This is a genomic window from Micromonospora sp. NPDC047756, from assembly GCF_055587245.1.
Genome location: NZ_JBVJGQ010000006.1, coordinates 239,560 through 294,621, shown reverse-complemented (window position 1 = coordinate 294,621; position 55,062 = coordinate 239,560). Strand labels below are relative to the sequence as shown.

Sequence of the window (55,062 nt, the reverse complement as noted above, 5' to 3'; positions counted from 1 at the left end):
TGGAAGGTCGATCGGGGACCGCGGACGGTCAACAGCACGTTGGAGGTCCGCATGCCGTAGAAGTGCACGTTGGAGATCTGGTTGTACTTACCGCTGGAGACCAGGCGACCGGTGTAACCCGGGGCCGGCTGGATGATCGCGGCCCCGATGTTCTCACCGGTCCAGGTCACACTCGTCGGGAAGCGGACCTCCGATCCGAGACCGAGCGCGCCCACCGGTTGGAAGATCTCCCCGCCACCGGCCGGCAGCAGGTTCAGCGCCGTGGTGACCTTGTCCGACTCGTCACTGCCGTCGAGCCGGCAGCCGACCCGGGGGTCCCGGAGGCTGAGCGGGGCCTCCCGCACTGTCGTGACGGGCGGCGATCCCGCCTGTTCGGCACCGGCGAGGGTGGCCACCGTGGTCGCCACCGCGGCGCCCGCGCCACCGGCGAAGAGCACCCGCCGTCCCAACCGTCGGCTCGGCGGATCAGATGCGCTCACGATCGGTTCCATGCCTCTCCCCCGTTGAGTGCCACCTCGCGCGGCGGGCAGACTCTACTGTGCATTGTCGCGTGCTCGCCGACGCGACTCAGAGGGCGTACGGGCCGAAACGGCCCCAGGCCACCACGGCGGCGAGGACGAGCAGCACCGCGCAGGTGACCGCGCCCTGGATCTCGGTACGACGCCCCTGCTGGGTGGTCTGCTGCCTGCCGGCGCGCAGGTGCACCAGGAGGCCGCCGACCATGACGATGACCAGCCCGACGGCGGCGAGCGGGGTGAGCACTGTGGCGATGCCGGTGGCAGCGGGCAGGACGAGCCCGACGGCGGCCAGCAGCTCGACCGCGCCGAGCGACTTGACCTGCGACGGCGGGACCGGGTCCACCCACCGCATCACGTCACGCAACTTCTCCTTGGGCTGACTCAGCTTGGCCAACCCGGCGCCGGCGAAGACGGCGGCCAGCAGGAACTGAATGATCCAGAGCACCACGTTCACGGGGTTCCTCCAGGGGGCCGCCTCGCGGCGGAGAGGTGGGACGGCGCAGACGAGACAGTAGACCTCTCCCCGCGTACCGAAAGGGCCCCCACCGTCGGCAGACGGCGGGGGCCCGGATCGTCGGAGCGTCAGACCGCGAAGAGAGCCGGCCCGTCCAGCGTCTTCACGTCGGCCGGGCGCAGCGCCAGGGCGAGCACGTCGGCCACGTCGGCCAGGGTGTGCACGGTCAGCGCCTCGCGCACCTCGGTCGGCAGGTCGTCCAGGTCGGGCTCGTTGCGCGCCGGGATGATGACCTCGGTGAGGCCGGCCCGGTGCGCGGCCAGCAGCTTCTGCTTCACCCCACCGATCGGCAGCACCCGACCGGAGAGCGTCACCTCACCGGTCATCCCGAACTCGGGACGGACCGGGCGGCCGGTGACCAGCGACGCCAGGGCCGTGACCATGGTGATGCCGGCGCTCGGACCGTCCTTGGGAACCGCGCCCGCCGGGAAGTGGACGTGGATCCGGCGTCCCGCCAGAGCGTTCGGGTCGATGCCGAACCGCCGCCCGTTGGAGCGCAGGTAGGAGAGCGCGATCTGCGCCGACTCCTTCATCACGTCACCGAGCTGGCCGGTCAGGGTCAGCCCCGGCTCTCCCTCCATGCTGGTCGCCTCGATGAAGAGCACGTCCCCGCCGGCGCCGGTGACGGCGAGGCCGGTGGCCACGCCGGGCACCGCGGTGCGCTCGGCCGACTCCGGGGTGAACTTCGGCCGTCCCAGGTAGCGGGTGAGGTTGTCGGTGTCGACGCGTACCGGCGACGGATCGGTCGCCAGCGTCACCGCCACCTTGCGCAGGATCTTGGCGAGGCCACGTTCCAGCTGCCGGACCCCGGCCTCCCGGGTGTACTCCCCCGCGATCAGCGCCAACGCCTCGTCGGCGATCTCCACCTCGTCGGCGGTCAGCCCGGCCCGCTCCCGCTGCCGGGGCAGCAGGTGGTCGCGGGCGATGGAGACCTTCTCGTCCTCGGTGTACCCGTCCAGGGTGACCAGCTCCATCCGGTCCAGCAGGGGGCCGGGGATGGACTCCACCACGTTGGCGGTGGCCAGGAAGAGCACGTCGGACAGGTCGAGGTCGACCTCCAGGTAGTGGTCCCGGAAGGTGTGGTTCTGGGCCGGGTCGAGCACCTCCAGCAGGGCGGCGGCCGGGTCACCGGCGTAGCCGGCGGCCAGCTTGTCCACCTCGTCGAGGAGCACGACGGGGTTCATCGAACCGGCCTCGCGCAGCGCGCGGACGATCCGACCGGGCAGCGCCCCCACGTAGGTGCGCCGGTGCCCGCGGATCTCCGCCTCGTCGCGGACACCACCGAGCGAGACCCGGACGAAGTTGCGCCCGAGCGCCCGCGCCACGGACTCGCCGAGGCTGGTCTTACCCACTCCGGGAGGACCGGCGAGGGCGAGCACCGCGCCGGAACCGCGACCCCCGACCACGCCGAGGTTGCGCTCGGCGCGCCGGTTGCGCACCGCCAGGTACTCCAGGATGCGGTCCTTGACGTCGGCGAGGCCGGCGTGGTCGGCGTCGAGCACCGCGCGGGCCGCGGTCAGGTCGGTGTTGTCGTCGGTACGCGTGCCCCAGGGCATCTCGAGCACGGTGTCCAGCCAGGTACGGATCCAGCCCGCCTCCGGGGAGGCGTCACTGGCCCGCTCCAGCTTGCCGACCTCGCGCATGGCCGCCTCGCGGACCTTCTCCGGCAGCTCGGCGGCCTCGACGCGGGACCGGTAGTCGGCGGAGCCGTCCGGCTCGTCCTCGCCCAGCTCCTTGCGGATCGCGGCGAGCTGCTGGCGCAGCAGGAACTCGCGCTGGGACTTCTCCAGCCCCTCGCGGACGTCACTGTTGATCTGCTCGGTGACCTCCTGCTCGGCCAGGTAGTCCTTCACCCAGCCGACCAGCAGCTCCAGCCGGGCGGTGACGTCCGGGGCGGCCAGCAGCTCGGTCTTCTGCTCCAGCGTCAGCCAGGGCGCGTAACCGGCCGAGTCGGCCAGCTCGGAGAGGTCGGTCATGCGCTCCACCGCGTCGATGACCTGCCAGGCGCCCCGCTGTTGGAGCACGGAGGTCACCAGGGCGCGGTACTCGCGGGCGAGTTCGCGGGCCCGACCGGCGTGGGCGGGTTCGTCGAGTTCGGTCGCCTCGACCCAGAGGGCGGCGCCGGGGCCGGGCACGCCGGAGCCGATCCGGGCCCGGGACAGGCCACGGATGACGGCGGCGGGCTCGCCCTCGGGCAGGCGGCCGACCTTCTCGATGGTGGCGACCACGCCCACCGGGCCGTACTCGCCGTCGATGCGCGGCACGGCCAGCAGCTTGCGGTCGCCGGTCGCCCGCGCCGCGTCGATCGCGGCCTGGGTGGTGGGGTCGAGGGTCACCGGGATGACCATGCCGGGCAGCAGCACGGCGTCGGTCAGGGGAAGTACCGGAAGAGTTGCCATCGAACACCTCGCGTTAGTTGAGCGTGTCTCACTCAAGTAACAAAGCGTTCCCCTTGTTCCAAGCTGTGACCCAGGCCACTGCCGCACCCGGTCCGTCGGGTCGCCCAGGATAGGTGGACGACCCGACGGGCACCTCAGGTGAGCTTGCTCTTCACCGTGTTCACCACCGAGCCGGCCACTCCGGGGTTCGTGCCGTACAGACGAGGGTCACCCGGGGCCAGCACCGGTTCCGGCGCGTTCGCCCGCGGGTTGTCGTCGTACCGGAACTCGCCCTTGCCGTCCGGCGAGGGCCCGGACGCCCAGCGCCCCTGGGCGGCGTCGGTGCCTGAGGAGAAACCCAGGTAGGTGTAGCCGTACTCCTCGGTGAACTCGCCCGAGTCCGGAAACGCCTCCGGCACCGGCATCTCCTCCAGGCCGTCCTCCTTGAGCTGCTCGATCGCCGCCAGCCACATGTTCTGGTGCATCGTGTCGCGGGCCAGCAGGAAGCGCAGCATCTGCTTGACGCCCGGGTCGTCGGTCATGTGGAACAACCGGGCGACCTGGAGCCGACCCTGCGCCTCGGCGGTGACGTTGAGCTGGAAGTCGGCCAACAGGTTGCCGCTGGCGGTGATGAACGCGCCGTTCCAGGGCACCCCGTTGGAGTCGGTGGGCAGTGCGCCACCTCCGCCGTGGATGAAGTGCGCCGGATTCTCACCGGCGTAGGTCGCGGCGCCTCCGGGATCCTCCGCGATCCCCTCGGTCAGTGACAGCGGCGCGTTGTCCAACAGCCGGGTGATCATCGTGACGATCATCTCGACGTGGCCCATCTCCTCCGTGCCGACGTCGAGCAGCAGATCCTTGTACTTGCCGGGCAGTCGGCAGTTCCAACCCTGGAAGAGGTACTGGTTGGCGACCGTCATCTCGCCCCACTTGCCGCCCAACACCTCCTGCAACCGGCGGGCGAACGCCGCATCCGGGCCGTCCGGCTTGGCTTCGAACTGCAGATCCTTCACGTGGCTGAACATCCAACCTCCTCGGTACCGGAAACAGGTAGCGAGGCCGTTCCCGCCCCGCTGACCCGAGCGGGCCAACCGGTGTCCCGCCCGGGTCAGCGCACCGCGCGGGCCATCGGCAGCAGCACCTCCAACGCCACCCCGCGGGGCCGTAGCCGGTGCGCCCGCAGCGTTCCCCCGTCCGCCGCGACGAGCTGCCGCGCGATCCACAGGCCCAGACCGGACATCCCGACGGCCGGCGCCGGGCGCCGCAGCGCGACCAGCAGCGCATCGTCGACCCGACCCTCGTCGGTGACCAGGATGCTCAGGCTGGGGCCCCGCACCGTGGCGTACAGCCCGACCTGTCCGTCCGGCGGCCCGTGCCGCAACGCGTTCTGCACCAGGTTGACCAGTACCTGTCGGGTTCGTCCGGCCGGCACCGGGCAGGAGGCCGCCTCCCGGGTGGCCCGCGCCCGCCGACGGCCGAGCGGCACCAGCGCGGCCGCCTCCCGCAGGATGCCCGCCAGCGCGACGGCCGGCTCCGGCTGCGGAGTCGGCGTCAGCACGCCGGTGCCGGCGGTCGCGTCGCGCAGCAGGCTCTGCAGGTGGGCGGCCTGGTCGCGGGCCAGCGCACTGAGTGCCCGCCGGTCGTCCCCGGTCAGCTCCCGACGCTCGTCGGCCAACGCGCGGGTCAACGAGGTCAGGGTGCTGATCGGCGTCCGGAACTCGTGACACAGCACCCGCAGCAGCAGCTCCGAATCGGCCGCCGTCGGTCGTCTCCCGCCCGGTGTCGGCTCAATGGGGCGCAACCCTCGCAGCAGGTCCCGCAAACCATGCCGTACGCGCATCCACCCGAGTCCTCTCGTTCGGTGCGAACCCGCATGATCGGTACCCGCTGGGGAACGGCGCAGACATGCCGGGAGCCTCCACCTTGCGACTCGTCGTCGTGGACGATCACCCCCTTTTCGCCCGCGGCCTGGAGTTGCTGCTCCCGATCACCACCAACGGCCGCGCCGAGGTGGTCGCCTCGACCGGCGACGCCGCCGCGGCGGCGGCCCTGGTCAGCAGCTGCCGCCCCGACCTGGCCCTGGTCGACCTGCACATGCCACCGCCCGGCGGCATCCGCGCCGTGGCCGCGATCCGGCGGACCACCCCACGGGTACGGGTGGTCGCGATGTCCGGTTCCGCCGACCCGGGGCCGGCGGTGGAGGCGCTGCGGGCCGGCGCCGAGGGGTTCCTGCCCAAGACCAGCGAGCCGGAGGAGCTGCTGCCCCCGCTGCTGGCGATCCTCGACGGCTGGGCGGTGCTGCCGGCCGACCTGCTGCGCGCCATGCTGCGACCCACCCGCTGCGCGCCGGTCGACCTGGACGACGAGGAACGGCGGCTGCTGCGAGCGATCGCCGCCGGCCGCAGCACCGTCGACATCGCCGAGGAACTGCACGTCTCCGAACGGACGGTGAAACGAATGACCGCCGCGCTGCTGCGCAAGTTGCGGGTCTCGAACCGGGCCGAGGCGGCCGCCATCGCCGGCCACAGCGGCATCCTCGGGGAATGAAGCCTCGCCACCGAACGATTCACGGTTTTGCTGTAACGGAATCGCGACGCGCCGAATGAATGGAAGGCATATTGTTGCGGATTACCGGGGTGATAGGTCAGACTTTGGACACATCCCGCCGCACACAGGGAGTAATCGGCAATGGCGAGAAAAGTAATCACGGTCCTGACCGACGACCTCGACGGTGGGAAGGCCGACCGGACGGTTGAGTTCAGTCTCGACGGCGTGGCCTACACGATCGATGTCTCCGACGAGAATGCCGGCGTCCTGCGCAAGGCGCTCGATCCGTACATCAATGCGGGTCGGCGGATCGGGCGCGGCCCGGTGGAGAGCGCCCGCTCAGTCCGGCGGCCGGGGCGACCCGCCGGCGCGGGAATGGATCGGGAGCAGAACCGGGCCATCCGGGAATGGGCCGTCAAGAACGGCTACAAGATTTCCGAGCGCGGCCGGATCCCGGTTGAGGTCGTCGAGGCGTACAAGAGCCGCTGACGCGACTCGACGGGGCCCCGCCGGAAACGGCGGGGCCCCGTCGTTCGTCCGGGCACCCGAAGCGGCGGCCGGCACGTCAGGTCAGTTGACGTCGATGCGCACCGAGTCGAAGGCGGGGGTCTGGTTGGCCCGCTCCATCATCGGCAGGCGGTGCGAGCCGTCACCGGCCCAGACGGAGCACTGGGCGGTACCGGACTCCGGCAGGCCCGGAATCTGGATCGTCACCTCGTCGGGCTGGGCGCCGCCGCGGCCGTCCTCGGTCGCGACGAAGAATGCCGGCACCTCCTGCGGCTCGGGCGGAGCGGTCAGGCTGTCCAGCATCCGGCACGCGGTGTGGAAGTGACCGCGGACCAGGCCCTGGTCGTTGAGGAGCGAGCTCTCCACGTAGTAACCACCCTGACCGGCCGCCAGGAAGCGGTCCCGGACCAGGTTGCGGGTGCTGACCCGCAGCGTGAACGGCTGGTTCTGACCGACCTGGTCGGGGAACTGGGTGATCAGCAGCGACGGGTTGTTGGCGGCCGCGCCGACCTCACCGAATTCGGTGCTCACGCAGCGGTTGCCGTTCTGGAAACCATCGTGCGGCTGGAGCCGGCTCTCGTCGCAGTCGTTGGCGAGCACGCCGAGACCGGCGCCGGGCTCGGTGCCACCACCGTTGTTGCCACCACCGTTGTTCCCGCCACCGTTGTTGCCACCGCCGTTGTTGCCACCGCCGGGGGTGGTGGTGGGAGTGGTGCCGCCGCCGTTGTTGCCGCCCGTGCCGCCGGTGGGCTGCACCTGGCACTCGGCAAGCTGCGCGAGGCCCTGCGGCCGGGGTCCGGCCCGGTCGATGGCGGTCGTGATCCGGTCCAGCACGGCGCGGCGCTTGCCGGCCAACGGCTGGAGGATCGCGTTGCGGATGAACGCCTCACCCTTGTTGCCCTCGGCGGCGAGCCGGCGGTCCGCCTCGGCGATCTGGGTCTGCAACTGGGCGAGGTTGCGGTCCACCTCGGCCCGAGCCCGGTCCGGCACCTGCGGCAGTTTGGCCGCCACGTCCGGACAGGCGATGGCGGTGCCGGTGCCCACGGTGCCGTCCTTGCCGTCCTCGCACTCGGGGACCGACTGCTGTCCGTCACCCCAGTGATTGCGGACCCACCGACCGTTCTGCCAGGTCCGGCTGGTCGAGCCGCCACCGGTCGGCGCGGTAGCGCCCGGGCTCGGCTCCACGCACTGCCCGGAAGCCGGACGCGGCTTATTTGTCCGCCGGTCCTGGGCCGACGAAATCTGAGTCACGGCGACAACTCCGCCGAAGACCGCGAGCGTGCCGACAACTGCCAGCAGACGCTTGCTCCGCGCGTTGCCGGAAGGCCGGCGCGCCCGAGTGGACCTGCGCATCGAATTGCTCTCCTTCTCGATCCGGTAGTGGATTTCTGCCCTCGGCGGACCGACGGATGTGAGGTGGCACGCCGCGGCGGCGACCCACCGTGACCTACCCGGTAATGCGTCGATGGCCGACGATGCCCTTTCCGCACCGTCTCCCGCGCCCGGTGGACGCGGATGGGGAGATCCTGTTCATTCGCGCAGGAGTACGGGGCGGCGGCCGGGAAGGTTCAACAGACGCACAGAAAATTGCCGCGACCGACACCGAGCCGGTGCGCAGCAGGGATCAGCAGGTAAAACGGGCGCTGGTCAGTCGGCGCAGAGGTGGTCGAAGGCGAACCCGCCGACCAGTTCGTGGCGGCGCTGGCTCAGCGCGGCGATCCGCGCGGTCCACTCGGTGCGCGACAGCAAGTCGGCCACGGCGTTCTCTCGCAGTCGTTCCCCCACCGCGACGGCGGCGAGATCCTCGGCCAGCCGGGCCGCGTCGATGCCGCAGGAGAAGCGGTGTTCGGTCACCGAGACCTGCTCGATGAGGCAGGCGTCGGGGCGTACCTGCACCCAACTCCACCCCTGTGCCGGCCCGTCCACCCAGCGGACGTGCAGTCCTCGCACGATCGGGTCGGCCACCTGCCCGGCCACGTACGCCTCGACCGCCGCCACCCGGGTCAGCGCGCCGAGGTCGTTCACCGGCCCGGTACGCCCGTCCGGCAGCCGGCCCAGGATGTCCCGGAAGCCCACCGGCGCCGGTTCGGTCCCGGCGGCGGTGCCCCCGCCCGCGGCGTACGCGCGCGCGTCGATCACGTACTCGACGAGGCGGCGGCCATGCTCGGCGGCGCTCAACGTGGGCGACCCGATCCGCAGAGTGGGCAGGCCGACGGCCGCGGACACCGCGTCCGTGAGTCGCTCCACGCGCTGCTGCCCAGAGCCGGGAGAGGGAACGGGACCGATCTGTACGGCGACGACCGGGCGGCCGGTGTCGGCGGCGTAGACCACGAAGTCGAAGCTGGCGCGGCTCGCTGAGGTCCACTGGCTGCCGGTGACGCCGGGCGGGCGGCCCTGGAGCAGGTCAGAGAGTCGGCGGGCCGCCAGGACCCGATGGCCGGCGCGGCTGAGCAGCGCGTCGCGCCCCGCCTCGGCGGGCATCGCCCGCAGCCAACCGCGGTCGTCGCTCCCGATGCTCGTCATCTGCCTGATCCATCCGCCGGTCGGTCGAGCCGGGCCGAGTCTAGGTGGTCGATCATGGGCCACCGACTTGCCATGTGACGCGGATCACAGTAGCGCTGACGTTCCAGGGATGGTCGCCGGGTGTATCCAGCGACCGCCGGTACCGGACCGGCCCGGAGGTGACCATGTCGCGACAGCAGTTCGGCTTCCTCGCCGGTTTTCTCGCCGTGGCGGTCTGGGCGCTCGCCGGCGTCGGCGTGGCCGCCCTCGCCGTGCTCGCCGGTCTGCTCGGCTGGCTGGTCGTCCGGGTGCTCGACGGCGACCTCTCCATGACCGGTCTCGGCGACCGCCGCGCCGGCACTCGGCGGCGGCGATGACCACCCGCCCGTCCGCACGGACGAACCCCAGCACCGGACTGACCGCCGGGACGGCCGGTCCGGAACGCCGCCCTGGTAACACGGCGGACGTCGCGCGGATCGCGGTACAGGCGGCGAGCCTCGTGCCGGGCGTGTCCGTCGTCCGCCCGGCGGCGGTCCGTCTGGATGACCGGTCCGTCGGACTCGACCTGCACCTGATCACCTGGTACGGGCACAGCGTGCCGACGATCGCCGAGACGGTCCGTGCGGTGGTCACCGACCGGGTGGCCGCCCAGACCGGGCTCAGTGTGGCGGTGGTGACAGTCACCGTCGACGACCTGCTCGTCCCCGGCGTCGACTCCTGCGGGGTCGGCACCGCTACAGCGGAGGACGGCTGAGATGCGCACCGCCAACCGGGTCGCCTCGTTGCTGCTGGCCACCGCGCTGCTTCTCGGCGGCGCGGCGGCGGCCGTCCAGGCGTTGCTGCTCACCCTGCACCGACCGACACCGCTCGACACCAGCGGCTGGCTCGACGCGCTGAGCGGCACCCGGTGGCGTGACCCCACCGTGCGGGCCGTGGCCGGCGGGGCTCTCCTGCTGGGCCTGGCCATCCTCGTCGCGCAACTGCGTCGCTGGACGCCGGTCCGCCTGAGCGCCGACGAGCACGACGGCTGGCACCTGCACCGGCGCTGCGTGGAACGGCGGCTCGCGGACGCCGCCAGCGCCGTGCCGGGCGTCCGCCGCGCCCGCGTCCGGGTCCGACGGCGCGGCGGCCAGTGGCGCCCCCGGGTCCGCGCGACCGGCGACCCGGCGGCCCGGGCGGAGATCGAGTTCGCCGTGCGCCAGGAGTTGAGTCACCTCACCGCACCCCGCCCCGCCCGGATCGACGTCCGGCTGCTGCCTCGGCGACGGCCGGCGTGACCAACGCCGGGCACCGGCTGCTGTGGACCGTCATCGCGCTGCTGCTGGTCGCGGGCGGCGCCACGGCGCTCACGGCCAGCCTCGGCACGTTGCCCGGCGCCGACCCGGCGGCGGTGCTGCTCAGCGCCGAGCTGGTCGAGCGGTGGCGCAGCGCCGCCCCGTGGAGTGGGCTGGCCGTGGCCGCCGCCGCAGCCCTGCTCGCACTGGCCGGGCAGCGCCTGCTGAGCCGGGAGCTGCGGGGCCCGGACGGCGCGTTGCGCGGCACCCTGAGCCACCCCGGACGCCGGCCAGGCCGGACCCGGCTGGCCACCGACGTCCTCGCCGACGCGCTGGTACGCGATCTGACCGGCAACCCCGGCGTACGCCGGGCCCGGGTGGTGCTCACCGGCGCGCCGCCGCACCCCGACGTGTGGATCCGGGTGGACCTCACCGCCGACGCGCCGACCGCCGGTGTACGCGAGCACGTTCGCGCGGCGGTCCGCCGGTTCGCGGCGACGACCGACTGCCAGCCCGCGCACCTCGACGTGACCGCCCGCATCGAGCCCGGCCGGCCGTGACCCGACGCCGACCCGACAAGGCATGATCGGTGTCGGTGTCGGACGGAGGGACGCGGGTGCGGGTGGTGTCACTGGTGCCGTCCCTGACCGAGGCGGTGGCGCTGACCCTGCCGGGAGCACTGGTCGGGGCCACCGACTGGTGCAGCCACCCGGCCGGGCTCGACGTGGCCCGGGTCGGCGGCAGCAAGTACCCCGATCTGGACCGGGTGCGCGCGCTGCGGCCGGACCTCGTGCTGCTCAACGTCGAGGAGAACCGCCGGGCCGACGCGGAGGCGCTACGGGCGGCCGGCGTGCCGGTGCGGGTCACCTATCCCCGGACCGTCCCGGGCGCGTTGACGGAGTTGGGCGACCTGCTGAGCGAACTGGGCGCGCCGACGGAGCCGGACTGGCTGCGGGCCGCCCGCCGGGCGTGGGCCACTCCACCCCGGCCGACGGCGACCCGCAGCGCTGTGGTGCCGGTCTGGCGTCGCCCGTGGGTGGTGCTCGGCGGCGACACGTTCGCCGGTGACGTGCTGCGCCGCCTCGGTGTGTCGAACGCTTATGAGGACCATCCCGAGCGCTATCCCCGCCCGACCCTCACCGAGCTACGCGAGCGGGAGCCCGACCTGGTGGTGCTGCCCGACGAGCCGTACCGGTTCACCGCCGACGACGGCCCCGAGGCGTTCCCCGGCGTACCGTGCGCTCTGCTCTCCGGGCGGCACCTCACCTGGTACGGCCCGTCCCTGGCCGAGGCGCCCACGCTGCTGGCCGACCAGTTGTCCCGGCCCGTGCTGGTCGGCTGACCCACCGCCACCACCGGGCGGTCGGGCACCACGCACGGCCGCTGAGCCAGCGGTACGGCGGGTCCCAGCCAGCGCCCCGGCGGCTCAGCCAGCGCCCCGGCCGCCCAGCCAGCGCCCCGGCGGCTCAGGCGTCGGTTCGGTGGCGGGCGGCCAGGATGCTGACGCCGATGGAAACCGTCAGGGTCAGCAGCACCACGACCAGCGTCAACCAGACCGGCAGCTTGCCCACCGGCGTCTCGGCGAGGATCAGCTTCAGCCCGGCGAAGGCCAGTAGCAGCGCCAACCCGTACCGCAGGTAGCCGAAGTGCCGCAGCAGGCCGGCGAGGCAGAAGTACAGGCTGCGCAGCCCCAGTACGGCGAACGCGGTGGCCGTCCAGACCAGGAAGGTGTTGGTGGTGATGGCAAGGATCGCCGCCACCGAGTCGATGGCGAAGACCACGTCGGTGGCCTCGATGGCGACGAGCGCGACCAGCAGCAGCGTCGCCACCCGCCGCCCGGCCACCCGGGCGGTGAACCGGTCGCCGTGATAGCGGGCGTCGGTGGGCACCAGCCGCCGGAACAGCCGGACCACGACGTTGCGGTCCGGGTCCACGTCCGGCTTCCCGCGGACGGCCAACCGCCAGCCGGTCCAGATCAGGAACGCGCCCAGCACGAACCCGGCCCAGGTGAGCCGGTCCAGCAACTCGGCACCGGCGAAGATGAACAGCAGCCGGAAGACGAGCGCCCCCACGACACCCCAGAACAACACCTTGTGCTGGTAGCCCGACGGCACCTGGAAGTAGCCGAAGAGCAGCGCGAAGACGAAAACGTTGTCGACCGAGAGCGCCTTCTCCAACAGGTAACCGGAGAAGTATGCGATCGCCGGGTCGCCCCCGAGGCCCCACCAGACGACCAACCCGAAGAGCAGACCCGCGCCGATCCAGACGGCGCTCCACAGCAGCGCCTCGCGAAGCTCGATGACATGGTTGTCCCGGTGCAGGAGCACGTCCACGGCGAGCAACACCGCGATCACGGTGCCGACCGCCGCCCAGGCCCACAGCGGGACCGCGACCGTCGCCTCAGCCACCGACGCCCTCCGCATCGACCACCGCGCACCGCCCGTCAACCAGGCCGGCCGCCCTGTCCGAGCCTAGGTGAACGCCCGACCCGGCATCGGACGGTCGAACGAAGTTCGCCCAGGCCCACGACGACGATCCGGCAGCTACCCGTGACCCCCGGGGGCGTCGTCGTCGCGCCGCCGGGCCGACGGCACCACCGGACCGTCGGCACGACCGGCGGAAGGGGGCCACGGAGCAGGTTGCGGGTCCGCCGCACATCGGCGAGGGGTGATCCGGCAGGATCGACGGTGACCGGACACATCACCCAACACGGCAGGAGATCTCCGCATGACCCAGGCAGCAGGCGCCCAGTCGGGCAAGCCCGAGGTTGGTCCGATCGAGGGTGCACCGCCGGCCGACCTCGTGATCGAGGACATCACCGTGGGCGACGGCCCGCAGGCCGAGCCGGGCCAACTGGTCAGCGTCCACTACGTCGGCGTGTCGCACTCCACGGGTGGCGAGTTCGACTCGTCCTGGAACCGGGGAGAGGCGTTCGACTTCCCGCTCGGCGGCGGTCGGGTCATCGCCGGTTGGGACCAGGGCGTCGCCGGGATGCGCGTCGGCGGTCGCCGCCGCCTGACCATTCCGCCGCACCTGGGCTACGGCGACCGGGGTGCCGGCGGCGTCATCAAGCCGGGCGAGACGCTGATCTTCGTCGTCGACCTGCTCGGCGTGAGCTGACCGATCGTCGGGGTCGCCGGTACGCGCCGGCGGCCCCGTGCCCGGCCGCGGTCAGGCGGCCAACCCGGCCGCGGTCAGGCGGCCAGTTGCAGGTCCGTGGTGGCGATCACCGGGCGACGCGCGGCCTCGATCGGCGAGATCAGCTCCAGAATCGGCATCACGCGGTGCAGCCCGCTGACGCGCAGCACCCGCGCCACCACCGGGCTCGGATCGACCAGGATCAGCTCGCCACCGCGGGCCCGCACGCGCAGATGCGCCGCCAGCAGCGTGCGAACGCCGGTGGCGGAGAGCAGCCGCAGCCCGGACAGGTCCAGTTGAAGGACCGGGCGGGCCGGCGCGGACCACAGCGCGGACCGGAACGCGGCCACAGTGGCGATGTCGATCTCGCCGGCCACCCGCACGAGGACCACCTGGTCACCCACGCTGACCTGCACGTCCAGCCGGTCGCTGTGCTCTTCCATGCCCAGAAATCTAGCCCCCACCACCGACACTTTCGCCCCTCCAGGGAGTGATTCCGGGTACGCCCAGGGGCATACCCCGAGGTACCCCACCTCCTCCTCGGGGTGGAGTCAGGGGCCTCCCGCGGCGCGCCGCGCGGGCTCGGAACCCGGGGGCCGGCCGGCATTCGGGTGGAGAATAGGTCGGTGCTGATCCCCCGGCCCCGGCCGCCCCGGCTGATCCGCCCCGTCCGCGAGCCAGCGACCAGCCCCCCGGCGCTGGCCGGGCCATGGGCCCCCACCGACCGCCGGCTGGACGAGGCCGAGTTGCTTCCCCTCCCCGCGGGGGCCGTCGGCCCCGAGGACGTGCTGGTCGACGGCGCCGGCCGGGTGATCAGTGGCGACGAGGACGGTCGGCTCTGGTGGTGGCCGGTCGACGCGCGGGCCGGCACCCGACCTGAACTGCTGGCCGAGACCGGGGGTCGTCCGCTCGGCATCGAGCTGGACCCGTCCGGTGAGACCCTGGTGGTCTGCGACGCGTACCGCGGGTTGCTGCGGGTCACCCCGGACGGCGAGGTACGTGAACTGACCGGAACGGCACCGCCGGTGCACCTGGCCAACAACGCGACGGTCGGCAGCGACGGCACCATCTACTTCACCGACAGCTCCGACCGGTTTCCGGTCTCGCACTGGAAGCGGGACCTGTTGGAGCACCGCCCCAACGGTCGGGTGCTGGCCCACCATCCGGGCACCGGCCGCACCGAGGTGGTGACCGACGGGCTGTACTTCCCCAACGGGATCGCGCTGACCCCGGACGAGTCGGCGCTCATGCTGGTGGAGACCAGCACGCACCGCCTGCTGCGGGTCGAGTTCGGCGGCGGTGTGCGGGTCCTCGCCGATCTGCCCGCGTATCCGGACAATCTCGCCTCGGTGGGCGATGGGACGTACTGGATCGCGCTGCCCAGCCCCCGGGTGCCGATCGCCGAACGGCTACTGCCCCATCCGCGCCTGCGCCAGATCGCGGCCCTGCTGCCCGACGCGATGCAGCCGCAGCCACGCCGCTACGGGCTGGTCGCGCTGGTCGACGACGCGGGAACGGTCCGCCGGACGCTGCACGGTCCAAACGGGCACTACTCGATGATCACCGGGGTACGCCAGCACGGCGACCACCTCTGGCTGGGCAGCCTGACCGGCCCCGGCGTGGCCCGCGTACCCCTAACCTGACCACCCCACCCCACCCCACCCTGCCCCGCCCTGCCCCACCGCCGCGCCGATCTTGCGCTTTCTGTCGCCGGGATGCGTGGTATGTCCGCTGTGTCGGCGCAGAAAGTGCAAGATCGGCGCGGCGGTGGGGTGTTTCGTCGCGGGGCTACGGGGCTACGGGCCGGCACGCCGTCGTGCGGGCCCGCCCCCTTCTCCTGCTCAGCGGCCGCTGACGGAGGGCGCCGGTGCGGGCGATCCGCCGGCCACCGCGCCCGGGTGCGCCGGGGCGACCGGCGCGGGCTTGAGCCCGGGCGGCACCGGCAGGGCGCTGCCCTTGGCGAACTCGTCCCAGCTCACGTTCCACGCCGTCCAGCCGTTGCCCGGCTGCAACTCCACCTCGGTGCCCTTGACGGTGACCAGGTCACCGACCTGCGTCACCCCCATCAACCAGTCGGCCGCAGTGGCCGAGACGTTCGCGCAACCGTGCGAGACGTTGGTGTTGCCCTGGTCCCCCTCCGACCAGGGGGCGGAGTGGATGAACTCGCCGCCCCAGGTGTAGCGCTGGGCGTCGTCGACGTCGACCACGTAGCCACCGTCGGGCTCACCCCGGGTGTCGAAGGTGACCCGCTCGTGCTTCTCCATGATCACCATCTTGCCGCTGGAACTCGGCGTGCTCGGCTTACCCAGGCTCACCGGGATCCGCCGGACCTGCTTGCCGTCGCGCAGGACGGTCATCTGCTTGGTGGCGTTGTCGATCTCCAGCGAGACCTGCCGTCCGATCTTGGACGTCGCGGTCCGCTCGGCGTCGCCGACCAGATTCTTTCCGATCGGCAGACCCTCCAGACCGGCCCGGACACTGATGGTGGTCCCCGGCTTCCAAAAATCGGGGGCCCGGTAATAGACCTGACTTCCGTCCTCAAGCCACGACCAGGCACCCGGCTGCGGCGGATTCGTCTTTACGAACAACCGCCGTTGGACATCCGCCCTGGCCTCTTTCGGAATTCCTGGGTCGAACGCAACCGTTACCGGCATCGCCGTGCCGTACGTCCGATTGCCATTGAAATAGAGGGTGCTGGTGATCTGCGGCTTGGTCGATGTGGCCATCGTCGTGAACGTGGTGGTGCGGGTGGTGGTGGCACCGGAGTCGCCGGTCGCGGTCACCTCGGCGGTGTAGGTCCGTCGCGGTTGCAGCGGGACGCTCGGCACCCAGCCGGAGCCGTCCTCGCGCGGTTCGGCGTTGACCTGCTTGCCCTTGTCGTCGGTGAGCCGTACGCCGGTGACCCGCCCGCCCTTGACCACGGTGCCCACCTCGGCGCTGACCGGAACGTCCCGGGCCTTGTCCCCCGGCGTCAGAGCGAGTTCCGGTGGGGCGGCGTGCTTCTTGGCCGAGCCGGTCGCCGAACCCCGGTCGGCGGTGCACGCACCCAGGACGAGTGGTGCCGCTGCGATGGTTACCGCCAACAGCGTCAATCGCCGCCTAGACGTCATGTTCAGTCCCCCCGTTTTTCGACTTCCCTCCGCCACATTCTTGCCCGCTTGAGGGGACCATTCGCGGCATTCGCAAATAATTGGCGGCGCATTTATCTACCCATTTTCCGACAATGCTCCGCTTGGCCGGAACAGGGGTTGAACCGACCCGTGTCATGCGCTTTGCTCCGCTTGAGCGACGCAACGTCGACTGTCCGGATGGACGGTGAGCGGGCGGCATCGCCGACGGGCTCATGATCGACTGGGTTTCAAGGAAGTTGGGGCATCCCGGCCGTCCTGACACCGCGACTTTCATGAACCCGAGTGGATCAAGCACCGGGTGGCCGGGGCGAAGCAGGGCGGCCGGAGCGGGGCGGGCGGAGCGGGGCGGGCGGGGCGGGGCGGACGGGGCGGGCGAGAGGCGGAACGCGCGGCGTGGCGGGCACGGGAAGTAGAAGCTCAGCCCGGGCGGCGCACCTCGTGGGCGGACTTTTGTCAGTTGAAGCGAAACTTCCGGCGAACGCGACAAAGCTTTGCCTTCGTCCGGAGGCAAGGGTAAGGTCTGGATCTCGATAGAGGGTTGCCCATTCGTCGATCAACTTGCCGCCACCTCTGCCGGGTCGCCGCGTTCCGCTCCCCGATGGGTCCGGGCCGCACCCGCGCCGTCCCTCACCGTCCAGCCGGAGCCCGTCTCCGGCCGGTTCGGCGCGCCCGGCGGACGGCAGTCAGGTCGACCGTCGCCGACGGCGTACCAGCCGTCAGGAAGGGACCACCACCATGGATCAACAACTCAACCGACCGGGGCCGACACCGGCGTCCGAGCCGGTCAGCCGGCGGGGAGTGCTCCGCGCCGCGACCGTCTCCGCGGCCGCTGTCGGCGCCGCCGGTCTGCTCGGCGGCCCGGCCGTCGCCGCGCCCGCCGCAACCACCGGGCAGGCCCAGGGCCGCCGCCGGGTGCCGGTGGACCGGATCAGCATTCAGCTCTACACGCTGCGTGATCAGCTCGCCGCCGACCTGCCCGGCACCCTGGACGCGTTGCGTCGCATCGGCTACCGGCGAGTGGAGCACGCCGGTTTCGTCGGACGCACCGCAGCAGAGTTCCGGGCCGCGCTCGACGAGGCCGGGCTGCGGTCCACCTCCGGTCACGTCGGCATCCCGCAGCCGTTCGACGCCGCCACCTGGGAGCAGGCTCTCGCCGACGCCAACGTGGTGGGCTGCAAGAAGATCGTCCACCCGTACTTCGGTCGGGACGCCAGCGGTCAGCCGATCCGGGACCCCGCCGTCTACCGGGCCCTGGCTCGGGACCTGAACAAGGCCGGTCGGCTCGCCGAGCGCGCGGGGCTGGACTTTGGCTACCACAACCACCAGCTCGAGTTCGTGCCGCTGACCGGCGGCTCGACCGGGTTCGACATCCTCAGCTCGCAGACCGATTCCCGGCTGGTGCACTTCGAGCTCGACCTCTACTGGACCTGGCGGGGCGCCCACGACCCGGTCGACGTGATCCGCGCCAACCGCGGCCGGATCCGCCAGGTGCACGTCAAGGACCTCGACGTCGAGGGTGGTTTCGCCGACCTCGGCGACGGCCTCATCGACTTCGGCCGCATCTTCGCCCACGAGCGGGAAGCCGGTATCGAGGAGTACATCGTGGAGCGCGACGACGCGGGCACCGCGCCGCGCTCCCCCGCCGACGCCCTGGACACCGCTCGCGTCGGCTTCGACTATCTCGCTTCACTTCGGTACTGAAACCACCCCGGGGGACTCACCTGATGAACAGGACCGCTTTCGCGTCCGCCCTGCTGTTGGTGACGGCCGGCCTGGCCGTACCACCGTCGGCAGCGTCCGCAGCGCCCGCCGCGCCGCCGGACAGCAGCTTCCAGAAAGTCACACTGAACGACTTCCCGGGCGAGCCGATGAGCCTCGCCGTCCTGCCCGACCTGCGGGTGCTGCACACCTCCCGTACCGGTGAGGTCCGCATCCACGACCCGCGCACCGGCCTGAACACCCTCGCCGCCGACATTCCGGTGTACGAGCACGACGAGGAGGGGTTGCAGGGCGTCGCCATCGACCCGAACTTCGCCCAGAACAAGTGGGTGTACCTCTACTACTCGCCGCCGATGGACACCCCGGTGGACGACCCGGCGACTCCCGGCGTCAACGAGGGCGACGCGCCGGAGACCGGCACCGAGGCGGACTGGCAGCGCTTCAAGGGCGCGCTGCGGCTGTCCCGGTTCAAGCTGGACGGACAGCGGCTGAACCTGGCCAGCGAGCAGCAGATCATCGACGTGCCCACCGACCGGGGCATCTGCTGCCACGTCGGCGGCCAGATCGACTTCGACAGCAAGGGCAACCTGTATCTGTCGACGGGTGACGACACCAACCCGTTCGCCTCCGACGGCTACATCCCGATCGACGAGCGGGCCGACCGCAACCCGGCGTACGACGCCCAGCGCACCTCGGCCAACACCAACGACCTGCGCGGCAAGCTGCTGCGGATCAAGGTCAAGGCCGGTGGTGGTTACACGGTGCCGGCCGGCAACCTGTTCAAGCCCGGCACGGCGCAGACCCGCCCCGAGATCTACGCGATGGGGCTGCGCAACGCGTTCCGGTTCGCCGTCGACAAGCGTACCGACGACGTGTACGTGGGCGACTACTCCCCGGACGCGTCCAACCCGGACCCGGAGCGCGGGCCGGCCGGGCACGGTCGGTGGATGCGCGTCGACAAGCCGGCGAACTACGGCTGGCCGTACTGCGTGACGCCGACGATCGCCTACCGCGACTACGACTTCGCCACCGGCGAGTCCGGCGCCCTGTTCAACTGCAAGCGCCCGGTCAACGACTCACCGCACAACACCGGCAAGCGCGTGCTGCCGCCGGTAGAGCAGCCGGAGGTCTGGTACGCGGCGGCCCCCTCGGCCGAGTTCCCGCAGCTGGGCTCCGGCGGCATCTCTCCGATGGGTGGCCCGGCGTACGAGTACGACGGGACCAGCACGTCGCGTACCCGCTGGCCGGCCTACTACGACGGGGTACCGCTGTTCTACGAGTGGTCCCGCGACTACATCAAGGAGTTCCGCCTCGACTCCGACGGCGATGTGACCGACATCCGTCCGGTGGCGCCGTCGCTGGTCGTGGACAACCCGATGGACATGGAGTTCGGCCCGGACGGCGCGCTCTACGTCCTGGAGTACGGCGACGGTTACTTCGCCGAGAACCCGGACGCGCAGCTGTCCCGGATCGACTTCGTGCGGGGCAACCGGACGCCGATCCCGAAGATCAGCGGCACCCCGACCGTGGGGCAGGCTCCGCTGACCGTCGCGTTCTCCAGCGCCGGCACGACCGACCCGGACGGTGACAAGCTCAGCTACGCCTGGGACTTCAACGCGGACGGCTCGGTGGACAGCACCGCTGCGAACGCGAGCTGGACGTTCCCGGAGAACGGCGAGTACACGCCGACGTTGAAGGTCACCGACCGCACCGGACGGTCCGCCTCGGCGTCCCTGCCGCTGGTGGTCGGGCCGACCGCGCCGGTCATCGAGTTCGTCGCCCCGGAGGCCGGGCAGCCGTTCCAGTTCGGACAGACCGTCGCGTACGAGGTGAAGGTCACCGACGACCTGCCGGTGGACTGCTCCCGGGTGAAGGTCACCTACGTGCTCGGGCACGATGAGCACGGGCACCCGCTGTCCACCTCGACGGGTTGCTCCGGAAGCATCCCCACCTTCCTCGACGGTGGGCACAGCGGCGCGGACAACCTGACCGCGGTGTTCGTCGCCGAGTACACCGACGCTCCGACCGATCCGGGCGTACCCCCGCAGTCCGCTTCGGCGACCGTGGTGCTGGACCCGACCCCGGTTGCGGGTCTGGCCGGCTGATCAGTTCCAACCCGACAGTGGCGGCGGCCGGATTCGTCCGGCCGCCGCCACCCGTCGTTCAGCCTCCGAATCTCGCCGTCGTCCGGGCGGCGAGCAACGTCGGTCAGCTCCAGTCGCTGTCCACGTGGTTGTCCCGCCACCGTCCGCCCACCGGCGGGGTGTCCAGCCGCATGCCCTCGTCGGCGTTGCCGGCCAGGTCGTTGTCCTCGACCCGGCAGTCCACGCAACTGCCCCGCTCGGTGATCCACAGCCCGTGCGTCTGGGTCGGGTTGTCGTGGTTGTCCCACACCCGGTTGCCTCGGATGGTCGCCGAGTCGAACGGCGCGTCGACGGTGATGCCGGCCCGCAGCTTCGGTGCGGCGGCCAGCTCGTATCCGCATCCCGGCGGGGGCACGTCCCCGCTCCACGCGCTGAACGCGTCCGGGCGGACCGGGGCGAGGGTGAGTTCGTCGCCGGTGTTGGAGGCCACCATGGCCACCGCCTTCCCGACCCGCAGCACCTTGCCCCGGTGACCGTCGTGCGGCCAGTTGGCCGAGCGGTCCACCAGGCACCGCTCGCTGTAGCGGACGGCGTCACCGGTGCCGCCGGTGCCCTCGCCGTACTGCCGTCCGTTGTTGCGGATCCGGTTGTTGAGCAGCACCGCGTCGGTCATCTGGTGGTCGATCCGGATCGCGTCGAGGCCGTTGCCCCAGAACTCGTTGCTCTCGATCACCACGTCCCGGATCGAGCCCCGGTAGCCGCGCCCGAGGTCGTGCGAGTGATACCCGTGCCGACCATTTCCGCTGATCCGGTTGCCTCGCACGGTGTACGGGCCAGGGCTGTTACCGATGCTGACCCCGTCGCACATGTTGCCGTCGATGACGCAGTCGGTGAGCAGCCCACCCCGGCCGGCCACCGACGAGGTGCCCTGCGCCGACACGTCGAACCCGGTCTCCAGGTTTCCGGTCATGGTGCAGGCGGAGACGATCAGGCCGTCGGCGCCCCAGTCGGAGATGCCGAAGCGGTTGCCCTGACTGTGGCAGCCGACGATGCGGTAGCCGCGCGGCGGCGCCCAGTAGTCCTTCTGCAGCTCCAGGAAGATCCCGTTGGTGCCGTTGGCCAGCGCGGTGCAGTTGGCGATGGTCAGCCGCTCCACCGCTCCCCAGCCACCGATGCCGATCCCGATGCCCGCGCCACCCATCTGCTCGCCGTTGTCCAGTCGGCCACAGCCGACCACGACCACGCCGTCGATCAGGGAGTCCTGGAGGAAGTCGCAGCCCAGCCCGGTGGCGGCGGTGTGGTGGATGTAGAGGTTGCGGAAGACGCCTCGCACCACGTACTGGAGGCCGAGGCCCTTGGCCAGGTAGTTGTACTCGGCCATGGCGACGCCGGAGCCGTCGATCTGGAAGTCGGCGAAGGTGCAGTCGGCGATGTGTCGGTCCCGGTCGGCACCGTGCTGCACAGTCGTCCAGAAGGCCAACGGGGTGGGGTCGGCCCGGTTGCCCTCGTTGCTGAGCATGAACCGGGTCGCCGCCGGCCCGGCCCCGATCAGCGAGACACCGCTGCGCCACACGGTGCCCGCGTCCCGGATCGAGTAGATGCCCGGCGGGCAGTAGATGACCCGGGCCCGGCCGTCCGAGGCGTACCCGGCGCCGAGGCGGTCCACGAGGGCGGCCAGCGCCGGCTGGTCGTTGGTCGTGCCGTCACCGGTGAGCCCGTACTCCAGCGCATCACAGTAGAGCGGCGCGCCGGCCGAGGCGGGCCGTCGTACCCGGACCGAGTTCAGCAGCAGCTCGTTCGCCACGGCCACGGCGGGCTCCCTTCGACGCGTTCGGTGCGCTCCGGCGGGGCCGACTTCCCGGTGGAGCCGCCGGGAAACCCCGCAACGATGACGCCGCCGGGGGCCCCTGGATGTGCGCCGGCCCCGGCGCCGCTCGGGCGGCACCGGGGCCGAAGGGGGTACGCGTCAGACGGCGGCGATCAGCAGCGCCGGTCGCTCCACGCAGTCGGCGACGTGCCGCAGGAAGCCGCCGGCCACTCCGCCGTCGCAGACCCGGTGATCGAAGGTGAGGCTGAGCTGGGTCACCTTGCGGACGGCGAGCTGCCCGTCGACCACCCACGGCTTGTCCACGATCCGTCCGACCCCGAGCAGGGCCGCCTCGGGGTGGTTGATGATCGGCGTGGAGCCGTCGACGCCGAACACCCCGTAGTTGTTGAGGGTGAAGGTGCCACCGGTCAGCCGGGCCGGGGGCAGGCTGCCGGCCCGCGCGGCGGCGGTGGTGGCCGCCAGTTCGGCGGCCAGCTCGGCGGTGGTGAGCCGCTGGGCGTCGCGCACCACCGGCACCAGGAGCCCCCGGTCGGTCTGCGCGGCGATGCCGAGGTGCACCCCGGCGGACTGGACGATGCGCTGCGCCTCGGTGTCGACCCGGGCGTTGAGCTGCGGGTACCGGCGTAGTCCGCTGAGGCAGATCCGGGCCAGCAGGGCCAGGATGCTCACCGGCGCGTCGGGCGTCGCGGCGTTGATCGCGGCGCGGGTCTCCACCAGAGCGGTGGCGTCCACGTCGACCCAGATGGTCACCTCCGGGATCTCCCGCCGGCTGCGGGAGAGCTTGTCGGCGATCACCTTGCGGACGCCGGTCAGCGCGACGATGACATCGCCGTCCCCCGCGGGGGTCGACCCGGCCTGCGGGTCCGGCACGGCGGCGAGCCGGGCGGCGGGCGCGGTCAGCGCGGCCTCCACGTCGGCGCGGCGGATCACACCCCCGGGTCCGGTGCCCCGCACCGTGTCGAGGTCGACGCCGTGCTCGCGGGCCAGCCGCCGCACGATCGGCGAGATGACCAGGGCTGCGGAGGGCGGTGCCGGGTCGCGCGACACGGCAGCCGCGCTAGTCGGGCCGGCGTCAGCCGGTTCGGGGGCCACCGCCAGCCGGGGCCGACGCCGGCGGCGGGTGGCGGTGCCGTGGCCGGTGCCGTACCCGATCAGCACGTTGCCCGAGCCGGCCCGCTCCTCCTCGCGGTAGGTGGCGTGCCCGGCGGGCTCGTCGCCCCCGTCCAGCGGCGCGATGGTGATCAACGGCTGGCCGACCGGGCGTACCTCACCGGCCGCGCCGTGCAGGGTGACCACCCGGCCGGCATACGGGCAGGGCACGTCGACGACGGCCTTGGCGGTCTCCACCTCGACCACGCTCTGGTCGACGGTGACCACGTCACCCACGGCGACCCGCCACTCGACGATCTCGGCCTCGCTCAGACCTTCGCCCAGGTCGGGCAGGAGGAAGACCTGTGTCCGTTCGACGATGGTCATGCCGCCGCCCAACGCGCGTCCGGCTGGTCGTCCCACTGCAGGCGGGCCACCGCGTCGAGCACCCGGTCCACGCCGGGCAGGTGGGTGTGCTCCAGCATCGGCGCCGGGTACGGGATGTCCAGCCCGGCGACCCGCAGCACCGGGGCGTGCAGCGCGTGGAAGCAGCGCTCCTGCACCCGGGCGGCGATCTCCGCGCCGACGCCCGCGAACCCGGGCGCCTCCTGGATCACCACGCACCGGCCGGTACGCCGGACCGAGGCGGCGATGGTCTCGTCGTCGAACGGCACGATGGTGCGGACGTCGACGACCTCCAGGTCCCATCCCTCCTCCCGGGCGGCCTCGGCGGCCTCCAGCGCGACCGGCACCGCCGGCCCGTACGCCACCAGGGTGGCGTCGCGTCCGGGCCGGCGCACGACGGCCCGGCCGAACGGCTCGTTGCGGGTCGGCAGGGACGCCTCGGCGCTGGCGAAGTAGAGCTTCTTGGGCTCCATGAAGACCACCGGGTCGGGGTCCTCGATGGCCTCGCGCAGCAGCGAGTACGCGTCGTCGACCGTCGCCGGGGTGACCACCTTCAGTCCGGGGGTGTGCGCGTAGTACGCCTCGGACGAGTCGCAGTGGTGCTCGACCCCGCCGATCCCGCCCGCGTACGGCACGCGGATCACGATCGGCACGCTCAGCGCGCCCCGGGTGCGGTTGCGCAGCTTCGCCACGTGCGAGGCGATCTGCTCGAACGCCGGGTACGCGAACGCGTCGAACTGCATCTCGACCACCGGGCGCAGGCCGGACATGGCCATGCCGACGGCGAAGCCGACGATGCCGGCCTCGGCGAGGGGGGTGTCGAAGCAGCGGGTCTCGCCGAAGCGGGCCTGGAGGCCGTCGGTGATCCGGAAGACGCCACCGAGCGCGCCGACGTCCTCACCGAAGACGACGACCCGGTCGTCGGCGGCGAGCGCGTCGGCGAGCGCGGTGTTGAGCGCCTTCGCCATGGTGGTTGCCATCAGGCGTCGCCCTCCTCGGCGTGCGCGGCGGCCAGCTCGGCGCGGACCTGCTCACGCTGTTCGACAAGCTGCGGGGTGGGCTCGGCGTACACGTGGTCGAAGAGGCTCAGCGGATCGACGGTGGGCTGCTCGTTCATCCGGGTCCGCAGGTCCGCCGCGGACGCCTCGGCCTGCTCGACGATCTCGGCGACGGCCGCGTCGTCGAGCACACCGCGGGCGCGCAGGTAGGTCTCCAGCCGGGCGACCGGGTCCCGGTCGCGCCAGGCGTCGACCTCGGCGCCGTCGCGGTAGCGACTGGCGTCGTCGGCGTTGGTGTGCGGCTCCATCCGGTAGGTGTGCGCCTCGACCAGGAACGGTCCCTTGCCGGCCCGGGCGTGGGCGACCGCGCGGGTGAGCACGGCGAGCACCGCGACCGGGTCGTTGCCGTCGACCTGCTCACTGGGTACGCCGTAGCCGACGCCCTTGTAGGCCAGCGACGGCGCGGCGGTCTGGCGCGACAGCGGGACGCTGATCGCGTACCTGTTGTTCTGCACGAAGTAGACCACCGGCGCCTTGAACACGGCGGCGAAGTTGATCCCCTCGTGGAAGTCGCCCTCGCTGGTGGCGCCGTCGCCGATGAAGGCCAGCGCCACGGTGTCGCGACCCTGGTACGCCTCGCCGTGCGCCAGCCCGGCGGCGTGCACGCACTGGGTGGCCAGCGGGGTGCACTGCGGCGCGGTGTGCACCTCGGTCGGGTCGTAGCCGCAGTGCCAGTCGCCACGCAGCAGGGTGAGCACCTCGACGGGGTCGATGCCTCGGGCAACCAGCGCCATCGACTCGCGGTACGTGGGGAAGACCCAGTCGGTGTCGCGGACCGCGAGGACCGCGCCGACCTGGCACGCTTCCTGACCCCGCGAGGACGGGTAGACGGCCAGCCGGCCCTGCTTGGTCAGGGCGGTCGCCTGGGTGTCGAAGCGGCGGCCGAGCACCATCCGGCGGTACAGCTCGCGCAGCGCCTCGGCGGGTGGTTCGGGGTAGTCGGCGCGGGCGGGCAGCGGCGTGCCGTTCTCGGCGAGCAGGCGGACCGGCTCGGCGTCCGGTAGCAACGAGCGCGCCGGGTCGGGCGGGGTGACCGTTCGACGGGTGCGCGGGGATGCCCTGCGGACCGCCTGGGGAGTGGTCGTCACGGCGGAACCTCCTGGGACGTGTGGTGAGCCTATGCTTCCGCTTGTGGATGATTGACTCAAGATCGACACAGAAGGCGGGACGGTTGGCATGCGGAGGGTGTACCAGTGAGCCAGGAGACCGCCGACGAAGCAGGCCGGGGCGCGGGATCGGGACGATCGGCCCGAGCGTTGGACGAGGTCGACCGGCGGATCCTCGACGAGCTGGTCCGCGACGGCCGGACGTCGGTGCGCACCCTCGCCGAGCGGATCCACATCTCCCGCACCAACGCGTACGCGCGGGTGGAGCGGTTGCTGCGCGACGGGGTGATCACCGGGTTCCGGGCCCAGGTGGCGCCCGAGGCGGCCGGGCTGGGCACGTCGGCGTACATCGCCCTGACCATCGAGCAGAACACCTGGCGGGAGGTGTCGGCCGAGCTGGCCCAGGTGCGCTACATCGAGCACGCCGCGTTGCTCGGCGGTGACCACGACGTGCTCGCGCTGGTGCGCGCGCCGGACAACGCCGCGCTGCGTGACGTGGTGCTGGGTCGGGTGCAGAGCATTCCCGGGGTGCTGTCGACCCGCACCTGGCTGGTCTTCGAGGAGTTCGACGGGGTTGGCAGCCCCTGGGCGTGACCGCCGACCTCAGCGCTCCGGCGGGGCCTCCAGCCCGTCCCGGTCGGCCAGTTCCAGCAACGGTTCCAACGAGTGCCGGTCACCGTCCAGGCCCGCGTGCGGGTCGCCGCGCTCGGCGAACCGGGCCGGCATGCTGAGCACGTCGAAGTCCTCCGGACGGACGTCGTCCAGCTCCGACCAGTCCAGCGGCGCGGAGACCAGCGCGGCCGGCGTCGGCCGGATCGAGTACGCCGAGGTCACCGTATGGTCCCGGGCCATCTGGTTGTAGTCGACGAAGACCGGCCGGTCCCGTTGGTCGCGCCACCAGGTGGTGGTGACCAGGTCCGGCAGCCGGCGCTGCATCTCCCGGCCCAGCGCGAGCACCGCCCGACGGCAGTCACCGAAGCTCCACCGCGGCTCGATCGACAGGTAGACGTGCAACCCCCGACCGCCGGTGGTCTTCGGGTAACCGGTCATGCCCAGCTCCGCGAGGAACGCCCGCACCTCGTGCGCCACCGGCACCACCTGCTCGAAACCGACGCCGGGCATCGGGTCCAGGTCGATGCGCAACTGGTCGGGGCGTTCCACGTCGGCGGCGGTGACCGGCCACGGATGGAACCGCAGGGTGCCCAGGTTGGCCGCCCAGATGACCACTGCCAACTCGCTCGGCGCGACCTCGTCGGCGGTCCGGCCACTGGGGAACGTGATGTGCGCCGTTCGCACCCACTCGGGCGCACCCGCCGGCAGCCGCTTCTGGTAGAACGCGTCGCCCCGGTTGGTCTGCCGGGTGGCGATCGTCGCGCCCTCGAAGACGCCACGGGGCCAGCGTTCCAGCATGGTCGGCCGGTCCCGCAACGCGCGCAGGATGCCGTCGCCCACCGCCAGGAAGTAGCGGACCACGTCCAGCTTGGTCAGCCCACGCTCGGGAAAGTATGGCTTGTCCGGGCTGGAGACGCGGACCAGCCGCTCCCCCACCTCGATCTCCTCCGCCGCCGTGGCCACGCCCCTGAGGGTACGACGCGCGAGCGCACCGTACGGCCACCGAGCGGACACTGGCGCGGCGCCAGCGGAGACAACCCTCGACGGCCCGGTCAGGAGAGCAGCAGCACGCCGACCACGACCAGTGGCAGCCCGACAAAGAGGAAGATGCCGACCCCGGTGAGCACGCGCCCACCGCCGGCCGTCTCCCGCTCCGGCTCGGCACTGAAGGTGGCGCGTGCACCGAGCATGCTGATCCGGCTCAGTGTCAGGTCGCCCGTCATGCCGATGAGCCCGCCCACGACCACCAACCCGATGCCCAGCCGAGCGGTGTAGTCACCGCCGGCGACCGCCACCCAGATCATCGCCGCGACCGCGACCAGCGCCCCGATCACCACGAACAACAGGACCGCTTCCCGCAGACCTCGCAAGACAGTCATTGTCGACCCCCGTCACCTGTCCGGCGCACAGTGTTTCGCATCGCCAGGTCGCGGCGCTGCCCCGAAACCGACAGCGACCACCGGACACGGTTACCGTCGGCGGCGCCCGGGTAGGGGGGCCGCATGGCGGAACTGGCAACCCTCTGGATCGTCCGGCACGGCGAGAGCACCGCGAACGTCGCGGCGACGCACGCCGAGGCGTCGGGCGCGGAGCTGATCGACCTCACCCATCGCGACGCCGACGTGCCGCTCTCCGCGACCGGCGAGGAGCAGGCCCGGGCCACCGGCCGTTGGCTGGCCGCACTGCCGGAGGCGAGGCGGCCGGATGTGGCGGTGGTATCGCCGTACCTGCGCGCGGTGCAGACCTCGCGGCTGGCGCTGGCCGGCACCGACATTCCCGTCCACCGCGACGAACGGCTGCGCGACCGGGAGCTGGGCATCCTCGACGGGCTGACCGGGCACGGGGTGCGCCGGCGGCACCCGGACGAGGCCGAACGTCGGGAGCGGTTGGGCAAGTTCTACTACCGGCCGCCGGGCGGGGAGTCCTGGACCGATGTGGCGTTGCGGCTGCGGACGCTGCTGGGCGACCTGCGCCGTGACCACGACGGTTGCCGGCTGCTGCTCTTCGGCCACGACGCGCTGGTCTTCCTGCTTCGCTATCTGCTGGAGGGGTTGACCGAGGACGAGCTGATGGCGCTCACCCGGCAGGACGTCATCGCCAACTGTTCGATCACGGAGTGGTCGGCGGACGGCGACGACCGCCTTGCCCTCACCGCCTTCAACGACGTCGCGCACCTGCGTCAGCAGGGCGCCCAGCCGACCAGGGAGGACGAGATCCATGCCGAGCCGGTCTGAGGTGAAGGTGATCACCCCGGCGTTGCTGCGGGACTGGGCACTGCCGGTGCCGGTCGGCGGGAAGGAGAGCCGGGGCACCGTGCTGGTGGTCGGCGGTTCCCGCTTCACACCGGGCGCGGTGCTGCTCGCCGGGGTGGCCGCATTGCGCGCCGGTGCCGGGGTGCTCCAGCTCGCCGCCGCCGAGTCCACCGCGGCCGCGCTGAGCATCCAGGTGCCCGAGGCGCTGGTGGTCGGCCTGCCGGAGACCGCCGACGGCGCGGTGGCCGCCGACCGGGACGGCCAGCTCGGTGACCTGGTCGCGCAGGCCGACGTGGTGGCGATCGGCCCCGGCCTGAAGGCGATCGACGAGACCAACCGCCTGCTGGGCCTGGTCCTGGAGGCGGCCCGTCCGGACACGTCACTGGTGCTCGACGCGTACGCCCTGGGCGCGCTCAGCCACGCACCGGACCTGCTGGTCGGCTCGGGCCGGCCCGTGGTGCTCACCCCCAACGTCACCGAGGCCGAGCATCTGCTCGGCCGGGCGCCCGGCGACGACCTGGACTCCGAGGCGGCCGAGGTGGCCGCCCGGTACGAGGCGGTGGTGTCGCTGTACGGGCACGTGGCCGCACCGGACGGGCGGGGTTGGCGGGAGGAGAGCGGCGACGCCGGGCTGGGCACCTCCGGCAGCGGGGACGTGCTCGCCGGGTTGCTGGCGGGGCTGTTGTCCCGAGGCGCCGACCCGGCGCAGGCGGCCTGCTGGGGCTCGTTCGCGCACTCGGTGAGCGGCCAGCGGCTGATTCCCCGCTACGGCCGGATCGGCTTTCTGGCCCGGGAGTTGCTCGACGAGATCCCCCGCACCCTGGCGATGGTCTGAGGCGGTTTCACCTGTTTCCGCGTTCGGCGTCGGGGTACCGGAACCCCACCAGCCGAGACTGTTCAGGGAGGTCATACCGGTGTCGACCGATGCCATCGTCCTACTCAAAGAGGACCACAAGGACATGCGCCGCCTCTTCAAGGCCTTCCAGGACGCCGAGGAGGGGCCGGCGAGCCAGCGGCAGAAGCTGGTGGACCAGATCCTTGAAGCGCTGACCGTGCACACCTACCTGGAGAACGAGGTGATGTACCCGGAGGTCCGCCGACTGCTGCCCGACCTGGAGGACGACATCCTCGAGTCGTACGAGGAACACCACGTCGCCGACGTGCTCTGCGCCGAGCTGGCCAGCATGGACGCCGACGACGAGCGGTTCAACGCCAAGACGACGGTGCTGATCGAGAACGTCACGCACCACGTCGAGGAGGAAGAGCAGGAGTGGTTCCCCAAGGTCCGCGACGCGCTGGGCCGCAAGCAGCTCCAGGAGATCGGCGAGAAGATGATCGCGCTGCGCGCGGACGCGCCGCGTACCCCCACCGCCCCGAAAGCGATCAAGAAGGCGCTCGACGCGGTGACAGCCTGAGGCACCCGCTCACACCGAAGGGCCCGGCGTCATGCCGGGCCCTTCCCCGCCCCGCCCCGTCCCGCCCCGCCCCCGGACTCCCCCGCGATCTTGCACTTTCGGTTGCCGCTTAGCGATGTCTCGTGCCGTTTTGTCACGACAGAAAGTGCAAGATCGCGGGAGAAGGAGCGGGAGCAGGAGAAGTAGCGGGGGCGGGGCGGGGGGTTAGCTGCTGGAGCCGGGCTTGGCCAGGTGGCGGTGTTGCTCGGACTTGAGCCGGTCCGGAATGATCTTGCCGGCGGCGGTCTGCACCTTGTTGATCAGCGAGCCGGCGGTGATCGTCTGATCACCCTTCATCATCGCCTCGAAGCCCTGCTCGGCGACGGTCGCCGGGTCGTCCTTCCTACCCGAGCCGACCCGGGTGTGCTCCATGTCGGCCCGGTCGAAGAACTCCGTGTCGGTCGGCCCGGGCATCAGCGAGGTCACCGTGACGCCGCTGTCCTTCAGCTCGTTGCGCAGCGCCTCGGCGAAGGACTGCACGAACGACTTCGACGCGTTGTAGACCGCCTGGAACGGCCCCGGCATCGTGGCGGCGATCGACGAGGTGAACAGGACCCGGCCGGCGCCCCGCTCGACCATCCCGGGCAGCAGCCGCTTCGCCAGGTGCACCGTCGAACGCACGTTGAGGTCGACGATCTCCAACTCGTCGGCGAGGTCGGTGCCGCCGACGAAGGCGCCACCAGCGCCCCGACCGGCGTTGAGGGCCAGCGCGTCCAGCGGTCGTCCGGTCGCGGTGACGGCGGCCACCAGTTCTGTCACGCCCTGCTCGCGGGCCAGATCGACGCGGACCGACCAGACCTGCGGGCCGCCGTCGCGGCGCAGCTTCTGCGCGGCCACCTCGATCCCGTGGTCCTCGGCCGCGATGACCAGGTCGAAGCCGTGCTCGACGAACTGCGCCGCCAGCTCGTACCCGATCCCGCTGGAGGCCCCGGTCACCAGGGCGAGCGGCCGGTCGGAGGTGGGTGTGGTCATGTTCTCGACTCCTTCTGTGCGAAACCTGCCGCATCCCGTGCCGGTGCGGTGGTCACCTACCGTGTGCCCCGCGTCGCATCGCCCAATCACGTCGGCGGGGTCGCCTCCCGGAGGGCGGCCCGAACGGCCGGTCCCGGCCCGGTAGGATCCTCCCGGGCCGTTACTGGCGCGTGGGGATGGAGAACCATCGGGGAGCGGCCTCGTCACGTGGACGTTTGCCGAGCGCCTGGGCCTTCCCGCACGTCTGTTGGAGGTCGCATGTCCCGCAACGCCGAGTCCACCGCATTCCGGAGTGCCCTTGAGGTGATCCGGGCTGTCGAGCCGCGGGTCGCCGACGCCATCGGCGCCGAGCTGACCGACCAGCGGGAGTCACTCAAGCTGATCGCCAGCGAAAATTACGCCTCCCCGGCGACCCTGCTGGCCATGGGCAACTGGTTCAGCGACAAGTACGCCGAGGGCACCGTCGGCCGCCGCTTCTACGCCGGCTGCCAGAACGTCGACACCGTCGAGGCGCTCGCCGCCGAGCACGCCCGGGAGCTGTTCGGCGCCGCGCACGCGTACGTGCAGCCGCACTCGGGCATCGACGCCAACCTGGTCGCCTTCTGGGCGGTGCTGGCCGACCGGGTGGAGTCCCCCGCCCTGAAGAAGGCCCAGGTCCGCCAGGTCAACGACCTCACCGAGGCCGACTGGTTCGCGTTGCGCCGCGAGCTGGGCAACCAGCGGATGCTCGGCATGTCGCTGGACGCCGGCGGCCACCTCACCCACGGTTTCCGGCCGAACATCTCCGGCAAGATGTTCGACCAGCGCAGTTACGGCACCGACCCGGCGACCGGTCTGATCGACTACGACCGGGTGGCCGAGGCCGCCCGCGAGTTCAAGCCGCTGATCCTGGTTGGCGGCTACTCCGCGTACCCCCGGAAGGTGAACTTCCGGATCCTGCGCGAGATCGCCGACTCGGTCGGCGCGACCTTCATGGTCGACATGGCGCACTTCGCGGGCCTGGTGGCCGGCAAGGTGTTCACCGGCGACTTCGACCCGGTGCCGCACGCGCACATCGTCACGACCACCACCCACAAGTCGCTGCGCGGCCCGCGCGGCGGCATGGTGCTCTGCCAGCCGGAGCTGGCCGACCAGGTGGACCGGGGCTGCCCGATGGTGCTCGGCGGGCCGCTGCCGCACGTGATGGCCGCCAAGGCGGTCGCGCTCGCCGAGGCCCGCCGGCCCGACTTCGCCGACTACGCCCAGCGCATCGTGGACAACTCGCAGGCCCTGGCCGAGGGGCTGTTGCGTCGGGGCGCGACGCTCGTCACCGGCGGCACCGACAACCACCTGGTGCTGATCGACGTGTCCGGCTACGGGCTCACCGGCCGGCAGGCCGAGCAGGCCCTCCTCGACTCGGGCATCGTCACCAACCGCAACTCGGTGCCGCAGGACCCGAACGGGGCGTGGTACACCTCCGGCATCCGGATCGGCACCCCGGCGCTGACCACCCGGGGCCTGGGCACCGCCGAGATGGACCAGACCGCCGAGTTGATCCACACCGTGCTGACCCAGACCACCGCCGGTGCCAACGCCGACGGCACCCCGTCGAAGGCGAAGTACACCCTGGACGCCGGCCTGGCTGACAAGATCGCCCGCCAGGCCACCGACCTGCTGGCCACGTACCCGCTCTACCCCGGCGTCGACCTGAGCTGACCCGACCGACTCGCGTCGATCATGGAGTTGTGGTGCCCGAATGAGGGCGGGTAGCGACTTTTGCCCACCACCACAACTCCATGATCGACGCGGACAGGGGCGGACCGGGGCGGACGGGGGTGGGGTCAGGGCATGGGGCGCTTGAGGTGGTAGCGGTGGACTTCGGTGCTGCCTTGGACGTTGTTGACGTCCTCGGCGGCGGAGACCAACTCCCACCCCTCCCGGCCGGCGCGGTTGAGGTGCGCGATGGCGGTGTCGCCGTAGGCCGTGATGTCCTTACGTGACCCGTCCGGCGCGTACCAGACGAACGAGACGTGAAAATTGCGGCCCTGTCCCTGATAACGGCGGACGAGCAGGGCGTACTCCCAGGCAACCATGCGGCTTATTATGACCGTCCACCGAGGACGGCGGAACGCGGGTCGTCGCGCATTGCCATCCGATGAACGCGGTGTGTCAACCCGCCGGGCGAGTCAACTCGTCGGTGATCAGCGCCGCGAGGCGATCCAGCCCGACGTCGATCTGCTCCGGTGTGACCGTGCTCACCGACAACCGCAACGCGCACACCGGGGCGGTGTCGTCGTAGAAGTGCGCCATCGGCGTCCACAGCACCCCGTAGTCGCGTGCCGAGCGGTCCAGCAACGCGTCGTCGACTTCGAACGGCACGGTCACCACCACGAAGAACCCGCCGGCCGGCACCGTCCAGCGCACCCCGGGCTGATCCGCCTGAGCCAGCCGGTCCGGCTGGTCCGGAAAGCGCCGGGTGAGGCCGGCCACCAGATGGCGCAGATTCCGGGTGTACGCGGACCGCTCCCGGGTGTTGGCGGCCACCAGGCTGCAACCGTGCTCCAGCAGCCGGCCGCCGATCACCGCCTGCGCGATCGGCGACGTGTTCACGGTGACCATGCTCTTGATCATGGCGAGCTGGTCGGCGAGCGTGCCGACCGGCCCGCCCGGGCCGCCGACCCGCTGGTCGGCGACGACGTAGCCGACCCGCGCCCCGGGGAGCACGGTCTTGGCGAACGAGCCGAGGTAGATGACCCGCCGACTGGTGTCCAACGCCTTCAGGGTGGGCGGGCGCGGCCCGTCGTCGCTGTGGAACAGTCCGTACGGGTTGTCCTCCAGCAGCAGCAGATCCTCCTGCGCCGCCAGGTTCAGCAACCGTTGCCGGTGCGCGGTGTCGATACTGACGCCGGAGGGGTTGGCGAAGTCCGGCATCAGGTAGCAGGCGCGCGGCCGCAGCCCCGCAGCCCGGGCCCGGCGCACCTGGTCGGCCAGGTCCACCAGGTCGACCCCGGTCGGCCCACCGGCGACCGGCCACACCGGCAGGTCCACCAGCCGGGCCGCCCCGGTCAGGCCGACGTAGGTCGGGGCGACCGCCAGCAGCACGTCCGCCGGCCCGGCCCGTAACGCCCGCAGCACCAGGAACATGGCCTCCTGGCAGCCGACGGTCACCACCACGTCCTCCGGGTCGACGGTGATCCCCTCGTCGACGGCGAGGTTGCGGGCGATCAGGTGGTGCACGATGCCCTTGGTCCGGCCGTACTGCAGCAGCAGCCGCCGGGCCTGCTCGGGCCGGTGCCCCAGGTCGTCGACGAGGTGGCGGTGGAAGGTGTCCAGGTGCCGGTGCACCGCCGCGACGTCGAAGAACTCCTCGTACGGCCGGCCGGCCGCGAGGGACACCGCCCTCGGGTGGCGCTCGGACACCTCGTTGAGGAAGTTCATCGAGGTCAGCGCCGGATCACCCAGCGCGGGGTGCAGGTCGGCGACGGTCAGGTCGACCGGTTCGGCAGCGCTCATTCCTCAGCCCACCCCGACGGTACGCAGCTGGCCGGCCGCCGCCGGATCGGCGCAGCCGGCCAGGGTGAGCGCATCGGTCAACTCGGCGGTCAGCAGCCCCAACGCGTCCCGGGCGGCCGGTTCGCCACCGGCGGCCAGCGCCCAGAGCAGCGGTCGGCCGACGAGCACCCCGGCCGCACCCAACGCCAGCGCCCGCAGCACGTCGGTGCCGCACCGGATGCCGCTGTCCAGCAGCACCTGGCAGCCGTCCCCGACCGCGTCGACGACCTCCGGCAGCATGGTGACGCTCGCCGGTGAGCCGTCCAGTTGCCGCCCGCCGTGGTTGGAGACGACCACCGCGTCCGCGCCGACCCGTACCGCCTCGGTGGCGTCGCGCGGGTCCAGCAGCCCCTTGACCACCAGCGGCAGGTCGACCTGCTCGCGCAGCCACGCCAGGTCGGTCCAGCGCAGCGCCGGCGCGAACGACGCGGCGGTGTGCGCGGCGATCGCGGACACCCCGGGGGCGCCGGAGTGGGCCAACGCGTCGCGACCGTCGGGGAGGTTCGCGGCCACCACCTCGGCCGGTAGCCGGAACGCGTTGCGCAGGTCCCGGGGACGTCGGCCGAGCACCGGGACGTCCACTGTGACCACCAGCGCCCGACAGCCGGCCGCGACGACCCGGTCCAGCAGGTCGCGCACGAGCGTCCGGTCGCGCAGCCAGTAGAGCTGGAACCAGACGTCCGCGCCGGTCCGGGTGACCTGTTCGATGGGGGTGCTGCCCAGCGTGCTGGCCAGGTACGGGATTCCGGCCGCGCCGGCCGCCGCGGCCAGAGCCAGCTCTCCGTCCGGGTGCACGAGCCGCTGGTACGCCATCGGCGCCACCCCGACCGGCATGGCGTACCGACGGCCGAGCAGGTGGGTGCCGAGGTCGACGGTGTCCACGCCGCGCAGCACCCGGGGCAGCACCGCGACCCGGTCCAGCGCGTGACGGTTCGCGGCGAGGGTCACCTCCGCCGCGCTGCCGCCGGCCAGGTAGTCCCACACGTCCGGCGGCAGCACGGCCCGGGCGCGCTCGGCGTAGTCGGCGAGCGACACGGCCGGCCGGTCGGCCAACCCCCGCTCACCCATCGCCGGGCCCCGTCGCGGCCACACCGGCCGCCTCGCCCGAGCCCGCGGGGCCCGGCAATCCGAAGCGCTCGCGGAGGAAGGCCGCCGCGTCTTCCTGCGCGCGCCGCCCGTCGGTGAAGGTGCCCGGCATGGCGAAGAACCCGTGGATCATGCCGGGGTAGTGCGCCAGCCGGGTGGGCACGCCGGCGTCGCGCAGCCGATCGGCGTACCGCTGCCCCTCGGCGCACAGGGGATCCAGTTCGGCGGTGACCACCAGGGCCGGCGGCAACCCGGACAGGTCCTCGGCCAGCAGCGGCGAGGCCAGCGGGTCCCTGGCGTGCGCCGGGTCGACCAGGTAGTTCCTCCGGTACCAGACGACCGAACGGCGGTTGAACAGCGCCGGGTCGTCGTCCCCGGCCGGCTCGCCGCTCTGGTCGGTGTTCGGGTACACCAGCAGTTGCGCGGCGAGCGGCGGCCCGTCCGTACGGCTGAGCAGGGTGACCGCGGCGGCCAGGTTCCCACCGGCGCTGTCCCCACCGACCGCCAGCCGGCTCGGGTCCGCGCCCAGCCGGTCGGCGTGCCGGGCGATCCACCTGGTGGCGGCGTGGCAGTCGTGCACCGCCGCCGGGAAGGGGTGCTCCGGGGCGAGGCGGTAGCCGACGGTGATCACCTGACAGGGCACGGCGTTGGCCAGCCGCCGGCAGATGCCGTCGGCGGTGTCGATGCTGCCGAGCGTCCACCCGCCGCCGAAGAAGTACAGCAGGGTGGGCAGCGGTCCCGACCCGGCCGGTCGGTACACCCGCAGCGGCAGCTCCCCGGCCGGGCCGGGGATCCGCTCGTCGCGTACCTCGGTCACCGGCTCGACCGCGCCGCTGCCGGCGCGGATCGCGGCCAGGTCCGCGGCGCGCGCCTCGGAGAGGGTCTGCGCGTACAGCGGTGGGGTGCCGGCCGCGGCGCGGGCCGCCCGGTACGCGGCCACCTCCGGATGCACTGCCATGTCGCTCCTATCCGCCGGTGCTGACCAGCAGCTTGTCGATGCCACGCAGGAACAGGCTGCCGCTGAATGCCGGTGTCTCGGTGACCGTCAGCGCGGGGAACCTGCCGAACAGCCGGGGCAGCGCGAGGCGACCCTCCAACCGCGACACCGCCGCGCCGAGGCAGAAGTGCAGACCCACCCCGAAGGCCAGCGACGGCGGGCCGGGACGGGTCGGGTCGAAGGTGTCCGGGGCCGGGAAACGGGCCGGATCGCGGTTGGCCGCGCCGATCATGATCAGCACGTTGTCGTCGGTGGCGACCGGCACGCCGTGCAGCACGGTGTCGGCTGGCGCGGCGCGGGCCAGGAAGTGCACCGGGCTCGCCAACCGCAGCACCTCGTCGACGCAGCCCTGCGCCAGCGTGGCGTCGGTGGGCAGCGCCGCGACCGTGCGCGGGTGGGCCAGCAGCAACGGCAGCCCGTTGCTGAACATGTAGACGGTGGTGACGAAGCTGGCGTTGAACAGCACGATCAGGTTGCTGACCAACTCGTCCTCGGTCAGCTCCACCTCCCCGGAGTCGAGCGCCTCGACCAACGCGCTGAGCAGGTCGTCCCCGGGCAGCCGGCGGCGGTGCCCGATCAACTCCCGGTAGAAGGCCCGCAACTCCTCAGCGGCGGTGTTGGCCGCGGCCAGCCGCTGCGGGGTCTTCCCCGACACGTCCAGGAAGTCGTCGATCCACTCCACCCGCTCGCGGTACCACGGCAGATCAGCGGGCGGGATGCCGATGAACTCGGCCATCACCAGGGCCGGAATCGGGTACGCGAAGTCGGCCACGAAGTCGACCACGCCATTACCGGCGTCCGCCATCCGGTCCAGCAGCTCGTCGACCACCCGCAGGATCACCGGTTCCAGCGCGCCGAGCCGGCGCGGCGTGAAGGTGCGGGAGAAGACGTGCCGCATCCGGGTGTGATCGGGCGGGTTGACGAACATCATCGAGGTCTGGAAGGTCCGCAGGATCTCCTGCTCCTGCCAGCCGGGCGGCGGCTGTTTCGTCCATTCTGGATCGCGCAGCAGCCCGTCGACGAGGTCGTAGCCGACCGCGACCGCGGCCACCGTACGGTGCTCGGCGCGCGCCGGCACCGCGCTGATCGGGCCGAGCCGGTGCAGCTGCGCGTACCACGGGTACGGGTCCTGTCTGCCCTGTTCGCTGTACAGGCCGGTGAGTAACTCCCCTACCTCCATGATCAAAATCCTCCCCAGGATGTCGGTGACCGGGGGCGGTGGGGATCACCCGCCGCCCCCGGTCCGGATCACAGGTCGAGCAGCCGCAGCGGCACGGCGTCCGCCAGTGCCTGGTTGCCGGCGTCGTTCGGGTGGATGTGGTCCCCCGAGTCGTACGCGGGCAGCAACTGGCTGGGCCGCGCCGGGTCGCGCAGCACCCGGTCGAAGTCGAGCAGCCCGTCGAACTCCCTGCTGCCGCGCAGGTACGCGTTCACCGCCTGGCGGGTGGCCTCCTTCTGCGGCGTCCACACCCCCGGCGCGCCGTGCCCCTCGTACGGGGTGAGCGTGGCCACCAGACTGGTCAGCCCGCGCTGTTGGAGCTGCTGGTTGATCTGCCGCAGCGTGCCGATGATCGCCTCGGGTGAGTCGTTCGACATCCAGATGTCGTTGATGCCCAGGTGGGTGACGACGGTCCGCACCCCGGTCTGCGGAAACACGTCCTCGTTGAGCCGGGCCGCCGCGTTCGGGCCGAGCTGGAAGTAGCCCGGGTAGTTGCCGTCGCCCGGCTCGGTGCCCTCGTGGTTGAGCCGGTTGCCGGCCAGGCTCAGGTTGAGCACACCCGGGGTGCGCTTGTCCGGCCGGTCGGCGAGCAACCGGTCGGAGAGCAGGTCGGGCCAGCGCCGGTTGGCATTGACGGTGCTGCCGTTGCCGTCACCGATGGAGTCGCTGAGCACGACCAGCGCGCCGGGGCTGCCCTTGCGCTGCACGTCGACGCCGGAGAGGAAGAACCAGCAGCAGGTGGGACGGGTGGTGAAGCCGGTGCCCTCGGCCGCCCCGGTCAGATCCCCGGCGCCGATGAAGTTGGCCTGCTGGGACTGCCCGTGAAACGTGGTCGGGCCGGTCGGCGTCGGGAAGTGCAGGGTGACCACCAGGTCGCTGTCGTCGGCGACCGGGAAGGCCAGCGGGTCGCTGAGCAGTTCCGCGCCCCGGTTCATGGTCGCCGTGGTGGCGCCGGTGAAGGTCAGCGGCCGTACCGAGGCCGCGTCGATGTCGGAGAGGTCGTCGGGGGTAGCGGTGTTCGGCCGGGCGACGGTGGCGCGACCGACGGCCACCGCCTGCTCGCCGTAGAGGTTGCTCAGGCGGACCCGCAGCGCCGGGCCGCCCACGGAGACGTGCACGATCATCCGGACGCTCTGGTTGTTGAGGCCGGTGTTCGTCAGCCCGACCGAGTTGCCCCGGGTGACCGCGGTGGCCCAACTGCCCGCCCACTCGGCGCGGGGGTCGGGTCGGCCGGCGGCGGTGCCGGACGGACCGGCGCTGGCGACGACAGCGGGTGCGCCGGCGACCAACAGCGCGGCCGCAGCGGCGATGACAGGCCATCTCTTCGGGGTTGCCGTTGCCATGGAACCTCCATCGTGTGGCAGCCCAGGGCCGTCCGCTGACGGCGCCCGCCTGGACGATGGTCCAGAAACCTAGCCGCCGCCGCTGACGGGCGTCAATCAACCTGATCGACGCGATCAAATGTCCGGCGGGCCGTTCGGATCGCCCGTCGGCACGGTTCCGACCAGCCGTTTCGCGCCTAGGCTTCCAGGCGGCGGCGGTGCGGTCGCCGAGCGCGCCACCGTCGCGTCGTCACCGGGAAACTGCCCGGGGACCGCCGCTTTTCTCAGATGGGGGCTGCCGGATGACTGACGGACCCGGGCACACCACGACCTACGTAAACAGGGTGTTGGACCTCTTCGCCGAGTTCGGCGACCGGGAGGCGCTCGTCGGCGCCGGTCGCCGTCTGACCTACGCCGAGGCCGCCGCGCTGGTCCGGGCGATGGCCGCAGCGTTGACCCGGCACGGCGTACGGCCCGGGTCGGCGGTGCTGGTGACGGTCGCGAACGCGGTGGAGGGTCCCCTGCTCCAGCTCGCCCTGCATCTGCTCGGCTGCCGGACGATGTGGGTCGCCCCGGTGACCGCGCGCCGGGAGGTCGACGAGTTCATCCGGTTGGCCCGCCCGGACGCCCTGGTCTACGACGCCCGGGACCGGGCCAGCCTGGGCCCGGAGCTGGCCGCCGCGCTGCCCGGCACACCGGTGTGCTGTCTGGGCTCGGGCGGCGCCGGCCCCGATCTCACCGCCGACGCCGGCGCCGACATCGCGGGTCTGCCGGCGTCGGTGCCGGCGCCCGAGTCGTTCCTGCAGACCAGCGGCACCACCGGCAGCCCGAAGCTGGTGCACCACCGGGAGAGCTTCTACGCCCAGATCCTCACCCTGGCGGCCGACTTCCGCGCCGCCGGGTTCCCGTTGCTGCGGCACCTGTCGCACTCGCCGATGTGGTTGGCCAGCGGGCAGATCACCACGCTGTTCAACCTGTTCACCGGCGGGGTGCTGTTCCTGCGCGACGACTGGGACCCGGTGGCCTTCGTGGACACCGTGCAACGGGAGCGGATCAACTCGACCTTCGTCACGCCGCCGATGCTCTACGAGGTGCTGGACCACCCGGCGTTGGTCGGCGCGGACTTCTCCGCCATGTTCATGTTCAACGTGGGCGCCGGGCCCGCCGCGCCCGCACGGCTGCGCCAGGCCATCGCCCGGTTCGGCCCGGTGCTGCGCATCGTGTACGGCCTCAGCGAGGCGGTCGTGATCACCGCGCTGCCCGGGCTGACCGACGATCCGGAGCACCCGGAGCGGTTGCGCTCCTGTGGGCGGCCCTACGGCGACGTCCGCGTCGAGATCCGCGACGACGACGGCCTGGTGCTGCCGACCGGCCGCGACGGCGAGGTGTGGGTACGGACCCGACTGAGCTTCGCCGGCTACCACGGTCAGCCGGAGCTGACCGCGCAGACGCTCGTGGACGGATGGGTGCGGACCCGCGACATCGGCCACCTCGACGACGACGGCTACCTCTACCTCGTCGACCGCGCACACGACATGATCGTCACGCACCGGCGGAACTGGGCGATCTTCTGCCGCCCCATCGAGGACGTGCTGGTCGGGCACCCCCAGGTACGGGCCGCCGCCGTGATCGGCGTGCCGGACGAGACGGTCGGCGAGGTGCCGCACGCGTACGTGGTGCTCGGGCCGGGCGCGACGGTCACCGGGGCGGAGCTGATCGACCTGGTGACCGTCGAACTCAACGAGATGTGGGCGCCGGCCACCGTGGAGGTCCTCGACCGGCTGCCGGTCAACCGGTCGATGAAGGTGGACAAGCGGGCGCTGCGCGCGCGGTACGCGGCCCACCGGGCGGCGGCGGTCGGGGCGTGACCGCCCGCCGGCAACTGGTCGTCCTGGTCAGCGCGGACCTGATCTCCAACCTGGGCACCCGCATCTCGGTGGTGACCATTCCGTGGCTGGTGCTGGTCACCACCGGCAGCCCCACCAAGATGGGTCTGGTCGCGTTCGCCGAGACCCTGCCGTACCTGCTGTCCAGCGCGTTGGGCACGCCCTGGGCGGACCGGATCGGCCTGCGCCGTACCTCGATCCTCTGCGACGCGGGCAGCGCGGTGGTGATGGTCGTCGTGGCGCTGACCCCGTGGTTGGGTTTCGTCCCGCTGGTGGCGCTCGTCGCGGTGGCCGGCGCGCTGCGGGGCATCGGGGACCGGGTGAAGCACGTGATGTTCCGGCCGGTCGCGGAGGCCGCCGGAGTGCCGCTGATCCGCCTGACCTCCGCGTACGACGGGCTCAGCCGGGTGGTGACACTGTTCGGCGCCGCGGTGGGGGGCCTGCTGATCGCCGTCTTCGGGGTGACCGAGGCGATCCTCATCGACGCGGCCAGCTTCGGTGTCTGCGCGCTGCTCATCGGCATCCTGGTCCGCCCGCCGGCCGCCCCGACGCGCCCCAGCCAGCCGGAGAGTTATCTGGGCGCCCTGCGCGGTGGTTTCCGTTACCTGGGCCGGGACCGGCCGCTGCTCGGCATGCTCGCCGTCATCTCGGCGCTGAACATGGTGGCCAACGCCAGCGTGGCCGTCTACATCCCGGTCTGGGTCGCCCGGGAGCTTCCCGGCCCGAGCGGTCTCGGCCTGGTGTTGGCGGCGTTCTCGGCGGGCGCGCTGCTGGGCAACCTGGTGTTCACCGCGCTCGGGCCCCGGTTGCCGCGGCGGCTGACGTTCCTGCTCGGCGCGCTGGTCGCCGGCACGCCCCGGTTGGTGGCGCTGGCGATCAGTGACGAGCTGCCGGTGGTGCTCGTGGTGACCTTCCTGTCCGGGGTCGGCATCGCGGCGGTCAACCCGCTGCTCGGGGTGGCGCTCTACGAGCGGGTGCCGCCGGAGTTGCAGACCCGGGTGATCGGCATCGCCGGTTCGTTGGCGTTCGTCGGTCTGCCGGTCGGCGCGCTGCTCGGCGGTTGGTCGGTGGATGCGCTGGGATTCACCCCGGCCCTGCTGACCATGGCGGCGGCGTGCCTGGTGGTCACCGCGTACCCGCTGCTGAGCAGGGCCTCCGGCCCGGAGACACCGGTGCGGCCCACTCCCGCCACCACCCGGTAAACCCGTTGCGGGCCCGGCCGGGCTGCCGCAGGCTCGGGCCGATGAACAGACAGCCCACGGACGACGTGCCGGTGACCGACGCAGCGGCCGACCGGATCGACACGGCCCTGGTCCGCCGACTGGTGGCCGAGCAGTTTCCCCGGTGGGCGGAGCTGCCGATCCGCCCGGTCGAGGTCGGCGGCTGGGACAACCGCACCTTCCATCTGGGCGAGGAGATGACCGTCCGGCTGCCCAGCGGCGCGGGGTACGCCCTCCAGGTCGCCAAGGAGCAGCGCTGGTTGCCGGCGCTCGGGCCCCGGTTGCCGGTGCCGATCCCCGTGCCGCTGGCCCACGGTCGGCCCGGTGCCGGATACCCGTACCCGTGGTCGGTCTACCGCTGGATCGACGGGCGCACCGCCCGCGCCGAGCGGATCGACGACCTGGCCCGGTTCGCCACCGACCTCGCCGCTTTCCTGCGGGCCCTGCGCGGCGTGGACGCCACCGACGGCCCGGCGGCCGGCCCGCACAGCGCCTGGCGGGGCGGCCCGCTGTCCACGTACGACCAGGAGACCCGGGCGGCGATCGAGACGCATCGCGACCGCATCCCTGCCGAGGTGGTCACCGGCATCTGGCAGGCCGCCCTCGACGCCACCTGGGCCGGGCCGGCGGTCTGGTTCCACGGCGACGTCGCGGAGGGCAACCTGCTCGTCCGCGACGGCCGGCTCGCCGCCGTCATCGACTTCGGCTGCTCCGGCGTGGGTGACCCGGCCTGCGACATCGTGATCGCCTGGACCCTGCTGCACGGCACCAGCCGGGCCGCCTTCCGCGCCGCGCTCGGTCTCGACGACGGCAGCTGGGCCCGGGGCCGGGGCTGGGCGCTGTGGAAGGCGCTGATCCTCCTCGACGATCAGGACCCCGCCAAGGCCGAGTGGGCCTGGCGCGTGCTCGGCGAACTGCTCGCCGAGCACCGGGCGGACCGCTGAACCGTCACCGGTCGGCGGGGGCCGGGGTGGCGTGCTCGCTACCGCAGCGCGGGCAGCGCAGCCGCGCCCCGGTGGCCGTCCGGGGCACCCGCAGCCGCTGACCGCAGCCGCAGGTGAGCACCGGAGCGGACGCCCGCAGGTACTCGTCGCGCTCCCGTCGCGGCCACCGGCCGTGGCAGCGGGCACACCACTTCGGCGGGTAGCTGTGGTAGTGCGCGAGGCCGAACGCGCCCGCGACCATCAGGGTGACGGGGACGAGCAGGGCCAGCAACGCGAGCAGTGCGGGCAGCAACCCCCCGAGGCCGTCGGACACCAGCGCGAAGACCACCGTCAGCACCACCACCGGCACCCCGAGCAGGGTGAACCCGAAACCCCAGCCGAACAGCAGCAGGGACGGCACGAACAGCCACATGCCGGCAGGCGCCCACCGGCGGACGCCGTACCCGCCGCAACGGGGGCAGTTCGGCGACGCCTGGTGCGGCACCGACCGCAGCACCTTCGGCGTCAGCCACTCGACAAGCCGTTTGACGATCTCCTCGACCAGCTTCGCCGCGAGGGCCTGGAGGAACGAGTCGATGGCGCTCACCTCCCCCGCGCAGAAGGCCCCGGCGCCGCCGCACCGGACGGCCGGCCCACCGACCATCGTGCCCGGTCGGCGCCACCAGCTGATCCCAGCGCGCCGACCGCGACGCGCGAACGACGCCGATCCGACAACCGAGGGTGTTCGTCAGCCGTTCCCCTGCTCGCCGCACACGCGTCGGCCGGGTCGGCTACCGTCGGCGGCCCTGCCACCCAGGAGGCCGCCAGGTATGACGTCGTCAGCCACTCGCCGCAGCAACGCCGATGTCACCGCCGTTCACCGGATCGGCGACAGTGCCCCGCACAGCGCGTTCACCGACCTCGTCCGGTACGCCGGGAGCTGGTTCTGCGCGTTCCGGGAGGCCCGGACCCACGTCAGCGACGACGGCGTGATCCGGGTGCTGACCTCGGACGACGGACGATCGTGGCGGTCCGCCGCAGTCCTGCGGCAGGCGGGCGTCGACCTGCGTGACCCGCGCTTCGTCCCCCGGCCCGACGGGCGGCTGCACCTGCTGGCGGCGGCCGCCACCGGCGCAACCACCAAGACGTTCCAGACGGTGACCTGGCAGTCCGGCGACGGGCACGCCTGGGGTGATCCGGTCCCGGTGGGCGAGCCGGGTGTCTGGGTGTGGCGGGCGGCCTGGCACGGCGACGCGATGTACGGCGTCGGCTACGCCACCCGGGAGCCGAGGTTCGCCCGGCTCTACCGCAGCACCGACGGGGTGGACCTGCGGCAGTGGGTGCCGACGTTGTTCGCTGACGGCTACCCCAACGAGTCCGGCCTGGTCTTCGCGCCGGACGGTACCGCCCTGTGCCTGCTGCGCCGCGACGGCACCGACGCGAGCGCGCAGCTCGGCCGGGCCGTGCCGCCGTACCGGGACTGGACCTGGAGGGATCTGGGTGTCCAGGTGGGTGGGCCGACGCTGCTGCGACTGCCCGACGGGCTGCTGCTGGCCGGGGTACGCCTGCACGACGGCGGGGTCCGCACCGCGATCTGCGTCGTCGACCCGGACCGGGGCGAGCTGACCGAGCTGGTCGCGCTGCCGTCCGGTGGCGACACCAGCTACCCGGGGCTGGTCTGGCACGACGACCTGCTGTGGATGAGCTACTACTCGTCGCACGAGGGGAAGAGCTGTGTCTACCTGGCCGAGGTCAGCCTGACCGGCTGAGCCTGGCCCGGCAGCCCAGCGGTCGGCTAGCGTGCCGACATGCCATCGACGCTCACCGAATCGACGGACCCGTACTGTCTACGCCCCGGGGAGGCCACCGAACTGCTGGACGGGCACCGGTGGCGGCGGTTCGTGGCGCTCGGCGACAGCGTCGTGGAGGGCATGTGTGAGCCGACACCGGGCTACCCGGACGTGCAGTGGGTCGACCGGGTCGCCGCGGAGCTGACCGCCGTGCGCCCCGAGCTGGCGTACCGGAATCTGGGTCGACGCGGGCTGCGCGCGCACCAGGTGCGGGCCACCCAGCTCGCCCCGGCGCTGGCCTTCGCACCGGACCTGGCGCTTGTCGTCTGCGGCGGCAACGACGCCTTCCACCCGGCGTACGACGCGGAGGCGGTGGACGCCGAGCTCACCGCGATGATCGTCGCGCTGCGCGAGGTGGGCGCCGACGTGATCACCCTGGGCATGTTCGACGTCTCGCACAGCCCGGCGGTGCCCGCGCACCTCCGGCCCGGCCTGGGCGACAGGATGCGTCGCCTGTCGGCCCATACGGCGAACCTGGCCGAGCGACTGAACACGATCCACGTGCACCTGACCGACCATCCTCTGACGGCCGATCCCACCCTCTACAGCACCGACGGCCGTCACGGCAGCGCCCGCAGCGACGCCATAGCCACAGCCCAAACCCTGCGCGCCCTCGCCCCCCACCGCACCCCCCGCACTTTCTGACCCCACCCCAACCCACCTGTTGATCATGAAGTTATTGCCACGACACGCCGCCGCGCGGGCAATAACTTCATGATCACCGCGGGGGTGCCCGCGGGCGGGTCTTCAGTCGCGCAGGAGGATTCCGGTCAGGAGGACGCCGTGGGCCAGGTTGAGGATGCCGTCGCAGCCGGGGTAGCCGACCCGGGCCAGGCCGCCCGAGGCGTGCCGGCCGAACAGGTACGGGGCCAGGGAGTACGGGACGTCGGCCGTCACCGTCTCACCCGTCTCGATCTGGACGAAGTCCATCGACACCCGGTCGGTCGGCAGGTACTCCTGGAGGATGGCACCGCCCTGCTCGACGGCGGCCCGCACACCGTCGGCCCAGTCCGCGGCGCTCAGCTCCGGGCCGAGCAGCACACCGTGCCCGGCCGAACCGTCCGCCGGCTTCGCCACCAGCGTGGCCTGCTCGGCGATGGCCCGGTCCAGCATCGCGGCGGTCAACGGCACCGTGTACGGCACGTGCCGGCGGATCAGTGCCTGGTCGTCGGCGGGCAGCCCGTCCACGTCCTCCCACAGCCACCCGAAGGTGGTCTTGTTGCCGAGCAGCCAGGCCGCCGCCGACACGAACATCGGTAGGGTACCGGCGGCGAGGGCAACGGCCACCGCGTCCAGACCGGCGGTCGGGGTGACCCGGTTGGGCACGAACAACCGGAACAAGGCGTCGACCGGTGCGCCGTCGACGACCAGGCGGTTGTCGGCGTCCAGTGTGGCGGTGGCGACCGGGGCGATGACCAGGTCGATGCCGAAGTCCCGGGCCCGTACGGCGAGGGGGTCGAGGATCCGGATGAACGTCTGCGGGTCGTCGAGGCCCGGGTAGTCGCCGTCGAAGTCCATCAACAGCGCCACCCGGGCGCCCTCGGGCAGCCGCAGCTCCTCGCGGATCGCCACGAACCGCTGGTCCAGCAGCGACGGCGCGGCCCGCACCGGCAGGTCGTCGAGGATGCCGTGCGTCCGGTAGACGTCCTCGTACCGTTGGATGACGGTGTCCGCGTCGAACCCGCCACCGAGGCTGCTGTCGATGTTGTACTCGACGAACTTCGGCACGCCGGCGGAGAAGATGACGTCCGGGCGGTACGCGGCCAGCAGCGCCTCGGTCAGCGGCTCGGCCTCGTCCAGCAGCCGGGTCTCCCCCGCCGGTACGCCAAGGAGCCGGCGCAGCTCACCGGCGGTGTCGGCCCGACGTCGGCAGGAGTCGAGGATGAGCTGGGCCAGCCGGTCGCAGACCTCGTTGAGCTGCCGCCAGGCGTCGGCGGTGAGCACCGGGGGCCGGGCCAATCGCCACTGCTTGTTGTAGGTGGCCCGACCGTGGAAGACCTGCTCCCAGGCCGCCGCCCCGCTGGCCACCATGGCTCGACGGGCCGGCTCCGGCAGGTCGTTCCAGGCCCGGTCGGCCGCCGGCCACGGGTAGTTCGGATCAGTCATGAGCCGTCCTTCATCGTGAGGTGGATGGCGGTGGCGAGCTGGTCGCGGCCGGGCTGGACGGCCCGGTCCAGCGCCGGGGCGAACGGCAGCACCGCCCCGTCCGGGCGGGTGACCCGCCGTGGCGGGGCGAGCAGCCGGACCCGCTCCACCACCGAAGCGATGATCTCGGCGGCCATGCCGCAGGAACGGTTGCCGTCGTCGAGCACCACGAGGCGTCCGGTGCGGGCCACCGACTCGGTGAGCCCGTCGATGTCGAACGGGTACAGGGTGCGCGGGTCGAACACCTCCACCGAGACCTGGTCGGCCAACTCCTCGGCGACGGCGAGCGCGTCGTGCACCAGGTGCCCGATCGCGACCACTGTCACGTCGTCGCCGAAGCGGTGGATCCGACCCCGGCCCAGCGGCACCGGCGTCAGGTCGTCGACGTCGTCACGCACGTCCATCGCGCCCGCTGGGGCGAACACCACCACCGGGTCGTCGTGGCGGATCGCGGTGACCAGCAGCCCGTACGCGTCGGCCGGGGTGGCCGGCACGACGGTGACCACGCCGACGTGGGCGAAGAGGCTGTACGGGTGGTCGGAGTGCTGCCCGGCCCACCCGGTACGCGAGCCGGACCCGGGCACCAGGTAGGTGACGGGGACACGGCACTGCCCGCCGGTCATCAACGGGAACTTGTGCGCGTGGTTGACGATCTGTTCGAAGACCAGGAACAGCAGTGACGGGATCTGGAACTCGATCACCGGGCGCAGCCCGGCCAGCGCCGCACCGGTGGCGAAGCTGGTGAACGCCTGCTCCGACAGGGGGGTGTCACGGACCCGCTCGGTGCCGAACCGCTTGGCCAGCCCGGTGGTCACCAGCGACGCCCCGACCTGGACGTCCTCGCCGAGCAGGAACACCGCCTCGTCGCGGGCCAACTCGTCGCCGAGGGCCCTCGTCAGCGCCCGGCGGTACGACAGTCGGGGCACCTCAGCCACCTCCGGTGCGGGCGGTCAGGCCGCTGGCGTACAGGTAGGTCAACGCGTCGGCCGGGTCGGGTTGCGGGCTGTCCAGGGCGAACCGCACCGCCGCGTCGAGGGTCGCCTCGACCTCGGCGTCCACGGCGGCGCGGTCGGTGTCGGTGAGGCGTTCACCCTGGATGGCCACCGGGTCCCGGGCCCGAGCACGGGTCACCTCGTCGGGTGGCCGGTAGTCGAGGCGTACCGCGTGTTCGAAGGTGTGGTGCACGTCGAAGCGGTAGGTCCGGGCCTCGATCAGCTCGGGGCCGCCGCCGGCGCGCATCCGGTCGACGGCGGCGCACGCGGCGACGCGTACCTTCTCGGGGTCCTGGCCGTCGACCTGGACGGCGGGGATGTCGAACGCGGCGGCCCGGCCGGCGATGCTGCCGGCCACCGCGCCGGCCACCGGCATGGTGGTCGCGTAACCGTTGTTCTCGCAGACGAACAGCACCGGCACCCGCCAGAGCGCGGCCAGGTTCAACGCCTCCAGCAACATCCCCTCGTTGACCGCGCCGTCGCCGAAGAAGCTCACCCCGACGGTGTCGCGGCCCCGGCGGCGGTGGGCCCAGACCGCGCCCGTGATGATCGCCCCCGAGGCGCCGACGATCGCGTTGGCCCCGAGCACGCCGATGCTCAGGTCGGCGGCGTGCATCGAACCGCCCCGGCCGGCGTTGAGGCCGGTGACCCGGCCGCACAGCTCGGCGAGCATCCGGGCCGGGTCGGCCCCACGGGCCAGGACGTGCCCGTGGCCGCGGTGGGTGCCGGCGAGCACGTCGTCGGCGCCCAACGCGGCGCAGACGCCGGCGGCGACCCCCTCCTGACCGAGGTACGGGTGGATGCCGCCGACGATCTGCCCGCCGCGGACCAGCTCCACCGCCCGTTCCTCGAACCGGCGGATCAGCCGGACCGTGCGGTAGAGCCGGACCGGGTCGGCGTCGGTCACACGGGCCCCTTGATGGCGGCCAGGATGTCGTCCCACAGCCGTGCCCGGGCGGCGAGGGCGGTGTTGACGGTGTCGGCGCACTCCTGCCACTTGGTGTCGTCGTCGCCGCACAGGTCGGCGAGCATCTGCATGGCCATCGGGGTGTGCTGTTCGCCGTCGACCTCGATGTGCCGCTCCAGGTAGTCGACGAAGGTGTGCAGCCGGTTGCTGACCTCGTTGACCGAGACGACCTGGGTGAACATGTCCGGGATCAGGTCCTCCCGGCCGAACGCGAACGCCGCCGCCTGGCAGTGCACCGGGGTGGACTCGATGATCTGCCAGGTGGTCGCGGCGAACCTCGCCGACGCGGCCGGCACCCCGGCCTCGGCGAGCGCCTCGGTGACCGGTCGGCCGGCGCGCAGCAGGTCGATGAGCGCGTTCACCGCCGTGGTGTCCGCGCCGGCCTCGGCCATGCCCCGCACGTACAGCTCGAAGTGGCTGATGTAGCCGCCGCCCAGCTCGTCGCTCTCCTCGACCATGACGATGTCGTTGATGAGGCGGCGGCTGCCGGTCGGACCGGTCGGGATCCACGGCACCGTGACGCAGGTCAGTTGCCGTTGCAGCGACTTCAGCAGGGACATGAAGTCCCACACCGCGAAGACGTGGTGCTGCATGAAGGTGACCAGCGCGTCGTGGGTGTCGAGGTTGGCGTAGAGCGGGTGCTTGACCACGGCGTCGCGCCGGTCGGTCACCGCCCGCTCCAACCGCTCGATGCCCGGGTGCGTCTTACCCCAGTCGTAGCGTGACATGTCAGCCTCCCTGCTGGGCGCGGTGGCGCCAGATGACCGGGCAGTATTGGGGGTCCGCGTAGTCCGGCCGCCCGTCGTGGGTGCGGCGGACCAGCACGTCGTGGTTGTACGAGGCGAGCGTGCCGTCGGAGAGCGGATACTCCCGCCAGGCGTTGTCGCCGTCCTGCAGGTGCAGCGAGATCGCCTGTCGGGGGCGACCGCTGACGTTGGGGCCACTGCCGTGGTAGGTGCGGCAGTGGTGGAAGCTCACGTGTCCCTTGGGGATCACCATCGGGATCTTGCGGATCTCCGCGCCGTTGTACGCGGCGTTCTCGGCCAGCATCTCCTCCAGCTGGCCGCGGTCCCGGTCGGCGAAGTGCCGCACCACCGTGTCGTCCGCGCCGATCTCCTTCCACCGGTGCGAACCGTCGACCATCGTGATGGTGCCCATCTCCTCCCCGCAGTCGTGGAAGGGGATGAACGCGGTCAGCATCTTCTCCGACGACGAGGACGCCCAGTAGTGCTTGTCGAAGTGCCAGGGCACGATGTTGCTCGGCTCGCCGGAGATCGGCGGCTTGTAGATCAGCGTGGACTGGAAGACCCGGATCTCGTCGGCCTGGGCGAGCCGGGCGGCGACCGCGCCGAGCAACGGCTTGCGCAGGATCGCGCCGAGCCCGTCGTGCTCGTGGTGGACGTAGTCGTTGTGCCGCTGCACCGGCCCCGAGGACGGCTCCCAGTAGGCCAGCTTCGGTGGGCGTACCGGTAGCCGCCGGTCCCGCTCACCGTCGTAGTAGCGCCGCGTGGCGGCGGCGAGGGCGTCCACCTCCTCGTCGGTGAACACCTTCTTCGACAGGTACCAGCCGTGCTCGGCGTAGTGCCGCACGTCGTCGTCGGACGGCAGCAGCGCCTGCTCCGCGGCGGTCAACGTCGGCTCGTACTCCGTCGCCGTCATGCCCCCACCCCCTGTGGTGTGGCCACCGCGGTGGCCAGTTCCCGCTCCTTGGCCTCGTAGAGGGCCTTGATGTTGCCGCTGCCGAAGCCGCGCGCGCCGCGTCGCTCGATCAGCTCCAGGAAGAGCGTGCGACGCACGTGCATCGACTCGGCGAAGATCTGCAGCAGTTGGCCGTCGTGGTCGGAGTCGACGAGCACACCCAGCTCGCGCAGCCGGTGCAGTGGGGCGTCGATCCGACCGACCCGCGCCTCCAGGGCGTCGTAGTAGCTGGCGGGGGTGCCGGCGAAGCGCACCCCGCGCCGGCCCAGCGCCTCGACCGCGCCGACGATGTCGTCGGTGCGCAGCCCCAGGTGCTGCACTCCCCCACCGGCGTGCTGGTCGAGGAACGCGTCGATCTGCCCGGGTCGCCGGTTGCGGTCCGGTTCGAGCAGCACCACCGTGACCCGCCCGGACGGGCTCTGCACCACCTTGGAGTTCATTCCCTGTCCGTCGACCTCGATGTGCTCCTCGAAGATCTGCGCGAAGTCGAACAGCGCCTCGAAGTGCCGGACCGTCTCGTCGAGCTGGCCGGGCGGCACGCAGACCGCCAGGTGGTCGATCTCGGCGAGCACCGGCGGGTGGCCGTCCGGCGCGGACGCCGCCGCGGTGATGGCGCCCGGCAGGAACTCGGCCCCCTCGCCTCGGCGCTGCACCAGCCGGTGCCGCACGTCGGCGAAGCCGTCCACCTCGGCGATCACCACCTCGGCGTCCGCGCCGGTGCGGGTGGTCGGCGGCGTCACCCCGGTCGCGCCCCGGCCCACCAGCTCGGCGTACGCGGCCGGCACGTCGTCGACCTCGACTGCGACGACCCCGATGCCGTCACCGTGGCGTTGCACGTACCGCGACGCCGGATGCTCGGCGCTCAGCCCGGAGGTGAGCAGCAACCGGATGTCACCGTGGCAGAGCAGCAGTGAGCGCTGCCCCGCCAGCCCGGTCTCCGGACCACCCTGGCCACAGATCTCGAAGCCGACGGCGGTGCTGAAGTAGAAGGCCGCCTGTCGGGCGTCCCCCACATAGAGTTCGATGTGGTCGATGCCACGGATGTCCATGTCCCCTGATAACCCTTCCCACGGTTCCCCCTGTGTTGCTGGCCCGGGCACACCCCGCCCGGGATGCCGCCTCGATCACCCCCTCGGCTCGGCGACGCGCGCCAGCAGCAGGCTCACGTTCTGGCCGCCGAACCCGAACGAGTTGGTGACGGCGTACTCCAGGTCCGCCTTGCGGGGCGTGCCACGGATGTGGTCCGCCGGGCAGGCCGGATCCGGATCGTCGAGGTGGTACGTCGGCGGCAGCAGGCCCCGACCGAGCGCCACCGCGGTGGTCGCCGCCTCCAGCACGCCGGAGGCACCGAGCAGGTGACCGGTGAGCGCCTTGGTGGAGCTGACCGGCACACCGCCGACGCCGAACACGTCGGCCAGCGCCGTGGTCTCCGCGATGTCGCCGAGCTTCGTGCCGGTGCCGTGCGCGTTGACGTATCCGACCGCCGCCGCCGGCACACCGGCGCTGCGCAGCGCCCGGCGGATGCACGCCGCCGCGCCGGCGCCGTCCGGGCGGGGGGCGGTCGGGTGGTGCGCGTCCGTCGTCGCACCGTGGCCGGCCACCTCGGCGTACCCGGCGACACCGCGGGCCGCGGCGTGCTCGGCGCGTTCGAGCACCAGCAGCGCGGCGCCCTCGGACAGGACGAACCCGCTGCGGGAGGTGTCGAACGGCCGACTCGCCCGGCCCGGGTCGGTGCCGGCGCGCGCCAACGCCCGCGCGTTGCCGAAGGTGTCGGCGAAGGTCGGGAAGAGCGGTGCCTCGCTGGCCCCGCAGAGGACCACGTCGACCTCTCCGGTCGCGATGAGCCGCACCCCGTCGGCGACCGCCTGGGCACCGGAGGCGCACGCCGTGCCGACCGACGAGCTGTAGCCGCGGATGCCGTGCGCGATGGCGATCCGCGCCGCCGGCATGTTCGGCAGGATCCCGGTGAGCAGGTACGGGCTGACCGCCGCCCGACCCCGGGCCGCCCGGGCCAGCACCTGCGACTCCAGGGTGGCCATCCCGCCGACCCCACCGACGATCACACCGATCCGGTCGGGGTCGACGTCGCGGCCCACCTCGATGCCGGCGTCGGTCAGCGCGTCGGCGGCGGCCAGCAGGGCGAGGACGACGATCCGGTCCAGCACCCGGGTCTCCGGCCCGGACGCGACGGTGCGTGGGTCGATGTCGGGCAGCAGGCCGGCGACGTCCAGCGACGTGCTCGCCGGGTGCCCCTCGGGCGGGCGGGTCAGCCCGGACCGGCCGGTGGTCAGCGCGTCGAAGGTCTCCTCGACACCCCGACCGACCGGTGTGAACAGACCCATCCCCGTGATCAACGCGGTCATGGGCGTGCCTCGGTGAGGTAGCGCTCGCGCAGGACCACCTTGCGGACCTTGCCGGTCACGGTGACCGGGATGTCGGCGGAGCGTACCGGCACGACCCGGCGCAGTGTGGCGCCGACGTCCGGACCGAGGGCGGCACGGACCCGCTCGGTGCGGTCCTCGGTCTCGTCGGCGCCGGCGGCCAACTCCAGCAGCACGTCGGTGACGACCGCTGCGGCCTCGGCGACGATCACCACGGTGCAGTCGGTGACGTCCGGGCAGGCGGCGAGGATGCGCTCCTCGGACAGCGCGGTGAAGAAGCGCCGCCCGTCACCGGCGTCGACCGAGTCCACCGCCCGGTCCAGGTGGTAGTAGCGGCCGTCGCTGTCGGCGCGCACCAGGTCACCCGTGAGGTACCAGCCACGCTGGCGGAAGCGGTAGGTGGTGACCGAGTCGTTCCAGTAACCCCGGAACAGCGACGGTGAGTCGATGCCCAGGAAACCCACCTCGCCGACCGGCACCGGCTCACCGTCGGCGTCGAGCACCGCCACCTTCGCGAACCGGTACGGGCGGCCGATGCAGCGGCCGTACCGGTCGGTGTCGGCGCGGTGGGTGATGTGGAACATCGAGTGCCCCATCTCGCTGGAGCCCAACCCGTCGATGAAGACCGAACCGGGCACCTTCGCCACCCCGTCGCGGGTGACGGTGTCGCGCCAACCCACCGCGACCAGCCGGCGGATGTGCGGCTCGTGCGAGGCGTCGCCGGTGTTGAACCACAGCCGCACCGAGTCCAGGTCGTACCCGGACAGGTCGAAGCGGGCCAGCTCCGCCCAGGTGACCGAGAAACCGAACACCCCGTCGGGGCGCCAGCGTTGGATGGCGTCCAGCACCTGCTCGCCGCCCTGCTCGGAGAGGAGGAACATCTGCGCGCGGTTGCCCAACGCCTGGTTGACCATCAGCACCGTGGCGGTGTGCGGCGCGGGCAGCGCGTTGAGGATCCGGGTGGTGCCCTGCGCCTGCGGCATGGTGAGCAGGTGTCGGGTGGCCGCGAACAGGCTGGCGTGCGAGTGCAGCACCGCCTTGGGCACCCCGGTCGTTCCGGAGGTGTGGGTGATCACGATCGGGTCGTCCGGGTGGTGCCGGTGGTGCGCCGGGGCCGTGCCCGGGTCGCCCGTGCCGGCCTGCGCGGGGGTGCCGAGCAGGGGTACGCCGAGGTCGTGCCCGGCCAGCAGCGCGGTGTGCGCGTCGTCGGCCAGCACGCCGACGCCCCGCAGGCGGCGGATGTACTCGGCGGCGATCTCCGGGCGGAGTTTGCCGTTCATCAGCGCCGGGATGGCCCCGAGCCGGGCCAGCGCCAGGAAGCTGAGCACCATGTCGGCGGCGGCGGTGGCCCAGACGGCGACCGGGTCGCGGGGGCGTACTCCGTGCTCGTGCAGCCAGGCGGCGCGGGCGGCGACCCGCTCGTCGAGCCGCCCCAGCGTCAGCGGCGTCTCGGCGGGGTGCCCGTCGACGGCGGTGTCGAAGGTCAGGCCGGGCCCGTCCGGGTCGGCGCCGTGCGCCAGCACCCGGGCCAGGACGTTGCCCGCACCCAGTTCGGTGTCGGCGGCCAGTGCGCCGCGCAGTCCCGGTGTCCTCATGGTCGTGCTCCTCCCCCCAGCAGCACCGCGACCGCCTCGGTCGGCCCGTCGGGTGCCTGTTCGATCAGGATCAGCAACACCTCGTCGGCGTCGCCGTCGTCGCGCAGCAGGTCGGCCTCGGCGACACCGTCGGTGTACGGGTCGCCGGTCGGGCTGAGGCAG

54 protein-coding genes and 1 riboswitch (2 of these 55 cut by a window edge) are annotated in these 55,062 nt (G+C 72.3%); of the genes, 21 read left to right on the top strand and 33 right to left on the bottom strand.

The features are described 5' to 3' along the window. The 5 genes from ACZ6NZ_RS21380 to ACZ6NZ_RS21360 form a co-directional block, all read right to left on the bottom strand. Nucleotides 1-491, bottom strand: partial view of a right-handed parallel beta-helix repeat-containing protein gene (locus ACZ6NZ_RS21380; RefSeq protein WP_465859798.1) — the 5' portion only. Its footprint begins 688 nt before the window's first position; only the first 491 of its 1,179 coding nucleotides appear in the window; the start codon lies at nt 489-491; its stop codon lies off the left edge, out of view. 76 nt (nt 492-567) lie between these two features. Beyond that, nucleotides 568-972, bottom strand: a complete 405-nt coding sequence (locus tag ACZ6NZ_RS21375; RefSeq protein ID WP_465859797.1) for a DoxX family protein — start codon at nt 970-972, stop codon at nt 568-570. Nucleotides 973-1,100: 128 nt separating this feature from the next. Next, nucleotides 1,101-3,431 (bottom strand): endopeptidase La, encoded by a 2,331-nt coding sequence (gene lon, locus ACZ6NZ_RS21370; RefSeq protein WP_465859795.1) that lies wholly within the window; start codon nt 3,429-3,431, stop codon nt 1,101-1,103. A 134-nt stretch (nt 3,432-3,565) separates the two neighbouring features. Beyond that, nucleotides 3,566-4,435, bottom strand: a complete 870-nt coding sequence (locus ACZ6NZ_RS21365) for a manganese catalase (protein WP_366612551.1) — start codon at nt 4,433-4,435, stop codon at nt 3,566-3,568. An 83-nt stretch (nt 4,436-4,518) separates the two neighbouring features. Continuing rightward, on the bottom strand, nt 4,519-5,250 hold the full coding sequence (locus ACZ6NZ_RS21360; protein ID WP_465859792.1) for a sensor histidine kinase: 732 nt from the start codon (nt 5,248-5,250) through the stop codon (nt 4,519-4,521). Between the two features lie 98 nt (nt 5,251-5,348). Here ACZ6NZ_RS21360 and ACZ6NZ_RS21355 point away from each other — a divergent pair, with 98 nt between their 5' ends. After that, nucleotides 5,349-5,957: a response regulator gene (locus ACZ6NZ_RS21355; protein ID WP_465859790.1), complete on the top strand. Its 609-nt coding sequence runs from the start codon at nt 5,349-5,351 to the stop codon at nt 5,955-5,957. Nucleotides 5,958-6,098: 141 nt separating this feature from the next. Continuing rightward, nucleotides 6,099-6,446, top strand: coding sequence for a histone-like nucleoid-structuring protein Lsr2 (locus ACZ6NZ_RS21350; protein WP_088989485.1), 348 nt, complete (start codon nt 6,099-6,101; stop codon nt 6,444-6,446). 81 nt (nt 6,447-6,527) lie between these two features. Here the strand turns inward: ACZ6NZ_RS21350 and ACZ6NZ_RS21345 are convergent, their stop codons facing one another. Continuing rightward, the gene (locus ACZ6NZ_RS21345; protein ID WP_465859786.1) at nt 6,528-7,817 is read right to left on the bottom strand and encodes a hypothetical protein; all 1,290 of its coding nucleotides are present in this window, start codon (nt 7,815-7,817) and stop codon (nt 6,528-6,530) included. A gap of 294 nt (nt 7,818-8,111) precedes the next feature. After that, a complete protein-coding gene (locus ACZ6NZ_RS21340; protein ID WP_465859784.1) occupies nt 8,112-8,987 on the bottom strand; it encodes a PDDEXK family nuclease in 876 nt (291 codons plus the stop codon). 164 nt (nt 8,988-9,151) lie between these two features. Here ACZ6NZ_RS21340 and ACZ6NZ_RS21335 point away from each other — a divergent pair, with 164 nt between their 5' ends. Genes ACZ6NZ_RS21335 through ACZ6NZ_RS21315 form a run of 5 tightly spaced genes read left to right on the top strand, consistent with a single transcriptional unit; the run spans nt 9,152 to nt 11,582 of the window. Beyond that, a complete protein-coding gene (locus ACZ6NZ_RS21335; protein WP_465859782.1) occupies nt 9,152-9,343 on the top strand; it encodes a hypothetical protein in 192 nt (63 codons plus the stop codon). Then, nucleotides 9,340-9,720, top strand: coding sequence for an Asp23/Gls24 family envelope stress response protein (locus tag ACZ6NZ_RS21330; RefSeq protein ID WP_465859780.1), 381 nt, complete (start codon nt 9,340-9,342; stop codon nt 9,718-9,720). Before ACZ6NZ_RS21335 ends, ACZ6NZ_RS21330 begins: the two co-directional genes overlap by 4 nt. 1 nt (nt 9,721) lies before the next feature. Further along, on the top strand, nt 9,722-10,243 hold the full coding sequence (locus tag ACZ6NZ_RS21325) for a DUF6286 domain-containing protein (RefSeq protein WP_465859778.1): 522 nt from the start codon (nt 9,722-9,724) through the stop codon (nt 10,241-10,243). Next, nucleotides 10,240-10,800: a hypothetical protein gene (locus ACZ6NZ_RS21320; RefSeq protein ID WP_465859777.1), complete on the top strand. Its 561-nt coding sequence runs from the start codon at nt 10,240-10,242 to the stop codon at nt 10,798-10,800. Before ACZ6NZ_RS21325 ends, ACZ6NZ_RS21320 begins: the two co-directional genes overlap by 4 nt. A gap of 56 nt (nt 10,801-10,856) precedes the next feature. Further along, a complete protein-coding gene (locus ACZ6NZ_RS21315) occupies nt 10,857-11,582 on the top strand; it encodes a helical backbone metal receptor (protein ID WP_465860115.1) in 726 nt (241 codons plus the stop codon). Between the two features lie 124 nt (nt 11,583-11,706). Here ACZ6NZ_RS21315 and ACZ6NZ_RS21310 read toward each other — a convergent pair whose 3' ends face one another. Next, nucleotides 11,707-12,663 (bottom strand): TerC/Alx family metal homeostasis membrane protein, encoded by a 957-nt coding sequence (locus tag ACZ6NZ_RS21310; protein WP_465859775.1) that lies wholly within the window; start codon nt 12,661-12,663, stop codon nt 11,707-11,709. A 304-nt stretch (nt 12,664-12,967) separates the two neighbouring features. Here ACZ6NZ_RS21310 and ACZ6NZ_RS21305 point away from each other — a divergent pair, with 304 nt between their 5' ends. Beyond that, on the top strand, nt 12,968-13,360 hold the full coding sequence (locus ACZ6NZ_RS21305) for an FKBP-type peptidyl-prolyl cis-trans isomerase (RefSeq protein WP_366612561.1): 393 nt from the start codon (nt 12,968-12,970) through the stop codon (nt 13,358-13,360). Nucleotides 13,361-13,434: 74 nt separating this feature from the next. On the opposite strand, the gene ACZ6NZ_RS21300 is transcribed toward ACZ6NZ_RS21305, so the two are convergent. Beyond that, the gene (locus tag ACZ6NZ_RS21300) at nt 13,435-13,821 is read right to left on the bottom strand and encodes an STAS domain-containing protein (protein WP_465859772.1); all 387 of its coding nucleotides are present in this window, start codon (nt 13,819-13,821) and stop codon (nt 13,435-13,437) included. A gap of 183 nt (nt 13,822-14,004) precedes the next feature. Between ACZ6NZ_RS21300 and ACZ6NZ_RS21295 the strand changes: the two genes are divergently transcribed. Continuing rightward, complete coding sequence (locus ACZ6NZ_RS21295; RefSeq protein WP_465859770.1) at nt 14,005-15,021, top strand: SMP-30/gluconolactonase/LRE family protein; 1,017 nt, start codon at nt 14,005-14,007, stop codon at nt 15,019-15,021. Nucleotides 15,022-15,219: 198 nt separating this feature from the next. Here ACZ6NZ_RS21295 and ACZ6NZ_RS21290 read toward each other — a convergent pair whose 3' ends face one another. After that, entirely contained in the window at nt 15,220-16,488 is a 1,269-nt protein-coding gene (locus tag ACZ6NZ_RS21290; RefSeq protein ID WP_465859769.1) for a L,D-transpeptidase, read from the bottom strand. Nucleotides 16,489-17,244: 756 nt separating this feature from the next. Between ACZ6NZ_RS21290 and ACZ6NZ_RS21285 the strand changes: the two genes are divergently transcribed. After that, nucleotides 17,245-18,210, top strand: coding sequence for a sugar phosphate isomerase/epimerase family protein (locus tag ACZ6NZ_RS21285; RefSeq protein WP_465859767.1), 966 nt, complete (start codon nt 17,245-17,247; stop codon nt 18,208-18,210). Between the two features lie 23 nt (nt 18,211-18,233). Then, nucleotides 18,234-20,333, top strand: coding sequence for a PQQ-dependent sugar dehydrogenase (locus ACZ6NZ_RS21280; RefSeq protein ID WP_465859765.1), 2,100 nt, complete (start codon nt 18,234-18,236; stop codon nt 20,331-20,333). A 103-nt stretch (nt 20,334-20,436) separates the two neighbouring features. On the opposite strand, the gene ACZ6NZ_RS21275 is transcribed toward ACZ6NZ_RS21280, so the two are convergent. The 4 genes from ACZ6NZ_RS21275 to pdhA form a co-directional block, all read right to left on the bottom strand. Then, a complete protein-coding gene (locus ACZ6NZ_RS21275; RefSeq protein WP_465860114.1) occupies nt 20,437-22,116 on the bottom strand; it encodes a right-handed parallel beta-helix repeat-containing protein in 1,680 nt (559 codons plus the stop codon). A gap of 162 nt (nt 22,117-22,278) precedes the next feature. Then, nucleotides 22,279-23,616 carry a dihydrolipoamide acetyltransferase family protein gene (locus tag ACZ6NZ_RS21270; RefSeq protein WP_465859764.1) on the bottom strand — a complete coding sequence of 446 codons (1,338 nt, stop codon included), beginning with the start codon at nt 23,614-23,616 and terminating at the stop codon, nt 22,279-22,281. Continuing rightward, nucleotides 23,613-24,617, bottom strand: a complete 1,005-nt coding sequence (locus ACZ6NZ_RS21265; protein ID WP_465860113.1) for an alpha-ketoacid dehydrogenase subunit beta — start codon at nt 24,615-24,617, stop codon at nt 23,613-23,615. The genes ACZ6NZ_RS21270 and ACZ6NZ_RS21265 overlap by 4 nt, the downstream gene beginning before the upstream one ends. Then, complete coding sequence (gene pdhA / locus ACZ6NZ_RS21260; protein WP_465859762.1) at nt 24,614-25,780, bottom strand: pyruvate dehydrogenase (acetyl-transferring) E1 component subunit alpha; 1,167 nt, start codon at nt 25,778-25,780, stop codon at nt 24,614-24,616. Before pdhA ends, ACZ6NZ_RS21265 begins: the two co-directional genes overlap by 4 nt. A gap of 105 nt (nt 25,781-25,885) precedes the next feature. Between pdhA and ACZ6NZ_RS21255 the strand changes: the two genes are divergently transcribed. Continuing rightward, nucleotides 25,886-26,392, top strand: a complete 507-nt coding sequence (locus tag ACZ6NZ_RS21255) for an Lrp/AsnC family transcriptional regulator (protein WP_387354722.1) — start codon at nt 25,886-25,888, stop codon at nt 26,390-26,392. Between the two features lie 9 nt (nt 26,393-26,401). On the opposite strand, the gene ACZ6NZ_RS21250 is transcribed toward ACZ6NZ_RS21255, so the two are convergent. Further along, nucleotides 26,402-27,373 (bottom strand): DNA polymerase domain-containing protein, encoded by a 972-nt coding sequence (locus tag ACZ6NZ_RS21250; protein WP_465859760.1) that lies wholly within the window; start codon nt 27,371-27,373, stop codon nt 26,402-26,404. Nucleotides 27,374-27,462: 89 nt separating this feature from the next. Further along, nucleotides 27,463-27,789: a hypothetical protein gene (locus tag ACZ6NZ_RS21245; RefSeq protein ID WP_465859758.1), complete on the bottom strand. Its 327-nt coding sequence runs from the start codon at nt 27,787-27,789 to the stop codon at nt 27,463-27,465. Nucleotides 27,790-27,912: 123 nt separating this feature from the next. On the opposite strand from ACZ6NZ_RS21245, the gene ACZ6NZ_RS21240 reads away from it, so the two are divergent. The 3 genes from ACZ6NZ_RS21240 (at nt 27,913) to ACZ6NZ_RS21230 (ending at nt 30,077) form a co-directional block, all read left to right on the top strand. Then, the gene (locus ACZ6NZ_RS21240) at nt 27,913-28,644 is read left to right on the top strand and encodes a histidine phosphatase family protein (RefSeq protein WP_465859756.1); all 732 of its coding nucleotides are present in this window, start codon (nt 27,913-27,915) and stop codon (nt 28,642-28,644) included. Then, nucleotides 28,628-29,497 (top strand): NAD(P)H-hydrate dehydratase, encoded by an 870-nt coding sequence (locus tag ACZ6NZ_RS21235; protein ID WP_366612570.1) that lies wholly within the window; start codon nt 28,628-28,630, stop codon nt 29,495-29,497. Before ACZ6NZ_RS21240 ends, ACZ6NZ_RS21235 begins: the two co-directional genes overlap by 17 nt. Before the next feature lie 79 nt (nt 29,498-29,576). Continuing rightward, a complete protein-coding gene (locus ACZ6NZ_RS21230) occupies nt 29,577-30,077 on the top strand; it encodes a hemerythrin domain-containing protein (protein ID WP_465859754.1) in 501 nt (166 codons plus the stop codon). A 204-nt stretch (nt 30,078-30,281) separates the two neighbouring features. Here ACZ6NZ_RS21230 and ACZ6NZ_RS21225 read toward each other — a convergent pair whose 3' ends face one another. Beyond that, nucleotides 30,282-31,088 (bottom strand): SDR family NAD(P)-dependent oxidoreductase, encoded by an 807-nt coding sequence (locus ACZ6NZ_RS21225; RefSeq protein ID WP_465859752.1) that lies wholly within the window; start codon nt 31,086-31,088, stop codon nt 30,282-30,284. A gap of 149 nt (nt 31,089-31,237) precedes the next feature. Further along, nucleotides 31,238-31,327, top strand: a riboswitch (ZMP/ZTP riboswitch). A 19-nt stretch (nt 31,328-31,346) separates the two neighbouring features. On the opposite strand from ACZ6NZ_RS21225, the gene ACZ6NZ_RS21220 reads away from it, so the two are divergent. Beyond that, entirely contained in the window at nt 31,347-32,783 is a 1,437-nt protein-coding gene (locus ACZ6NZ_RS21220; protein WP_366612573.1) for a glycine hydroxymethyltransferase, read from the top strand. A 125-nt stretch (nt 32,784-32,908) separates the two neighbouring features. On the opposite strand, the gene ACZ6NZ_RS21215 is transcribed toward ACZ6NZ_RS21220, so the two are convergent. The 6 genes from ACZ6NZ_RS21215 to ACZ6NZ_RS21190 all read right to left on the bottom strand — a co-directional run bounded on the left by ACZ6NZ_RS21215 (nt 32,909) and on the right by ACZ6NZ_RS21190 (nt 39,231). Continuing rightward, nucleotides 32,909-33,169, bottom strand: coding sequence for a hypothetical protein (locus ACZ6NZ_RS21215; protein WP_366612622.1), 261 nt, complete (start codon nt 33,167-33,169; stop codon nt 32,909-32,911). A gap of 67 nt (nt 33,170-33,236) precedes the next feature. Then, nucleotides 33,237-34,580, bottom strand: coding sequence for an aminotransferase-like domain-containing protein (locus ACZ6NZ_RS21210; RefSeq protein ID WP_465859750.1), 1,344 nt, complete (start codon nt 34,578-34,580; stop codon nt 33,237-33,239). A gap of 3 nt (nt 34,581-34,583) precedes the next feature. Further along, nucleotides 34,584-35,687 (bottom strand): alpha-hydroxy acid oxidase, encoded by a 1,104-nt coding sequence (locus tag ACZ6NZ_RS21205; RefSeq protein ID WP_465859748.1) that lies wholly within the window; start codon nt 35,685-35,687, stop codon nt 34,584-34,586. Continuing rightward, on the bottom strand, nt 35,680-36,663 hold the full coding sequence (locus tag ACZ6NZ_RS21200) for an alpha/beta hydrolase (RefSeq protein ID WP_465859746.1): 984 nt from the start codon (nt 36,661-36,663) through the stop codon (nt 35,680-35,682). Before ACZ6NZ_RS21200 ends, ACZ6NZ_RS21205 begins: the two co-directional genes overlap by 8 nt. 7 nt (nt 36,664-36,670) lie before the next feature. Then, a complete protein-coding gene (locus tag ACZ6NZ_RS21195) occupies nt 36,671-37,882 on the bottom strand; it encodes a cytochrome P450 (RefSeq protein WP_465859744.1) in 1,212 nt (403 codons plus the stop codon). Between the two features lie 68 nt (nt 37,883-37,950). Further along, nucleotides 37,951-39,231 carry an SGNH/GDSL hydrolase family protein gene (locus tag ACZ6NZ_RS21190; RefSeq protein WP_465860112.1) on the bottom strand — a complete coding sequence of 427 codons (1,281 nt, stop codon included), beginning with the start codon at nt 39,229-39,231 and terminating at the stop codon, nt 37,951-37,953. A 314-nt stretch (nt 39,232-39,545) separates the two neighbouring features. On the opposite strand from ACZ6NZ_RS21190, the gene ACZ6NZ_RS21185 reads away from it, so the two are divergent. Genes ACZ6NZ_RS21185 through ACZ6NZ_RS21175 form a run of 3 tightly spaced genes read left to right on the top strand, consistent with a single transcriptional unit; the run spans nt 39,546 to nt 43,293 of the window. After that, the gene (locus tag ACZ6NZ_RS21185) at nt 39,546-41,111 is read left to right on the top strand and encodes an AMP-binding protein (RefSeq protein WP_465859742.1); all 1,566 of its coding nucleotides are present in this window, start codon (nt 39,546-39,548) and stop codon (nt 41,109-41,111) included. Then, entirely contained in the window at nt 41,108-42,331 is a 1,224-nt protein-coding gene (locus tag ACZ6NZ_RS21180) for an MFS transporter (protein ID WP_465859740.1), read from the top strand. The genes ACZ6NZ_RS21185 and ACZ6NZ_RS21180 overlap by 4 nt, the downstream gene beginning before the upstream one ends. 41 nt (nt 42,332-42,372) lie before the next feature. Further along, nucleotides 42,373-43,293: an aminoglycoside phosphotransferase family protein gene (locus ACZ6NZ_RS21175; protein ID WP_465859738.1), complete on the top strand. Its 921-nt coding sequence runs from the start codon at nt 42,373-42,375 to the stop codon at nt 43,291-43,293. A 4-nt stretch (nt 43,294-43,297) separates the two neighbouring features. On the opposite strand, the gene ACZ6NZ_RS21170 is transcribed toward ACZ6NZ_RS21175, so the two are convergent. Beyond that, the gene (locus tag ACZ6NZ_RS21170; RefSeq protein ID WP_465859736.1) at nt 43,298-43,879 is read right to left on the bottom strand and encodes a hypothetical protein; all 582 of its coding nucleotides are present in this window, start codon (nt 43,877-43,879) and stop codon (nt 43,298-43,300) included. Nucleotides 43,880-44,102: 223 nt separating this feature from the next. Here ACZ6NZ_RS21170 and ACZ6NZ_RS21165 point away from each other — a divergent pair, with 223 nt between their 5' ends. Then, complete coding sequence (locus tag ACZ6NZ_RS21165; RefSeq protein ID WP_465859734.1) at nt 44,103-45,041, top strand: exo-alpha-sialidase; 939 nt, start codon at nt 44,103-44,105, stop codon at nt 45,039-45,041. A 39-nt stretch (nt 45,042-45,080) separates the two neighbouring features. Next, the gene (locus tag ACZ6NZ_RS21160) at nt 45,081-45,767 is read left to right on the top strand and encodes an SGNH/GDSL hydrolase family protein (protein WP_465859732.1); all 687 of its coding nucleotides are present in this window, start codon (nt 45,081-45,083) and stop codon (nt 45,765-45,767) included. Nucleotides 45,768-45,869: 102 nt separating this feature from the next. Here ACZ6NZ_RS21160 and ACZ6NZ_RS21155 read toward each other — a convergent pair whose 3' ends face one another. From ACZ6NZ_RS21155 to ACZ6NZ_RS21115, 9 genes are all read right to left on the bottom strand, one after another. Beyond that, nucleotides 45,870-47,228, bottom strand: coding sequence for a hypothetical protein (locus tag ACZ6NZ_RS21155; protein WP_465859731.1), 1,359 nt, complete (start codon nt 47,226-47,228; stop codon nt 45,870-45,872). Then, on the bottom strand, nt 47,225-48,193 hold the full coding sequence (locus ACZ6NZ_RS21150) for an alpha-ketoacid dehydrogenase subunit beta (RefSeq protein WP_465859729.1): 969 nt from the start codon (nt 48,191-48,193) through the stop codon (nt 47,225-47,227). The genes ACZ6NZ_RS21155 and ACZ6NZ_RS21150 overlap by 4 nt, the downstream gene beginning before the upstream one ends. 1 nt (nt 48,194) lies before the next feature. Further along, complete coding sequence (locus tag ACZ6NZ_RS21145) at nt 48,195-49,166, bottom strand: thiamine pyrophosphate-dependent dehydrogenase E1 component subunit alpha (protein ID WP_465859727.1); 972 nt, start codon at nt 49,164-49,166, stop codon at nt 48,195-48,197. Continuing rightward, nucleotides 49,163-49,954 (bottom strand): DUF3050 domain-containing protein, encoded by a 792-nt coding sequence (locus ACZ6NZ_RS21140; protein ID WP_355008003.1) that lies wholly within the window; start codon nt 49,952-49,954, stop codon nt 49,163-49,165. Before ACZ6NZ_RS21140 ends, ACZ6NZ_RS21145 begins: the two co-directional genes overlap by 4 nt. A 1-nt stretch (nt 49,955) precedes the next feature. Further along, nucleotides 49,956-50,885: a phytanoyl-CoA dioxygenase family protein gene (locus ACZ6NZ_RS21135; RefSeq protein ID WP_465859724.1), complete on the bottom strand. Its 930-nt coding sequence runs from the start codon at nt 50,883-50,885 to the stop codon at nt 49,956-49,958. Then, nucleotides 50,882-51,973: a 4-hydroxyphenylpyruvate dioxygenase gene (hppD, locus tag ACZ6NZ_RS21130; RefSeq protein ID WP_465859722.1), complete on the bottom strand. Its 1,092-nt coding sequence runs from the start codon at nt 51,971-51,973 to the stop codon at nt 50,882-50,884. Before hppD ends, ACZ6NZ_RS21135 begins: the two co-directional genes overlap by 4 nt. Before the next feature lie 75 nt (nt 51,974-52,048). After that, nucleotides 52,049-53,287, bottom strand: a complete 1,239-nt coding sequence (locus tag ACZ6NZ_RS21125) for a beta-ketoacyl-[acyl-carrier-protein] synthase family protein (RefSeq protein WP_465859721.1) — start codon at nt 53,285-53,287, stop codon at nt 52,049-52,051. Beyond that, nucleotides 53,284-54,900, bottom strand: coding sequence for a class I adenylate-forming enzyme family protein (locus ACZ6NZ_RS21120; RefSeq protein ID WP_465859719.1), 1,617 nt, complete (start codon nt 54,898-54,900; stop codon nt 53,284-53,286). Before ACZ6NZ_RS21120 ends, ACZ6NZ_RS21125 begins: the two co-directional genes overlap by 4 nt. Beyond that, nucleotides 54,897-55,062 carry the final stretch of a beta-ketoacyl synthase chain length factor gene (locus tag ACZ6NZ_RS21115; RefSeq protein ID WP_366612592.1) on the bottom strand. It continues 272 nt past the right edge of the window, so only the last 166 of its 438 coding nucleotides appear in the window; its start codon lies off the right edge, out of view; its stop codon occupies nt 54,897-54,899. The genes ACZ6NZ_RS21120 and ACZ6NZ_RS21115 overlap by 4 nt, the downstream gene beginning before the upstream one ends.

Coding starts and splice junctions, on each gene's coding strand:
- lon (WP_465859795.1), bottom strand. CDS start 3,431: ATGGCAACTCTTCCGGTACTTCCCCTGACCGACGCCGTGCTGCTGCCC.
- ACZ6NZ_RS21365 (WP_366612551.1), bottom strand. CDS start 4,435: ATGTTCAGCCACGTGAAGGATCTGCAGTTCGAAGCCAAGCCGGACGGC.
- ACZ6NZ_RS21360 (WP_465859792.1), bottom strand. CDS start 5,250: ATGCGCGTACGGCATGGTTTGCGGGACCTGCTGCGAGGGTTGCGCCCC.
- ACZ6NZ_RS21350 (WP_088989485.1), top strand. CDS start 6,099: ATGGCGAGAAAAGTAATCACGGTCCTGACCGACGACCTCGACGGTGGG.
- ACZ6NZ_RS21345 (WP_465859786.1), bottom strand. CDS start 7,817: ATGCGCAGGTCCACTCGGGCGCGCCGGCCTTCCGGCAACGCGCGGAGC.
- ACZ6NZ_RS21340 (WP_465859784.1), bottom strand. CDS start 8,987: ATGACGAGCATCGGGAGCGACGACCGCGGTTGGCTGCGGGCGATGCCC.
- ACZ6NZ_RS21335 (WP_465859782.1), top strand. CDS start 9,152: ATGTCGCGACAGCAGTTCGGCTTCCTCGCCGGTTTTCTCGCCGTGGCG.
- ACZ6NZ_RS21330 (WP_465859780.1), top strand. CDS start 9,340: ATGACCACCCGCCCGTCCGCACGGACGAACCCCAGCACCGGACTGACC.
- ACZ6NZ_RS21325 (WP_465859778.1), top strand. CDS start 9,722: ATGCGCACCGCCAACCGGGTCGCCTCGTTGCTGCTGGCCACCGCGCTG.
- ACZ6NZ_RS21310 (WP_465859775.1), bottom strand. CDS start 12,663: ATGCGGAGGGCGTCGGTGGCTGAGGCGACGGTCGCGGTCCCGCTGTGG.
- ACZ6NZ_RS21305 (WP_366612561.1), top strand. CDS start 12,968: ATGACCCAGGCAGCAGGCGCCCAGTCGGGCAAGCCCGAGGTTGGTCCG.
- ACZ6NZ_RS21300 (WP_465859772.1), bottom strand. CDS start 13,821: ATGGAAGAGCACAGCGACCGGCTGGACGTGCAGGTCAGCGTGGGTGAC.
- ACZ6NZ_RS21290 (WP_465859769.1), bottom strand. CDS start 16,488: ATGACGTCTAGGCGGCGATTGACGCTGTTGGCGGTAACCATCGCAGCG.
- ACZ6NZ_RS21285 (WP_465859767.1), top strand. CDS start 17,245: ATGGATCAACAACTCAACCGACCGGGGCCGACACCGGCGTCCGAGCCG.
- ACZ6NZ_RS21280 (WP_465859765.1), top strand. CDS start 18,234: ATGAACAGGACCGCTTTCGCGTCCGCCCTGCTGTTGGTGACGGCCGGC.
- ACZ6NZ_RS21270 (WP_465859764.1), bottom strand. CDS start 23,616: ATGACCATCGTCGAACGGACACAGGTCTTCCTCCTGCCCGACCTGGGC.
- ACZ6NZ_RS21245 (WP_465859758.1), bottom strand. CDS start 27,789: ATGACTGTCTTGCGAGGTCTGCGGGAAGCGGTCCTGTTGTTCGTGGTG.
- ACZ6NZ_RS21240 (WP_465859756.1), top strand. CDS start 27,913: ATGGCGGAACTGGCAACCCTCTGGATCGTCCGGCACGGCGAGAGCACC.
- ACZ6NZ_RS21235 (WP_366612570.1), top strand. CDS start 28,628: ATGCCGAGCCGGTCTGAGGTGAAGGTGATCACCCCGGCGTTGCTGCGG.
- ACZ6NZ_RS21225 (WP_465859752.1), bottom strand. CDS start 31,088: ATGACCACACCCACCTCCGACCGGCCGCTCGCCCTGGTGACCGGGGCC.
- ACZ6NZ_RS21220 (WP_366612573.1), top strand. CDS start 31,347: ATGTCCCGCAACGCCGAGTCCACCGCATTCCGGAGTGCCCTTGAGGTG.
- ACZ6NZ_RS21210 (WP_465859750.1), bottom strand. CDS start 34,580: ATGAGCGCTGCCGAACCGGTCGACCTGACCGTCGCCGACCTGCACCCC.
- ACZ6NZ_RS21205 (WP_465859748.1), bottom strand. CDS start 35,687: ATGGGTGAGCGGGGGTTGGCCGACCGGCCGGCCGTGTCGCTCGCCGAC.
- ACZ6NZ_RS21200 (WP_465859746.1), bottom strand. CDS start 36,663: ATGGCAGTGCATCCGGAGGTGGCCGCGTACCGGGCGGCCCGCGCCGCG.
- ACZ6NZ_RS21195 (WP_465859744.1), bottom strand. CDS start 37,882: ATGGAGGTAGGGGAGTTACTCACCGGCCTGTACAGCGAACAGGGCAGA.
- ACZ6NZ_RS21185 (WP_465859742.1), top strand. CDS start 39,546: ATGACTGACGGACCCGGGCACACCACGACCTACGTAAACAGGGTGTTG.
- ACZ6NZ_RS21175 (WP_465859738.1), top strand. CDS start 42,373: ATGAACAGACAGCCCACGGACGACGTGCCGGTGACCGACGCAGCGGCC.
- ACZ6NZ_RS21165 (WP_465859734.1), top strand. CDS start 44,103: ATGACGTCGTCAGCCACTCGCCGCAGCAACGCCGATGTCACCGCCGTT.
- ACZ6NZ_RS21160 (WP_465859732.1), top strand. CDS start 45,081: ATGCCATCGACGCTCACCGAATCGACGGACCCGTACTGTCTACGCCCC.
- ACZ6NZ_RS21155 (WP_465859731.1), bottom strand. CDS start 47,228: ATGACTGATCCGAACTACCCGTGGCCGGCGGCCGACCGGGCCTGGAAC.
- ACZ6NZ_RS21140 (WP_355008003.1), bottom strand. CDS start 49,954: ATGTCACGCTACGACTGGGGTAAGACGCACCCGGGCATCGAGCGGTTG.
- ACZ6NZ_RS21135 (WP_465859724.1), bottom strand. CDS start 50,885: ATGACGGCGACGGAGTACGAGCCGACGTTGACCGCCGCGGAGCAGGCG.
- hppD (WP_465859722.1), bottom strand. CDS start 51,973: ATGGACATCCGTGGCATCGACCACATCGAACTCTATGTGGGGGACGCC.
- ACZ6NZ_RS21125 (WP_465859721.1), bottom strand. CDS start 53,287: ATGACCGCGTTGATCACGGGGATGGGTCTGTTCACACCGGTCGGTCGG.
- ACZ6NZ_RS21120 (WP_465859719.1), bottom strand. CDS start 54,900: ATGAGGACACCGGGACTGCGCGGCGCACTGGCCGCCGACACCGAACTG.